This window comes from Streptomyces sp. NPDC085946 (assembly GCF_044540485.1).
Taxonomy (GTDB): Bacteria; Actinomycetota; Actinomycetes; order Streptomycetales; family Streptomycetaceae; genus Streptomyces.
Window position 1 is genome coordinate 112743 of sequence record NZ_JBITSF010000020.1, and the last position, 40623, is coordinate 153365.

35 protein-coding genes are annotated in these 40623 nt (G+C 73.9%); 21 read left to right on the plus strand and 14 right to left on the minus strand.

Annotated features, from left to right (window positions below; genetic code table 11):
* Positions 1–551: 551 nt before the first annotated feature.
* A complete protein-coding gene (locus tag ACIF8T_RS31225; protein WP_400039604.1) occupies positions 552–1283 on the minus strand; it encodes a hypothetical protein in 732 nt (243 codons plus the stop codon).
* 335 nt (positions 1284–1618) lie between these two features.
* Here ACIF8T_RS31225 and ACIF8T_RS31230 point away from each other — a divergent pair, with 335 nt between their 5' ends.
* A complete protein-coding gene (locus tag ACIF8T_RS31230; protein WP_400039606.1) occupies positions 1619–1867 on the plus strand; it encodes a hypothetical protein in 249 nt (82 codons plus the stop codon).
* A 90-nt stretch (positions 1868–1957) separates the two neighbouring features.
* Here the strand turns inward: ACIF8T_RS31230 and ACIF8T_RS31235 are convergent, their stop codons facing one another.
* Positions 1958–2965, minus strand: a complete 1008-nt coding sequence (locus tag ACIF8T_RS31235) for a Ku protein (protein ID WP_400039607.1) — start codon at positions 2963–2965, stop codon at positions 1958–1960.
* Positions 2966–3029: 64 nt separating this feature from the next.
* Between ACIF8T_RS31235 and ligD the strand changes: the two genes are divergently transcribed.
* Positions 3030–3911, plus strand: a complete 882-nt coding sequence (gene ligD / locus ACIF8T_RS31240; protein WP_400039609.1) for a non-homologous end-joining DNA ligase — start codon at positions 3030–3032, stop codon at positions 3909–3911.
* Between the two features lie 67 nt (positions 3912–3978).
* On the opposite strand, the gene ACIF8T_RS31245 is transcribed toward ligD, so the two are convergent.
* Positions 3979–4782: a nuclease-related domain-containing protein gene (locus tag ACIF8T_RS31245; protein ID WP_400039610.1), complete on the minus strand. Its 804-nt coding sequence runs from the start codon at positions 4780–4782 to the stop codon at positions 3979–3981.
* Between the two features lie 253 nt (positions 4783–5035).
* Between ACIF8T_RS31245 and ACIF8T_RS31250 the strand changes: the two genes are divergently transcribed.
* From ACIF8T_RS31250 to ACIF8T_RS31285, 8 genes are all read left to right on the plus strand, one after another.
* Positions 5036–5764 (plus strand): hypothetical protein, encoded by a 729-nt coding sequence (locus tag ACIF8T_RS31250; protein WP_400039612.1) that lies wholly within the window; start codon positions 5036–5038, stop codon positions 5762–5764.
* A complete protein-coding gene (locus tag ACIF8T_RS31255; protein ID WP_400039613.1) occupies positions 5761–7050 on the plus strand; it encodes an ATP-binding protein in 1290 nt (429 codons plus the stop codon). The genes ACIF8T_RS31250 and ACIF8T_RS31255 overlap by 4 nt, the downstream gene beginning before the upstream one ends.
* 293 nt (positions 7051–7343) lie before the next feature.
* The gene (locus ACIF8T_RS31260; protein WP_400039615.1) at positions 7344–8705 is read left to right on the plus strand and encodes an FtsW/RodA/SpoVE family cell cycle protein; all 1362 of its coding nucleotides are present in this window, start codon (positions 7344–7346) and stop codon (positions 8703–8705) included.
* Positions 8706–8793: 88 nt separating this feature from the next.
* Positions 8794–10251: a penicillin-binding transpeptidase domain-containing protein gene (locus ACIF8T_RS31265; RefSeq protein ID WP_400039617.1), complete on the plus strand. Its 1458-nt coding sequence runs from the start codon at positions 8794–8796 to the stop codon at positions 10249–10251.
* 477 nt (positions 10252–10728) lie between these two features.
* Positions 10729–11667, plus strand: a complete 939-nt coding sequence (locus tag ACIF8T_RS31270) for a diiron oxygenase (protein WP_400039619.1) — start codon at positions 10729–10731, stop codon at positions 11665–11667.
* Between the two features lie 175 nt (positions 11668–11842).
* Positions 11843–12496: a TetR/AcrR family transcriptional regulator gene (locus ACIF8T_RS31275; RefSeq protein WP_400039621.1), complete on the plus strand. Its 654-nt coding sequence runs from the start codon at positions 11843–11845 to the stop codon at positions 12494–12496.
* Between the two features lie 10 nt (positions 12497–12506).
* Positions 12507–12842, plus strand: a complete 336-nt coding sequence (locus ACIF8T_RS31280; RefSeq protein ID WP_400039622.1) for a hypothetical protein — start codon at positions 12507–12509, stop codon at positions 12840–12842.
* A gap of 122 nt (positions 12843–12964) precedes the next feature.
* A complete protein-coding gene (locus ACIF8T_RS31285) occupies positions 12965–14137 on the plus strand; it encodes an NlpC/P60 family protein (protein ID WP_400039624.1) in 1173 nt (390 codons plus the stop codon).
* Between the two features lie 279 nt (positions 14138–14416).
* Here ACIF8T_RS31285 and ACIF8T_RS31290 read toward each other — a convergent pair whose 3' ends face one another.
* Genes ACIF8T_RS31290 through ACIF8T_RS31310 form a run of 5 tightly spaced genes read right to left on the minus strand, consistent with a single transcriptional unit; the run spans position 14417 to position 20079 of the window.
* Complete coding sequence (locus tag ACIF8T_RS31290) at positions 14417–15679, minus strand: styrene monooxygenase/indole monooxygenase family protein (protein WP_400039626.1); 1263 nt, start codon at positions 15677–15679, stop codon at positions 14417–14419.
* 33 nt (positions 15680–15712) lie between these two features.
* On the minus strand, positions 15713–16360 hold the full coding sequence (locus ACIF8T_RS31295; protein WP_400039628.1) for a GTP-binding protein: 648 nt from the start codon (positions 16358–16360) through the stop codon (positions 15713–15715).
* Positions 16341–16754: a DUF742 domain-containing protein gene (locus ACIF8T_RS31300; protein WP_400039629.1), complete on the minus strand. Its 414-nt coding sequence runs from the start codon at positions 16752–16754 to the stop codon at positions 16341–16343. The genes ACIF8T_RS31295 and ACIF8T_RS31300 overlap by 20 nt, the downstream gene beginning before the upstream one ends.
* Entirely contained in the window at positions 16751–17254 is a 504-nt protein-coding gene (locus ACIF8T_RS31305) for a roadblock/LC7 domain-containing protein (protein WP_400039630.1), read from the minus strand. The genes ACIF8T_RS31300 and ACIF8T_RS31305 overlap by 4 nt, the downstream gene beginning before the upstream one ends.
* Complete coding sequence (locus tag ACIF8T_RS31310) at positions 17251–20079, minus strand: nitrate- and nitrite sensing domain-containing protein (protein ID WP_400039632.1); 2829 nt, start codon at positions 20077–20079, stop codon at positions 17251–17253. Before ACIF8T_RS31310 ends, ACIF8T_RS31305 begins: the two co-directional genes overlap by 4 nt.
* A gap of 369 nt (positions 20080–20448) precedes the next feature.
* Here ACIF8T_RS31310 and ACIF8T_RS31315 point away from each other — a divergent pair, with 369 nt between their 5' ends.
* A complete protein-coding gene (locus tag ACIF8T_RS31315) occupies positions 20449–21234 on the plus strand; it encodes a protein phosphatase 2C domain-containing protein (protein ID WP_400039634.1) in 786 nt (261 codons plus the stop codon).
* 38 nt (positions 21235–21272) lie between these two features.
* Here the strand turns inward: ACIF8T_RS31315 and ACIF8T_RS31320 are convergent, their stop codons facing one another.
* Complete coding sequence (locus tag ACIF8T_RS31320; RefSeq protein WP_400039636.1) at positions 21273–21767, minus strand: MarR family winged helix-turn-helix transcriptional regulator; 495 nt, start codon at positions 21765–21767, stop codon at positions 21273–21275.
* A gap of 215 nt (positions 21768–21982) precedes the next feature.
* The gene (gene lon / locus ACIF8T_RS31325) at positions 21983–24409 is read right to left on the minus strand and encodes an endopeptidase La (RefSeq protein WP_400039638.1); all 2427 of its coding nucleotides are present in this window, start codon (positions 24407–24409) and stop codon (positions 21983–21985) included.
* 174 nt (positions 24410–24583) lie between these two features.
* On the opposite strand from lon, the gene ACIF8T_RS31330 reads away from it, so the two are divergent.
* Positions 24584–25243, plus strand: coding sequence for a GNAT family N-acetyltransferase (locus ACIF8T_RS31330; RefSeq protein WP_400039640.1), 660 nt, complete (start codon positions 24584–24586; stop codon positions 25241–25243).
* A gap of 3 nt (positions 25244–25246) precedes the next feature.
* Here ACIF8T_RS31330 and ACIF8T_RS31335 read toward each other — a convergent pair whose 3' ends face one another.
* A complete protein-coding gene (locus ACIF8T_RS31335; RefSeq protein WP_400039641.1) occupies positions 25247–25930 on the minus strand; it encodes a TetR/AcrR family transcriptional regulator in 684 nt (227 codons plus the stop codon).
* Between the two features lie 178 nt (positions 25931–26108).
* On the opposite strand from ACIF8T_RS31335, the gene ACIF8T_RS31340 reads away from it, so the two are divergent.
* The 7 genes from ACIF8T_RS31340 (at position 26109) to ACIF8T_RS31370 (ending at position 36221) form a co-directional block, all read left to right on the plus strand.
* Complete coding sequence (locus tag ACIF8T_RS31340; RefSeq protein WP_400039643.1) at positions 26109–27395, plus strand: MFS transporter; 1287 nt, start codon at positions 26109–26111, stop codon at positions 27393–27395.
* A 33-nt stretch (positions 27396–27428) separates the two neighbouring features.
* Complete coding sequence (locus ACIF8T_RS31345; RefSeq protein ID WP_400039644.1) at positions 27429–29153, plus strand: glycoside hydrolase family 3 protein; 1725 nt, start codon at positions 27429–27431, stop codon at positions 29151–29153.
* A gap of 59 nt (positions 29154–29212) precedes the next feature.
* The gene (locus ACIF8T_RS31350; protein WP_400039646.1) at positions 29213–29890 is read left to right on the plus strand and encodes a spermidine synthase; all 678 of its coding nucleotides are present in this window, start codon (positions 29213–29215) and stop codon (positions 29888–29890) included.
* A 135-nt stretch (positions 29891–30025) separates the two neighbouring features.
* On the plus strand, positions 30026–30766 hold the full coding sequence (locus tag ACIF8T_RS31355) for a response regulator transcription factor (protein ID WP_400039648.1): 741 nt from the start codon (positions 30026–30028) through the stop codon (positions 30764–30766).
* A complete protein-coding gene (locus tag ACIF8T_RS31360; protein ID WP_400039649.1) occupies positions 30763–31872 on the plus strand; it encodes a sensor histidine kinase in 1110 nt (369 codons plus the stop codon). The genes ACIF8T_RS31355 and ACIF8T_RS31360 overlap by 4 nt, the downstream gene beginning before the upstream one ends.
* A 281-nt stretch (positions 31873–32153) precedes the next feature.
* Positions 32154–35963, plus strand: coding sequence for a multifunctional oxoglutarate decarboxylase/oxoglutarate dehydrogenase thiamine pyrophosphate-binding subunit/dihydrolipoyllysine-residue succinyltransferase subunit (locus ACIF8T_RS31365; protein WP_400039650.1), 3810 nt, complete (start codon positions 32154–32156; stop codon positions 35961–35963).
* A 78-nt stretch (positions 35964–36041) separates the two neighbouring features.
* Positions 36042–36221: a DUF6104 family protein gene (locus ACIF8T_RS31370; protein WP_003992906.1), complete on the plus strand. Its 180-nt coding sequence runs from the start codon at positions 36042–36044 to the stop codon at positions 36219–36221.
* Positions 36222–36502: 281 nt separating this feature from the next.
* Here the strand turns inward: ACIF8T_RS31370 and ACIF8T_RS31375 are convergent, their stop codons facing one another.
* A complete protein-coding gene (locus tag ACIF8T_RS31375) occupies positions 36503–37357 on the minus strand; it encodes a hypothetical protein (protein ID WP_400039652.1) in 855 nt (284 codons plus the stop codon).
* Between the two features lie 131 nt (positions 37358–37488).
* Between ACIF8T_RS31375 and ACIF8T_RS31380 the strand changes: the two genes are divergently transcribed.
* Positions 37489–38475: a DUF4097 family beta strand repeat-containing protein gene (locus tag ACIF8T_RS31380; RefSeq protein WP_400039654.1), complete on the plus strand. Its 987-nt coding sequence runs from the start codon at positions 37489–37491 to the stop codon at positions 38473–38475.
* Between the two features lies 1 nt (position 38476).
* The gene (locus ACIF8T_RS31385; protein ID WP_400039655.1) at positions 38477–39568 is read left to right on the plus strand and encodes a helix-turn-helix transcriptional regulator; all 1092 of its coding nucleotides are present in this window, start codon (positions 38477–38479) and stop codon (positions 39566–39568) included.
* 101 nt (positions 39569–39669) lie between these two features.
* On the opposite strand, the gene ACIF8T_RS31390 is transcribed toward ACIF8T_RS31385, so the two are convergent.
* Both ACIF8T_RS31390 and ACIF8T_RS31395 read right to left on the minus strand, forming a co-directional pair.
* The gene (locus tag ACIF8T_RS31390; protein WP_400039656.1) at positions 39670–40254 is read right to left on the minus strand and encodes a Clp protease N-terminal domain-containing protein; all 585 of its coding nucleotides are present in this window, start codon (positions 40252–40254) and stop codon (positions 39670–39672) included.
* Positions 40254–40463 (minus strand): helix-turn-helix domain-containing protein, encoded by a 210-nt coding sequence (locus ACIF8T_RS31395; RefSeq protein ID WP_400039658.1) that lies wholly within the window; start codon positions 40461–40463, stop codon positions 40254–40256. The genes ACIF8T_RS31390 and ACIF8T_RS31395 overlap by 1 nt, the downstream gene beginning before the upstream one ends.
* Positions 40464–40623 lie beyond the last annotated feature (160 nt).

A 40623-nucleotide genomic window follows, 5' to 3' on the forward strand; every position in this document is an offset into this window, starting at 1 on the left:
TGCTGTTTCGTCACTCAAGGGCGAGCATTTCGCTCTCATGGAGATGTCCGCTGTCGGAGTATGCAGCCTTCCCAGCAGAAACTGGGTCGTCTTCGCTTCTCTCGCCGTCCGCGGTAGGCACCGGGCGGTCGCAGCTATCGCCGCGAGTGTGCGTTCACCACGGTCCGGGCGGCGGCGGGCGTGGCGGAGCCCGGGAGTCGTATCCAGCTCCCGGGCTCCTGGGGATGCCACCCAATTGCGCACGCCGGTGGCGTTCAAGAGGACGGATCAGTCGTCAGGCCGTCGTGTTCTTCCTTTGAACTACCGCACCGCGCAGAGGTGCAGGCGAGAGTCGAACTCGCATCCGACGGCGTTCGTCCGGCCTCGGTCGATCCGGCGATCGGCGGCGATGCTGAAGCTGGAGCGAGAGTCTGAGATTGACCGCTTCTTCAGGCTGAACTTCAGTTTCAGCTTGCGCTCATCACGCGAGCCGGTCCTCAATCCGGCCCGCGCCTGGTGCGCACCCCCGCGCTCGCACGCGGGGGCGATCGGGGATGCCACCCGTGCCGGCGTCAGCCGAACAGGTAGCCGAACACGGCGTCGCCGACGCGCTGGTCGGTGACCTCGACGCCGTTGGCCTCCTCGCGGGCGAACTTCACCGCCTGCTGGAGCTTCTCGACGCGCTCGACGAGTTCGTTGACCCGTCGGGCCGGGAGTGCTCCGGAGAACTTGACGGTGGTCCAGTACCCGATGGGCACGTCCTCGTAGTACACCTCGACCTGTGCCGGGTGCTTGTCGGTCGCCTCGGCCTTGACGTGGTTGCGGGGGACCTTCTTCGTGCGGATGGTGCGGACCGGGTCCGTCTTCCACCAGTCCGTCGACGGGTCGAGGGTCCAGGACTCCGCGGCGTCGAGGACGGGGAGCTTCTTCACGAAGGTGTGCAGGTCCGTGAGCTGCTTCTCCAGGAAGAGGAGGTAGCTGACCGGCACGTCCGCGAGGAGCGTCCGGCCGTCCACGGTGACGTCCGCGCGGGCGGTGCAGTTGGCCCGGTCCTTCGTGGCGGTCACGTCGAAGAGGCGGGTCAGCGACGCGGACATCTCGCGCAGTACGTCCTCGGCCTGCACCTGGACGCGCGTGGACTCGGGCGGCAGTTGCTCGCCCTCCTCGTCCTTCGGCTGGTACGTGCGCGAGATCCCGGCCAGGAGTGCGGGCTTCTGCACCTTGTGGTGCGCCGCGGTGATGTCCTGGAACGACTTGCTCTTGACGCCCTTTTCGACAGCGATGATCTGGTTGAGCTTCGCCACTGCGTCCCCCCTTTCGAACAAACATGAGGAACATACCTGAGGGGGGTGCGGGTCCTCGCGTGGTTTTTTCCGGGCTCGCCGTTCCGCCGCAGGGTCGTCGCGCGAAACGTTTCGCGAGTCGGCACAGCTTAATAATCGCTATCGCTAGGGGAGCACCGTCCCGGCCCCAGCCATGGGATCCGCCGCATGTCTCGTGACAAGGCACACGGCGAGCGATCCGATGCGGAGCACCTCTCCTCGGAAGCTGCCTCGTTATGGCAAGGCGTGCGCGCGCCTTCTGGTCAACGGGGTGCGGCGTGCGAGCCAGTGCCATCACGTCACGAAGTGAGCGTCACATGATCGAGCAGCAGGGGCAGCAGCCGGACCCCGGCACCGCGGCCCGGCGACGTCGGGTCGAGGGTGCCGGGTTCCTCGTCGGTCTTCTCGGCTCCCTCGCCTTCCTCGCCTTCTTCCCCGGCCTGCCGCACGTGATCGACTGGGGCGCCGTTCTCGTGTCCCTGGCCGTCGGCGCCCTCGTCCGGTGGGGCTGTCGTTCCTGGACGGTGCGGAGGTCGGAGAGGGGTGACGGGTCCGGCGGTGGCTAGGCAGGGGGAAAGGTCTCGCGCAGGAGCATGGTCGAGCAGGGGCATGGTCGAGCCGGTCCCGGTCCCGGTCGCTGTGCGTCGTTGCGGCCGTCAGACCGTGTGCTCGCGCGAGGTCGTCTTCTTCGGCGTCGGCTTCCTCGTCGTGCTCTTCGCCGACGCCGTCGTCTGTTTCGTCGTCGTCTTCTTCGTCTCCTGCGCCGGCTTCGCCGTCGGCTTCTTCGTGGGGGATTTCCTCGCCGTCGACGCCGGCTTCCCGCCGTCCGGTTCCTTCGGGGTTCCGCGGGTGCGGAGGGGGGTGACCTGGGCGTTCTCGTCGCGGGACGCGCGGGCCGCTCGGACGCTGCTCTCCAGGGCCGCCGTCAGGTCCAGGACCGTGCCGTCCGTCGCGGGGCCGGAGGGCTCCGGGAGGGCCTCGCCGGCCGCCTTCGCCGCGATGACCTCCTCCAGGGCCTCGCGGTACTCGTCGTGCAGGTCCTCCAGGTCGACCTCGCCGAGGGTGTCCATCAGCGCGTCCGCGAGGTCCAGTTCCCTGTCGCGGATCGTGACGTCGGCCTCGGGGGCCACGTCCTCGGTGTCGCGGACCTCGTCCGGCCACAGGAGGGCGTGCATCGTGATGGCGTCGCCGACCACGCGGAGCATGCCGAGGCGTTCCCGGCCGCGCAGCGCGTACTTCGCGACCGCCACCCTGTCGCTGCGCCTGAGGGCCTCGCGCAGGAGGGTGTACGGCTTGGCCGCCGGGGTGCCGTTCGCGGCCAGGTAGTACGCCGCGTCCATCTGGAGCGGGTCGATGCGGTCCGCCGGGACGAAGGCCACGATCTCGATCGTCCTGGTGGTGCGGAGCGGCAGGCGGGAGAGGTCCTCGTCGGTGATCGGGATGACCGAGCCGTCGGCGTCCTCGTAGCCCCTGCCGATCTCCGCGTGGTCGACCTCGCGGTCCTCCGCCTCGCAGAACCTGCGGTAGCGGATGCGTCCGCCGTCCTCCGTGTGGATCTGGCGGAAGGAGATCGCGTGGCTCTCGGTCGCGTTGACCAGCTTGACCGGGATGCTGACCAGGCCGAACGAGATGGCGCCGTTCCAGATGGATCTCACGTGCAGCACCTTTCCGGGCGTCCGGTGATCACCGGGGAGGTCTTTCCGCCGTTTTGCGTGGGATTCTCATCGTATGGCTCCCATCGCGGAGGTGGAGGGGCGGCGGGTCGCGCTCAGTCATCTGGAGAAGGTGCTGTATCCCGCCGCCGGCTTCACCAAGGCCGAGGTGCTGCACTACTACGCGACCGTCGCCGGGGTGCTGCTGCCGCACCTGCGGGACCGGGCGGTGTCCTTCCTGCGGTATCCGGACGGGCCCGACGGGCAGGTGTTCTTCGCCAGGAACGTGCCGCCCGGTACGCCCGAGTGGGTCACCACCGCCGAGGTGCCGCGGCTGGAGGGGTCCTCGCGGACGGTGGTGGTGCAGGACCTGCCGAGCCTGATGTGGGCGGCCAACCTGGTCGCCGAGTTCCACACCCACCAGTGGCGGGTCGGCGCGCCGGAGGAGGCCGACCGGATCGTGTTCGACCTCGACCCCGGGCCGCCCGCCACCGTGGTGCAGTGCTGCGAGGTCGCCCTGTGGCTGCGCGAGCGGCTCGCCGTGGACGGGATCGAGGCGTACGCCAAGACGTCCGGGTCGAAGGGGCTGCACGTGCTCGCCGCCGTGCGGGGGGCGTCGCCCGAGCGGACGTCCGAGTACGCCAAGGAGCTGGCCGTGGAGGCCGAGAGGGCCATGCCGCGGCTCGTGCTGCACCGGATGACCCGCAGCCTGCGGCCCGGGAAGGTCTTCGTCGACCGGAGCCAGAACGCCGCCCGGAAGACCACGGCCGCGCCCTACACGCTGCGGGCCCGGGCCGAGCCCCTGGTGTCCGCCCCGGTGACCTGGGAGGAGGTCGAGGGGTGCCGGTCGCCCGGGCAGCTGGTGTTCCGGGCGGAGGACCTCGCGCCGCGCGTGCGGGAGTTCGGGGACCTGCTGGGGCCGCTGCTCGACGCGGAGCGCGCCGGCCGGCTGCCCTGAACGGTCCCGCGGGCGTCGCCGTGCGCGCCGGGCCCGTGTCCGGGCGGTCCGGTCCGTCGCCGTGCGGTCAGACGCGCGTCCAGGTGTTCCGGTCCCGGGCCGTCGCGTGCAGCGCCTCCACGTCGGCCGGTTTCAGGACGCCGCCCAGCCGGGCCAGCTCCGGCAGGGCCTGCTCCGTCAGGACCCGGACCTCGCGCGGCGGGGCCGGGAGGGCCACCTCCGACGCGCCCACCAGGGCCAGCACCGGGCGGACCTCGGCGGTCAGGGCGTAGGACGCCCGGTCGGCGTCGGCGCGGACGCGGCGCAGCAGGGGGCGGCTGTCGCGGCGGCCCAGGGTGACCAGGGGGTCGGCCACCGTGACGCGCTGCCGGCGGGCGTACAGCGCGTGGACGGCGAACAGGCCGCCGGGGCCGATCACCAGGTGGTGGATGCGGTCGCCGCCCGGGAGCGGGACGGAGTGCAGGGCGTGCCAGCCCGCGCCGTCCAGCCGGTCCAGGGCCTCCCCGACCGTCTGCTCCGCCTCCAGCGCCCGGCGGCGCGGGTCGGGGCGCAGCAGGTGGGCGGGGCCGGGGTCGCGGTCGAGGTCGACCAGGAGGGCCTCGCCGGGGCGGTTGGGGGCCAGGTCGTCGTCCGGGTGGAGGGAGAGGCGGGCGAGCTCGGCGGGGGTGGGCACCGGGGGCGGGCCCACGGTCACCTGGCCCGTGAGGAACGGGCCCAGGGCGTGCAGGACCTCGTCCCGGTGGTCCTCGCGGAGCAGGTTCACCCGGGACGCCTCGCGGTCGTACCAGGCGATGTTCCGGCCGTCGGGGAGGCGGACGTACAGCCGTTCGCGGCCGTGCCGCCAGGTCGGTATGACGCGCGGTCCAGTCATGCACCATCACCCCAGACCATGGGAACAGGCGGGGCGCGCCGGGGGCAAGGACCCGGCCGTCCCGGAGAGGGGTTCCGCGGGGTGCCGGGCGGGTGACCGGTCCGCGCCGGGCCGCCGCGGCGGCCGGTCCGCCGGGCCGCCCCGGGTGCCGGGCGCGGGTCCCCGTCCCCCCGCCCACCCGGTTCGCGAAAGGGGACTTCCCCGCGCATAAGGTGGAGGCGGCCCTCGCCGTTCCCCGAGCCGCAGGAGTGCAGTGCCCCCGAGCCCCCGTGACCGCCGTCCGCGCGCCGTGCGACGGGCCGCCGCCGTCGCCCTGCTGCTGGCGGCGCTCGCGGGCTGCGGTGACGCGGGCGGGCTGCGGGGCGCGGGGGCGACGCCGACCGCGGCCGGTCCGCTGCGGCTGTGGCCGGAGCTGACGCCGGCGGCCAGTCCGGCGTTCACCATCGGCGAGGTGGACACCGAGGTCGTGCGGGGGATCACCGTCCCCGGCGGCGGCGTCCGCGAGGTCGACCCGGTGGCGGTCGTCCGGGCGGAGATCGCCGGGCATCCGGACGACTACGCCGGGGCGGAGGCGCCGTACCGCGGGACGGTCGGCCGGATGGCCGCGTGTGCGGGCGGGGCCGGGACGGGCGGGTGTCCCGTGCTCGGGCCGTACCACCGGGACCTGACCGGTGACGGCCGTGACGACCTGGTGCTGGGCTTCCGGCTGCTGCCGGGCCGGACGACCGCGGTGCGCGTCTACACCGCCGACGACCGGCACCGGCTGGTGCGGGTGATGGCGTGGGAGGACGCCGTGAGCGCGGTCGAGCTGGCCGGGCGGTCGCTGATCATCCGTTCGCCGTCCGAGGTCGCCGGGTACGAGTACCGGCTCACCTGGACCTGGGACCCCGACCAGCGGGCGATGCTGCTCACCCAGGACGAGATGCTGCGCACCGGGCACCGGCCCGCCTCCCCGCGCCCCTCCCCCTCGGCGGACCGGTGAGGGCCGCGCTCCCCCGGTGGGCCGGGACGCTCGCGGTCAAGGCGGCGGTGTTCATCACCGTGATGTGCTGCGCGCTCGCGGCCCTGCTCGGCGTCCTCGTGCACGTGCAGGTGACGGACCAGACCGTCGGCCAGGCGCGCGCCCTGGCGTTGCAGCGGCTGGCGGACGCGGCCGAGGCGTACGAGGCCGGGGACTCGCTGCGGCGGGGCGCCGGTGTCGATCCGCCGGGGCTGCCGGCGTCGCTGCGGGCGCTGGCGGTGTCCGGGGAGCGCGGCACCGTGGTCGCCGAGCACCGCGGGCGGCCGACGATGTGGGCGGCGGGGCCCGCGGACGGCGGGCGGGCGCTGGCCGTGGCGGTCGACTACGCGCAGCAGGCGCGCACCATCGACGGGCTGGACCGGGCGATCCTGTGGTCGTCGGGCCTGGCGATCGGGGCGACGCTGCTGGTGGGCGCGTTCGCGGTGACCCGGGTGACGCGGCGGCTGCACGCCACCGCCCGGGTGGCCCGGCGGATCAGCGCGGGGGACCTGGACGCGCGCGTGAACGATCCCCGTGCGGATCCCCGCAGGCGGGACGCGGGGCGGGCGCAGGACGAGGTGGCCGCGGTCGCCGCGGCGCTGGACACCATGGCCGCGTCGCTGCAGGGCAAGCTGCTGGCCGAGCAGCGGTTCACCGCGGACGTGGCGCACGAGCTGCGCACCCCGCTGACCGGGCTGCACGCGGCGGCCGAGCTGCTGCCGCCGGGCCGCCCGACGGAGCTGGTGCGGGACCGGGTGGCGGCGCTGCGCACGCTGACGGAGGACCTGCTGGAGATCTCCCGGCTGGACACCGGGCGGGAGCGGCTGGAGCTGGACACCGAGCGGCTCGGGCCGCTGGTGGAGCGGGTGGTGCGGGCGTCGGGGGCCGGCACCGGGGTCAGGGTCGTGCGGGACGCGGCGGTGGAGACGGACCGGCGGCGGCTGGAGCGGGTGCTCGGCAACCTGGTGGCGAACGCGCACAAGCACGGGCGGGCGCCGGTGGTGCTGACCGTCGAGGGGCCGGTGGTCACCGTGCGGGACCACGGGGACGGCTATCCGGAGTACCTCCTCGCGCACGGGCCGCAGCGGTTCCGCACCGAGGGCGGCGCGAAGGGGCACGGCCTGGGGCTGACCATCGCGCGGGGGCAGGCGGAGGTGCTGGGCGCCCGGCTGACGTTCGCGAACGCGCCGGACGGCGGGGCGGTGGCGACCCTGACGCTGCCCCGGTCGGCGCCGGGCGAGGGCGGGGGCCGCGACGGCGGAGGGTGAGGGACGGGGTCCGTGCTCACGGCCCCCGCCGCCCTGCCCTCCGGAGCACGGGCACGCCCGTCACCCGAGCCGCCCGGAGCACGGGCACCCCGTCCTCCCAGCCGCCCGGAGCACGGGCACCCCGTCCTCCCAGCCGCCCGGAGCACGGACACGCGCGACGCCCCTCCGCCCGGCCCACCCGTTCCGTCCCTCCCCCTCCCCCGTCCCCCGTCCCGTCCATCCGGAGCGCGGACACTCGGGCCACTCAGCCCACGCAAAGCACACAAGACCCCCTCTTTGGGTAAGTTCCGGACATGAGCAAGGCCGGAATCACCCTGGCGACGGCGGTCCCGCCCGCACCCGCCGCGCGTCTCCCCCGGCGGCGCGGCATCGAACTCTCCCTCATCGTCCTGGCCGTCCTGCTGTCCGTGTACGGCTACTGCGCCGTCGGCCTCGCCCGGACCGGCGCCGTCCCGCCCGGCGCCGCCGGGTACGGTGCCGGGCTCGGCGTCCTGGCGCTGCTGGCGCACGGCGCGGTCCGGCTGCGCGCGCCCTACGCCGACCCCCTGCTGCTCCCGATCGGCGTGCTGCTCAACGGGCTCGGCCTGGTGCTCATCTACCGGCTCGACCTGGAGACGCCGGGCGACCGGGCGGCCCCGGCGCAGCTGGTGTGGTCGACGCTGGGCGTGGCGCTGTTCATCGTGGTCGTGCTGCTGCTGCGCGACTACCGGCTGCTCCAGCGCTACGCGTACGTCTGCGTGGCGGCCGCGCTCGTGCTGCTCACGCTGCCGATCCTGTTCCCGGCGGTCAACGGCGCCCGCATCTGGATCCGGGTCGCCGGGTTCTCCATCCAGCCGGGCGAGTTCGCGAAGGTGCTGCTGGCGGTGTTCTTCGCCGCGTACCTGGCGGCGAACCGCAGTGCCCTCGCGTACACGGGACGCCGCGTTTGGTGGCTCCAGCTGCCGACCGGCCGGGTGCTCGGGCCGATCGTCGCCGTGTGGCTGGTGAGCGTGGGCGTGCTGGTGCTGGAGCGGGACCTCGGCACGTCGCTGCTGTTCTTCGGGCTGTTCGTGGTGCTGCTGTACGTCGCCACCGGCCGCACCGGCTGGATCGCCGTGGGCCTGGCGCTGGCCGCGCTGGGCGCGTTCGCCGTGGGCCGGCTGGAGCCGCACGTGCACAGCAGGATCGACACCTGGCTGCACCCGTTCGCGTCGATCGAGGCGGGCGAGGGGCCGAACCAGCTCGCGCAGTCCCTGTTCGCCTTCGCGGAGGGCGGGATGCTCGGCACCGGGCTCGGGCTCGGGCACTCCGTCCTCATCGGCTTCGCCGTCAAGTCCGACTTCATCCTCGCCACCGCCGGCGAGGAGCTGGGGCTGGCCGGGCTGTCCGCGGTCTTCCTGCTGTACGGCCTGCTGGTGGAGCGCGGGTACCGGGCCGGGCTCGCGCTGCGCGACCCCTTCGGCCGGCTGCTCGCCGTCGGGCTCGCCTCGATCGTCGCGCTCCAGGTGTTCGTCATCGCGGGCGGGGTGACCGGCCTGATCCCGCTGACCGGCATGGCGATGCCGTTCCTGGCGCAGGGCGGCTCGTCGGTGGTCACCAACTGGGCGATCGTGGCGCTGCTGGTGCGGGTGAGCGGCACGGCCCGGCGGCAGTACGACGGAGAGGTCGCCCCGTGAGCTCCGTGAACGCCGTGAACGCCGTGGAACCCGTGGAGCCCGCGTGCCGCCGGCTGTCCGCGCCGCCCTCCGGACGCGGGGAGGGGCGTTGACCCGGCACATCCGGCACGCCGCCGCCTTCTGCGCCCTGCTGCTGGTCGCGCTGCTGCTCAACGCCGCCCGCGTCCAGGTGGTCCAGGCCGGTTCCCACGACGGCAACAGCGCCAACCGGCGGGCCGACATCGCGCGCTACGGGCAGCCGCGCGGCGACATCCTGGTCGGCGGCCGGCCGGTCACCGGCTCGCAGGACACCGGCGAGCAGCTCCGCTACGAACGCACCTACACCGACGGCCCGTTGTACGCGCCGGTCACCGGCTTCTCCTCGCAGCTGTACGGCACGACCCTGCTGGAGCACGCCGAGGACGGGCTGCTGGCCGGCACCGACCCGGTGCTGGCGCCGCTGCGGCTGTGGCGGGACTTCACGCGGGCGCGCAGCCCGGGCGCCGACGTCGTCACGACGCTCCACCCGGCCGCGCAGCGGGCGGCGTACGCGGGGCTGCGCGGCCGCAAGGGCGCGGTGGCGGCCCTGGAGCCGTCGACGGGCCGGATCCTGGCGCTGGTGTCGGTGCCGTCGTACGACCCGGCGGAGCTGTCCGGGAACGGGGCGGAGGTGGCCCGCGCCTGGGCGCGGCTGAACGCCGACCCGGACCGGCCGATGCTCAACCGGGCGGTGCGCCAGACGTATCCGCCGGGTTCGACGTTCAAGGTGGTCACGGCGGCGGCGGCGCTGGACGCGGGGGTGGTGACGGACCTGGACGCGCCGACCGACTCCCCCGACCGCTACACCCTGCCGGGCACGACGACGACCCTGACCAACGAGTCCCGGGGCTGTGCGGACGCCTCGGTGCGCGACGCGTTCGCCTTCTCCTGCAACACGGTCTTCGCGAAGCTGGGCGTGGAGACGGGGGTGGCGCACCTGACCGCCGCGGCGCACGGCTTCGGCTTCAACGACGCCGGCCTGCGGATCCCGTTCTCGGTGGCGCCCTCCACGTTCGACACCTCGGTGGACCGGGCGCAGCTGGCGCTGTCGTCGATCGGGCAGTACAACACGCGGGCCACGCCGCTGCAGATGGCGATGGTGGCGGCGGCGGTCGCCAACGGCGGTCAGGTGCGCCGGCCGTACCTGGTGGAGCGGGCCGTGCGGGCGGGCGGCGGCACGCTGTCGGCGACCGGCCCGCGGCCCGTGCGGCAGGCGATGCACCCGTCGACCGCCGTGCGCATGCGGGCGCTGATGCGGGACGTGGTGGAGCGCGGCACCGGCGCCAACGCCGCGATCCGCGGCGCCACGGTCGGCGGCAAGACCGGCACCGCCCAGCACGGGCTCGGCAACTCCGGTACGCCGTACGCCTGGTTCGTCTCGTGGGCGCAGGGGCACGGCGACCCGGAGCCGAAGGTGGCGGTCGCGGTGGTGGTGGAGGACGCGGAGGCGAACCGGGGCGAGATCAGCGGGGGCGGGGACGCGGCGCCGATCGCGCGGGCGGTGATGCGGGCGGTGCTCGGCTCCTGAGACGGGCCCCCGGCAGGGGCGGGCACGGTCCGCGGGCACGGTCCGCGGGCCGGGCCCGGGTGGTCGGCCGGTGCGGCGCCGGCCCTCCTCGATCGCCTCCCGCGCCTCCCCCACCCGTTCCCGCACCTCCGCCACCCGTTCCCGCTCCCGCTCCCGCGCCGCGAGGCGCTCCGCGTCCGGGTTCCCGGCGGTCTCCTCGTCCTGGCGCATCGGCAGAGCGAGGAGGCGGTCGCGGCCGTCGTCGTGCTCCCGGCCGAAGCGGGCCGCGCCGGTGGCGGGCGCCTGCCGGTGGGCGCCGTCCGGGTCCACGGCGTACGGGCCGGAGGCCGGCGTGGACCGCGGACTCCCGTGCGGGGAACCCGGGGTCAACAAGTCGTGCGCGGGGGATTGACGGGCTTGCTGACAGGCAGTCTCATAAGTGCAGCGAGTACCCGCGGGTAACCCGGACGCAATCCCGTACGACGAGGTGGGACAGTCATGACGACCCTGACGGAAGCCGACGCGCTCGACGGCCTGCGCGACGCGCTCGGCCTGCTCAAGGACCGGGAGCAGGTGGCCCAGCGGCTGCTGGAGTCTTCCGCCAAGCACTCCTTCGACCCGGACAAGGAGCTGGACTGGGACGCGCCCTTCGAGGAGGGCAAGTGGTTCTGGCCGCCGGAGCTGGTGTCGCTGTACGGCACGCCGATGTGGAAGCGGATGGGCGAGGAGCAGCGGATCCTGCTCTCCCAGCACGAGGCCGCGGCCCTCGCCTCGCTCGGCATCTGGTTCGAGATCATCCTCATGCAGCTGCTGGTGCGGCACATCTACGACAAGGCGGCGACGAGCGCGCACGTGCGGTACGCGCTGACCGAGATCGAGGACGAATGCCGGCACTCCAAGATGTTCGCCCGGCTGATCTCGCGCGGCGGCACGCCCTGGTACCCCGTCAGCCCGGTCCACCAGCACCTCGGGCGGCTGTTCAAGACGATCTCCACCACCCCCGGGTCCTTCACCGCGACGCTGCTCGGCGAGGAGGTGCTCGACTGGATGCAGCGGCTGACGTTCCCGGACGAGCGGGTGCAGACGCTGATCCGGGGCGTCACGCGGATCCACGTCGTCGAGGAGGCGCGGCACGTGCGGTACGCGCGTGAGGAGCTGCGGCGGCAGATGGTGACGGCGCCGAAGTGGTCGCAGGAGTTCACGCGGATCACCTCCGGGGAGTTCGCGCGGGTGTTCTCCGTGGCGTTCGTGAACCCCGACGTCTACACCAACGTCGGCCTGGACAGGCGGGAGGCCGTCGCGCAGGTGAGGGCGAGCGGGCACCGGCGGGAGGTCATGCAGAACGGGTCGAAGCGGCTGACCGACTTCCTGGACGACATCGGGGTGCTGCGGGGCGTGGGCCGGCGGCTGTGGAAGTCGTCGGGGCTGCTGGCGTAGCCGCGCGGGGCCGGGTGCCCGGCGCCGGCGTCCCGGGCGGCCGCGGACGGCGGGCCGGGGCCCGGCACGCCCCGGACCGCCGTCCGCCGACGGGTGCGGCGGCGGCCCCCACGGAACGGCCACCGGACCCCCACCGGTCGGCCACAGGCCGCCGCGGGCGGTTACGCTGCCAGGCATGAGTCCCGCCGCCCCCACCCCCGCCTACCGGCGCCTCAGCGTCGAGGAGCGTCGGAGCCAGCTGCTGGACGCCGCGCTGTCGCTCTTCGCGCACCGCGCGCCCGAGGAGGTCTCCCTGGACGACGTCGCGGAGGCGGCCGGGGTGTCGCGGCCGCTGGTGTACCGGTACTTCCCCGGCGGCAAGCAGCAGCTCTACGAGGCCGCCCTGAGGTCCGCCGCCGAGGAGCTCCGGCACTGCTTCGACGAGCCTCGCCAGGGCCCGCTGCTCCCCCGCCTGTCCCGGGCCCTGGACCGCTACCTCGCCTTCGTCGACCAGCACGACACCGGCTTCAGCGCGCTGCTCCAGGGCGGCAGCGTCGTGGAGACCTCGCGCACGAGCGCCATCGTGGACGGGGTGCGCCGGGCCGCCGCCGAGCACATTCTCAGCCATCTCGGCGTCACCCGCCCCGGCCCCCGGCTGCGGATGACCGTCCGGATGTGGATCACGGCCGTGGAGGCCGCCTCGCTCATCTGGCTCGACGAGGACAAGCAGCCGCCCGCCGAGGAGCTGCGGGACTGGCTGGTCGAGCAGTTCGTGGCCGTGCTGTCGGTGACCGCGCGGCGCGACCCGCAGACCGACGCGCTGGTCCGGGCGCTGGCCGAGGATGTCTGACACTGGTGCCGTGAAGAGCGAAGACACCCCCTTCGAGGGCGGCCCCATGGACGGCCGGGTGCTGCCCGTGCTGCTGGGCATCACCGGGCACCCGCCCAAGACCTACCGCATCCCGGTGCCGGACGCGCGGGGCGGACCGCCCACCGTCCTCGTCTACCGGCGCGTGCCCCGCGGGCAAGGCGGGGCCGGGCTGACCCGGCGGTGGAAGTACGCCTACGACCCGGAGGGCGACGCCGGCGGCCGCCTGAAGTGGCCCTGGTCCCGGCCGGACCCGGCCCCCGGCACGAGGCGCGGCGGCGGGCCGGACGCCACGCCGGACGGCAAGCCGGACGACGCCGACGGGTGACACCGTTGCGCCGAACCGCGCACACCCGGCGCGCGGACCGCGCCCACCCGCCCCATGCTCACGGTGCGAAGCGGCTGTAAGCAGGCGGCCGGAAGGCCGCGCCCCGCACCGGAGGTGATGACGTGTCAGGAAGGCTTGCCCGTCTGGTCTGCACGGCGGCGCTGGCGGCCGGGACCGCCCTCGCGCCCGCACCCGCCGCGGCCGCCCCGGGTCCCGCCGGCCCCCAGGAGAAGCCGCTGGCCGAGCTGCTGACGGACCTTCAGCGCCTGTACCGGGAGGCGGAGCGGGCGACCGAGGCGTACAACGCCACCGAGGAGAGGCTGAGGAAGCAGCGCGCCGAGTCCGCACGGCTGGACCGCGCCCTCGCCCGCGTCCGGCTCGCCCTGCACGACAGCCGGGGTGCCGCGGGCCGGCTGGCCCGGCAGCAGTACCAGAGCCACAGCGACATCTCCCCGTACGTACGGCTGCTGCTCGCCCGCGATCCGCAGCACGCGCTGGACCAGGGGCACGTGATCGGGCAGGTGGCGCGGGAGCGGGCGAGGACGGTGGGGCGGCTGGCCGCCGGCGAGCGCCGGGCCGGCGAACTGGCCCGCGCGGCGCGCAAGGCCCTCGACGCCCGGCTCGCCCTGGCCGAGCGGCACCGCGAGGCACGGGACGACGTCCGCGAGCGGCTGCACGACGTGGAGGAGCTGCTCGCCGGTCTCTCCCCCGCCCGGCTGGCCCGGCTCGCCGCACTGGAGGCCGGCGGCGTCGCGAAGGCGCAGCAGGCGTTCATGGCCTCCGGCGCGCTCGGCGGCGGTGCCCCGCGCAGGCCGTCCCGGCAGGGCGACCTGGCGGTGCGCTACGCGGTGGCGCAGCTCGGGAAGCCGTACGAGTGGGGCGCGGAGGGGCCGGAGTCGTACGACTGCTCCGGGCTGACCTCGGGGGCGTGGGCGCACGCCGGGACGCCGATCCCCCGGACCAGCCAGGAGCAGTGGAAGCGGTTGACGCGGATCCCGCTGGGCGAACTCCGCCCCGGTGACCTGGTGATCTACTTCCCCGAGGCCACCCACGTGGCGATGTACCTCGGGGACGGCACGGTGGTGCAGGCGCCCCGGCCCGGCGCGCGGGTGAAGGTGTCGCCGATCGCGGCCAACCCGGTGCTGGGCGCCGTGCGCCCCGACCCGGGCGCCCCGCCCGTGCGGCGGTACGCGCCGCCGGAGCTGCCCGCGGGGGCGGCGCTGGGGTCCGACGAGGGCTACGCGTCGGCCGCGGCCCCGGACGGCTCGGCCGGCCGGGCCGCGGCCGGGGGGTGACGCGGCCCGGAGCCTCGGCCTGTACGGCCTGACGACGTGGATCTCCCGGGGCCGGACCGAGCGGCGGGGCAAGCCGGTGGGCGACCGCACCGCACCGGGACGCGGGCCCGTCACGCGCCGGGTGCGCGCGGCGCCGAGGGCGGGGACGCCCCGTGCCCGCTGCGGGCCGGTGCGTCCCTTCCCGTCCCGTGGGTGCCGTGCCCGGTGCGGCCGCGGCCCCGCGCGGGCGGCCGGGCACCGGCGCGGCAGGTCCCGGCCGGCACCCCGCGGCCGGGCGGGTTACGCGCCCGCCGCCCCGGAGACCTCCATCAGGTACGCCTCGGTCTTCTGCGGGTCGTAGAAGAAGTTCTCGAAGTCGGCCGGGTTGTTGAAGCCGTTGGCGAAGCGGTCGGCGACGGGCTGGATCTCGCCGGCGGCGCCGATGAGGTTCAGGACGTGCTCGGGCGGCGGGGCGAGCATGGTGTTGGTCCACTTGGTGACGTGCTGGGCGGTGTCCCAGTAGCGGTCGAAGGTGGCCCGCATCCAGGCCTCGTCGAAGGGCTTGTCGCCGTGTTCGAGGATCGAGGCGAGGTAGGCGGCGGCGCACTTGGACGCCGAGTTGGAGCCCTGGCCGGTGATCGGGTCGTTGGCCACGACCACGTCGGCGACGCCGAGGACCAGGCCGCCGCCGGGCAGCCGGCCGATCGGGTTGCGGACGGTGGGGGCGTAGCGGCCGGACAGGGTGCCGCCCGCGTCGGTCAGCTCGACCTTGGTGGCCCGCGCGTACTCCCAGGGGACGTACCGCTCCATGAGTTCCAGGGTCAGGGAGAGGTGCTCCGCGGGGTCCTTGACGCCGTTGAAGACGTCCAGCGGGCCGCCGGGTATGCCCTCCCAGAACAGGATGTCGGCGCGGCCGGAGGTGGTCAGGCACGGCATCACGAACAGCTCGCCGACCCCGGGGACGAGGTTGCAGCGCACCGCCTCCGTGTCCGGGTGCTCGGGGCGCGGGCCGAGGCCGTGCACGTACGACACGGCCAGGGCGCGCTGCGGCTCGCTGTACGGGGAGCGCTCGGGGTCGCGGCCGAACATCTGCACCAGCTCGCCCTTGCCCGCCGAGACCAGCACCAGGTCGTAGGTGCGGGAGAAGTAGTCGAGGTCGCCGACGGCCGCGCCGTGGATGACGAGCTGCCCGCCGCGCTGCGCGAAGGTCTCCATCCAGCCGGCCATCTTCACCCGCTGGTCGATCGACTGGGCGTGGCCGTCGAGCCTGCCCAGCCAGTCGATGGCACGGGCCGCGGGGCCCTCGGCCCAGGAGCCGGGGGCGGCGACCGAGACGCCGAGTCCTTCGATCTTCGGGGCCTGGGACTCCCAGAAGTTCAGCTGGAGATCGCGCTCGTGCTGGAGTGCCGTGTGGAACATGCACTGCGTCGACATGACCCGGCCGGTGCGGATCTCGTCCGCCGTCCGGTTGGACATCAGGGTGACCTCGTACCCGTTCGACTGGAGGCCGAGGGCGAGCTGGAGACCGGACTGGCCGGCTCCGACGACGAGTATCTTCCGCATGCGGGGTGGCTCCTAGAGGGACTACGACTTGGCCTACTCGGGGGTTTCCTCGAGCGCGTGGGCCACGAGGGCCAGGAGGGTCTCGATGACCGAGATCCGGCGCCGCGCATCCATGATCATGACAGGTATGTGCGCCGGGATGGTGAGGGCCTCCCGCACGTCCTCCGGTTCGAACAGCTCGCTTCCGTCGAAGTGGTTGACCGCGACGACGTACGGCAGTCCGCAGCTCTCGAAGTAGTCCAGTGCCGGGAAGCAGTCCTTCAGGCGGCGGGTGTCGGCCATGACCACGGCGCCGATCGCGCCGCGCACCAGGTCGTCCCACATGAACCAGAACCGCTGCTGGCCCGGCGTGCCGAACAGGTAGAGCACCAGGTCGTCGTCGAGCGTGATGCGGCCGAAGTCCATGGCCACCGTGGTGGTCGTCTTGTCCGGCGTGGCGGTGAGGTCGTCGTGCTCCTCGCTCGCCTCGGTCATCAGCGCCTCGGTCTGCAGGGGCGTGATCTCCGAGACGGAGCCGACCAGCGTGGTCTTGCCGACGCCGAACCCGCCCGCCACCACTATCTTCGTCGCGATCGGGGCGCGGGTGGTGTCCGTCTGCCAGGACCGGAGGGTCTCGTCGGGCTCGACGAACGAGGAGGAACCAGCGACGCCGTGAGCGGCGTCAGAGACGACGGAGTCCACTCAGCACCCTTTCCAGCAGAGCCCGGTCCGGGCGGCCCGTGCCGTGGCCGGTTCCCGTTCCGTACACACGGATCTTTCCCTGGTCCGCGAGGTCGCTCAGGAGCACGCGGACCACACCGAGCGGCATCTTCAGCAGCGCGGCGATCTCGGCCACCGTACGCATACGGCGGCACAGTTCGACGATGGCCCGCATCTCCGGCATGACCGAGCGCAGCGAGCCGTTCGTCAGTTCCTTGCGCTCCTGCGGGGCCTCCAGGGCGGCCACGAACGTCTCGACGAGCAGGACGTGGCCGAAGCGGGTGCGCCCGCCGGTGAGCGAGTAGGGGCGGACCCGGGCGGGCTTGCGGTCGCCGCCGCGGACCGGGAGCTGGTGTTTCTTCGAGATGCTGCTCATCGGGTGCTCCCTGTCGACTCGGCCTCGAGGGACTTCCGTAGCTCGCTGCGGAGTTCGGGGGTCAGGACGTGTCCGGCACGGCCGACGAAGAGCGCCATGTGGTACGCCACCACGCTCATGTCGCAGTCCGCGGAGCCGTGCACGCCGAGCAGCGAGCCGTCGCTGATCGACATCACGAACAGGCTGCCCTCGTCCATGGCGACCATCGTGTGCTTGACCCCGCCGAAGTCCATCAGCTTGGCGGCGCCGACGGTGAGGCTGCCGATGCCGGAGACGATGGTGGCGAGGTCGGCGGCGGAGCCGCGCGGGCCGGTGCGCGTCACCGCACGGGTCTGCCGGGCCTCCTCGACGCGGTCGGCGTCGGAGGACAGCAGCAGCAGTCCGTCGGAGGAGACCACCGCGACGGAGAGGATGCCGGGCACCTCCTCGACGAGGTTGGTCAGCAGCCAGTGCAGATTGCGGGCCTCACTGCTCAGTCCGAAGGTACTGGGCGCGGTCAACTGCTTGCCTCCTCGACTGTGCCCCCCGTGGCTTGGTCGGATTCTGCGGTTCCTGCGTACGGCGACTTGTGTCCGCCGGTCTTCTCGGCGATCTCCGCCTCCACGTCGCGGTAGCCCGCCTGGGCCCCCTGGCGGAAGCCGCCCAGGCGGCGGCGGAGGGCGTCGGCGTCGACGGAGCCGGAGCGCTGGCGGGGGGCCTGTGCGGGTGCGGTGATCTTGGGGGTGCGCTTGGGGAGGCCCTTGTCGGTGACGAGTTCCCCCTCGTCGGGGCCGTCCGGGGTGCGCGTGTGCTCCGTCTCGGTCTCGGTCCGGGCGCCGGCGTCGGCGTCGGTCCGGGCGGCGGCTTCGGCCCCGGCGTCGGCCGCGGCCTCGGTCCGGGCGACGGCGTCGGCTGCGGCTTCGGCTTCGGTGGAGCCGTTCCCGCCCGCGCCGCCGGCAGGGGTCTCGTCGCCGGGTGCGGAGGGCTCCTGCGGGGCCGGCTCGCCGGCGGCGGCCGGCCGCGGGTCGTCCTGCTGCTGGGCCGGGATCAGCAGCTCCATGGTGGTCTCGGCCGGGGTGTCCGGCGCGGACCGCTCCGCGGCGTTCTCCCGGACCGCCTTCTCCGCCAGGGCCACCAGCGGGTCCGTGTCCTTCGGGCGGCCGTGCAGGACGTTGGAATTGGCCTCCGCGTCCGCGCCCGGCAGCGAGAAGGTCTGGGTGGTGCCGGAGACCGGGCCGGCGGCCGGCACCGCCGCCGTCGGGGCGGCGGCCAGCAGCGTCCTGGGCAGGACCACGACGGCGGCCACGCCGCCCTGCTTCTGCTCGCGCAGCTGGACGCGCACGCCGTGCCGGTGGGCCAGGCGGGCCACCACGTACAGGCCGAGGCCCAGGCCGTCCTCGCCCTCCTGGTCGTAGGGGGACTCGGGGTCGAAGTCGGCGAGCCGGGCGTTGAGGCGCTCCATGCGGTCGCCGGCCATCCCGATGCCCTCGTCCTGGACGGAGAGCATCACCTCGCCGTTCTCCAGCAGCCAGCCGGAGACCTCGACGGGCAGGTCGGGCGGGGAGAACGAGGTGGCGTTCTCCAGGAGTTCGGCCAGCAGGTGGCTGAGGTCGTCCGCGGCGAACCCGGCGATGTGCGCGTGCGGCGGCAGCGCGGCGATGCGCACCCGCTCGTAGCGCTCGATCTCGCTGACCGCGGCCCGGACGACGTCGACGAGCGGCACGGGGTGGGCGGTGTGCTGGACGTGCTCGGTGCCGGCGAGGACCAGCAGGTTCTCGCTGTGCCGGCGCATGACCGTGGCGAAGTGGTCCAGCTTGAAGAGGGTGGCGAGGCGGTCGGGGTCCTGCTCGCGCTCCTCCAGGCCCTCGATGACGGACAGCTGCCGCTCCACCAGGCCGAGGGTGCGCAGCGCCAGGTTGACGAAGGTGCCGCCGATGGCGGTGCGCAGCCGCTCCATTTGGGTGGCGGCCTCGGTCAGTTCGGCGCGCAGTTCCTCGCGGGCGTCGGCCATCTTCTGGCGCTGGCCGACCAGGTGCTTGCGGTCGGACTCCAGGGTGGTGACCCGCTCGGCGAGGGCGACGGCGTGCGCGTGCAGGGCGTTGACCGAGCGGACGACCTGGGCGAACTCGTCGTTGCGGCCGGTGAAGGTGACGGGTTCCTCGGCGGCCGGGTTCTCCGCCCCGGCGAGCCGGGCCGAGCCGCGGCGCAGCACGGAGAGCGGGCGGGTGAGACTGCGGGCCATGCCCGTGGCGACGCCGACGGCGAGCAGCATCAGGGCGCCGAGGACCGCGACGCGGATCTCCAGCGCGGTGACGTCCTCGTCGCGCAGCGCCTCCAGGTCCTTGGTGCGCTTGTCGTAGAGGGCGGACTCCACGCCGCGCATCAGGTCGACGCGGGCGGAGAGGGCGGCCTCCAGCTTCCCGGCGTCGGTGCCGAGTTCGGCGTCGGCGAGGGCCGGCTGGTCGGTCAGGCGGGCGAGGTACTTCTCGGCGGCGTCGGCCTCGGGGCCGGTGACCGTGGAGTCGTAGCTGGTCCGGGCCGTCCGGGGCGCGGTGTCGCGGAAGTCGGCGAGGGCCGCGTCGGAGCGCAGCCGGGCCTGCTGGGCGGCGGCGGTCAGGGCGTCGCGCGTCTCGGTGTCGGCGTCCGAGGAGGTGGCGGCCGTGGTGGGCAGGCCGGTGACCGGGTCGATGACGGTCTGGGTGCCGCGCGGCACGCTGAGGGCCGCGAGGAGCAGGCCGCGGGCGGCGGCGGCCTGCTGGACGGCGGTGTCCAGCTCGGCGAGGGGGTGGGCGCCGGAGGCCGCGCGGGGCGGGGTCCGTTCGGCGAGCCGCTCGGCGAGCCGGTGCAGGTCGGTGATGGCGGCGGAGTACGCCTGGTGCGCTTCGAGCGGGCTGCTCTTGCCGGTGAGCGCGGCGCGCCGCACGGCGGCGATGCCGTCGAGGTCGGAGCGCAGCGAGGCGGGCGTGTCGGTGTCGGCGCGCAGCTCCTCGACCTGCCGGTCGACGCGGGCGCTGCGCTGCTCGGAGGGCGCCTTGGCCTTGGCGCGGCCGGCCGCGAGGTAGGAGGTGACCTCGTCCCGCTCGTCGGCGAGGGAGTGGGCCAGGGTGAGGGCGTCCTGGGTCTGCTCGGCCAGCGTCACCAGCTGCTGCGTGTCGTGCAGTTGCCGGGAGGCGTCGAGGACCGAGGGGGTCCCGGCGCCGGCGATGGCCGCGGCCACCACGGCGACCGCGACGATGAGCCGGTTGCGTACGTGGGTCGGGCGGCCCTTGCCGGTGGTGGGCGTCTGTTCGGCACCTCCCGCGGGGGCCGTCTGCTTGCCTGTGCGACGAGGCCGCGTCTTCTGCACCGGTGCTCGCATTCCTGACTCGTGTACCCATGGGCCCGGGTGACGCTCCGTCAACTGGCGCGTACTCCGGGTACTGTTCCCGACCCTCCCAGTGCCGGTGGGCAGTGGCCGCGCATCACCTGACCCGCCACCTGAAGGAGTGAACATCGGAGGGGAGTTGACGGGCAAGTTCCCCTGGCGCGTGCAGCGGTCTTGCCCGGCACGCCGGTTGGACTCCGACGGCGGCCCGGTGGCAGTATTCGCCACCACGCGCGCCCGGACCCCAGCATTCCCTCCCAAAACAGGCGTCTGACCTGCGGGACTGCGCCGGTTCGGGAACCGATGCCGGTCTTTCGCGCACCATGTGAAGGGCTCGTGCAGACTGGCCGGATGCGCACGGAACTTGTTTCGGAGCCCGGTGGTCCGGACCGCCCCAACGAGGACTTCGCGAGCGTCGGAGTACCCGCTTCGGGACAGGGCGGTTCGCTCGTGGTGCTGGACGGCGTGACGCCGCCGCGAGGACCGACCGGGTGTCTGCATTCCGTCCCCTGGTTCACCGCCCGGCTCGGCGGGGCGCTGACCGAACTGACCGTTTCACTCCCGGATGTTCCGCTGGACGAGGCCCTGTCCCGCGCCCTCGCCCGTACCGCCTCGGCCCATGCGGCGACCTGTGACCTTTCTCACCCTCGGACGCCGCAGGCAACGGTGGTGCTGGCGCGCTGGTCACCGGCCGCGGTGGAGTACCTGGTCCTGTCGGACTCGGCCCTGCTGATCGAGTCCCCCGACGGCGCGGTCACGCCCGTCCTGGACGACCGCCTGGCGCGCCTGCCCCGCGCCGCCCTGGCCACGGACGCGCTGGTGGACACCACGGTCCGCAACAAGGAGGGCGGCTTCTTCACCGCCGCCGCGGATCCGGCGGTCGCCCGCCGGGCGGTGACGGGGACCCTGCCGCGCGCGCGGGTCCGCGCCCTGGCCGCGCTGACGGACGGGGCCGCGCGCTGGGTGGAGACGTTCCGCGAGGGCGACTGGACCGACTGCTGCACGCTCCTGCGCAAGGAGGGCCCGGAGGCCCTGGTGGAGCGGGTCCGGGCGCTGGAACGGGCGGACGGGGACCGGGCGTACCTGGGACGGGGCAAGCGGCACGACGACGCGACGGCGGTGTACGTGCGGCTGTGAGGCAGGGCGGGGCGCCGAGCCGGAGGAGCGGACGGCCGCTACTTCTCCATGCCCCGGTTGAGCTGGTGCAGCAGCCGGGCCAGCTCGGTGACCTCGCGGGAGTCCCAGTCGGCGAGGCGGCGGGCGTAGCGGGCGCGGCGGGCCTCGCGGACCCGGCGCACGCGCTCGTGGCCCTCCGGGGTGAGGGCGACCAGCCAGGCGCGCCCGTCGGCGGGGTCGGGCTCGCGGACCACGAGGCCGAGTTCGTGCAGGGCGCGCAGCTGGCGGGACATCGTGGCCTTGCCGACGCCGATGTAGGCGGCGAGCTCGGTGGCCCGCTGCGGGCCGTGCTCGTCCAGCCGCACGAGGAGGCCGTACGCGGAGGACTCCAGGTCGGGGTGGACCTCGCGGGCCATCTCGCCCTGGTTGGCGCGGGCGCGCCGGAGCAGGACGGTCAGCTCGCGCTCCAGTGCGAGGAAGGCGGGCTCGTCCACAGCGCTCCCGGACCCGCCGGGCCCGTCCTCGCGGTTCGCGCCGTTTCCCTCTTCGTGCACGTCAGCCCCTGCCTCGGTCTTCCGGGGCGGGGAAGCCTCCCGCCCGTCGCCGCCGTCGCCGCAGCTCCGCCAGTATTTCGCAGGCGTGCACCGGCGGCAGCCGGACGACCAGGACCTTAGTGGCATGCTCACGACCGGCTGCCCTCCGGGTCCGGGCGCGGCGGAGGCCCGGGCCCCCGCGCGGGAGCCCGGGCCTCCTGGTCCGGCGGCGTCCGTCACGCCGCCACCGGGACCTCCTCGGCCGCCGCACCGCTGGTGGCCGGCGCGAGGGCCAGCTCCAGGACCTGGCGGACGTCGGTGACGGCGTGGACGTCGAGCTTGTCCAGCACCTCGGCCGGGACGTCGTCCAGGTCGGGCTCGTTGCGCTTGGGGATGATCACGGTGGTGACCCCCGCCCGGTGCGCGGCGAGCAGCTTCTGCTTGACCCCGCCGATCGGCAGCACCCGCCCGGTCAGCGAGACCTCGCCGGTCATCGCCACGTCCGTGCGGACCAGGCGGCCGGAGAGCAGCGAGGCCAGCGCGGTCGTCATGGTGATGCCGGCGCTCGGGCCGTCCTTGGGGACCGCGCCCGCCGGGAAGTGGATGTGCACGCCCCGGTCCTTCAGGTCGCCGACCGGCAGTTCGAGCTCGGCGCCGTGCGAGCGCAGGAAGCTCAGCGCGATCTGCGCGGACTCCTTCATCACGTCGCCCAGCTGGCCGGTCAGGGTCAGGCCCGCCGCGCCCGTCTCCGGGTCGGCCAGCGACGCCTCGACGTACAGCACGTCACCGCCCGCGCCCGTGACCGCGAGGCCGGTGGCGACGCCCGGCACCGACGTCCGCCGCTCGGCCGGGTCCTGCGCGGACTCGGGCACGTGGCGCGGCCGGCCGATCAGGTCGCGCAGGTCGTCCGCCGTGACGGTGAACGGCAGCTCCCGCTCGCCCAGTTCGTGCCGGGCCGCGACCTTGCGCAGCAGCCGCGCTATGGACCGCTCCAGGGTGCGCACGCCCGCCTCGCGCGTGTACTCCCCGGCGAGCCGGCGCAGCGCGCCCTCCTCGACGGTCACCTCGTCCTTGTCCAGGCCGGCCCGCTCCAGTTGGCGCGGCAGCAGGTGGTCCCGGGCGATGACGATCTTCTCGTCCTCGGTGTAGCCGTCGAGGCGGACGATCTCCATGCGGTCGGCCAGGGCCTCCGGGATCGCCTCCAGGACGTTGGCGGTGGCGAGGAAGACCACGTCCGACAGGTCGAGCTCGACCTCCAGGTAGTGGTCGCGGAAGGTGTGGTTCTGCGCGGGGTCCAGGACCTCCAGCAGGGCCGCGGCCGGGTCGCCGCGGAAGTCCGAGCCCACCTTGTCGATCTCGTCGAGCAGCACGACCGGGTTCATCGACCCGGCCTCCTTGATCGCCCGGACGATCCGGCCGGGCAGCGCGCCGACGTAGGTGCGGCGGTGGCCGCGGATCTCGGCCTCGTCGCGGACGCCGCCGAGGGCGACGCGGACGAACGTGCGGCCCATGGCGTGGGCGACGGACTCGCCGAGCGAGGTCTTGCCGACGCCGGGCGGGCCGACCAGCGCGAGCACCGCGCCGCCGCGCCGCCCGCCCACGACACCGAGGCCCCGCTCGGCGCGCCGCTTGCGCACCGCGAGGTACTCGGTGATGCGCTCCTTCACGTCGTCCAGGCCCGCGTGCTCGGCGTCGAGGACGGCCCTGGCGCCCTGGATGTCGTACGCGTCCTCGGTCCGCTCGTTCCACGGCATCTCCAGGACCGTGTCGAGCCAGGTGCGGATCCAGGAGCCCTCGGGCGACTGGTCGGAGGCGCGCTCCAGCTTGTCGACCTCCTTGAGCGCGGCCTCGCGGACCTTCTCGGGCAGGTCGGCGGCCTCCACGCGGGCGCGGTAGTCGTCGGACTCCTCGCCCTCCTTCTCGCCGTTGAGCTCGCGCAGCTCCTTGCGGACGGCCTCCAGCTGACGGCGCAGCAGGAACTCGCGCTGCTGCTTGTCGACGCCCTCCTGGACGTCCTTGGCGATGGACTCGGCGACGTCCTGCTCGGCGAGGTGGTCGCGCAGTTGCTGGGTGGCGAGCTTCAGGCGGGCGACCGGGTCGGCGGTCTCCAGGAGCTGCACCTTCTGGTCGGTCGTCAGGAAGGGCGAGTAGCCGGAGTTGTCGGCGAGCGCGGAGACGTCGTCGATGGCCTGGACGCGGTCCACGACCTGCCAGGCGCCGCGCTTGCGCAGCCAGGCGGTGGCGAGCGCCTTGTACTCCTTGACCAGTTCGGCCACGTGTCCCGGCAGCGGGTCCGGCACGCTCTCGCCGACCTGGGTGGCCTCCACCCACAGCGCCGCTCCGGGCCCGGTGGTCCCGGCGCCGATCCGGACCCGGCTCCGGCCGCGGACGAGCGCGCCCGGGTCGCCGTCGGCCAGCCTGCCGACCTGCTCGACCGTGCCGAGCACACCGGTGCCGGCGTACGTGCCGTCGATGCGCGGCACCAGCAGGACCCGGGGCTTGCCGGCCTGTGACGTGGCGGCGGCCTGGGCGGCCTCCACCGCCGCGCGCACCTCGGAGTCGCTCAGGTCGAGCGGGACCACCATCCCGGGCAGGACGACCTCGTCGTCGAGCGGCAGCACGGGCAGGGTGAGCGGTGTGTGGGCCGAGGACTCAGTAGCCATGATCTCCCCTTCGGCAGTCAAGTTGAGTTATGCCGACTCAATGCTCGTGAGCCTTCGGATGTTCCCTCACCCCTGTTCGCCGTGAGCGATCACGGGTGCCGAGCCGGGCGAGCGGTGACATACCGTCCTTCCGGTAAGAGCTGACATTGCTAAGCGAGCATTACGGGGGTGCCGGTGGACGGGATCGTGCGGTCCTGGGTGGACGGGTGGGTCGTCTCGCGCGGGGCGGCGCCGCCCGTCGTCGAGCCGTGGGGCTGGACCGTCGACGTCGGCCTCGGCGGCCACGTCACGCGGCACGTGTTCGGCGCGGTCGGCGAGCGGGCCGACGAGGCGGCCGTGCGCGAGGTCGCGGGCGCGGTGACCGGCGCCGGGGTGTGGCTGAAGGTGTTCCGGGAGCCCGCGGCCGTCGCCGGGTGGCTCGGCCCGGGATGGCGGGTCGACCCCGAGCCCGGCCACCTGATGACCGTCGCCCTGGCGCCCGCGGCACAGGAGCCGGAGCTCCCCGGCGGCTACCGGCTGCGCACCTGGTCGCGCGGCGGTGTCGTCCGCGCGATGGTGGCCGCGCCCGACGGCTCCTGGGCCGCCCGCGGCCAGATCGCGCCGACCGGTGCCACCGCCGTCGCCGACCAGGTCGAGACCTCCCCGGCGCACCGCCGCCGCGGGCTCGGCAGCGCCGTGATGCGCACGTTGCAGCGGGCGGCGGCCCGGCAGGGCGCGGAGACGGGCGTGCTGGCGGGCACCGAGGCGGGCCGGGCGCTGTACGAGTCGCTGGGCTGGACGGCGGTGGCGCCGCTGACCAGCGCGCGGTTCACGGGGGCGGACGGGGGCCGCTGACCCTCACCCGCCCCGCGGCGCCCCCGGCCCGTCCGCCGCGATCGACCGCAGCAGGCGGCCGGTGTACGCCCGGTAGCGGCCGACCAGGTCGAAGCCCTTCGGGTCGAGCACCCACTGGAGCTGGAAGCCGTCCATCACCGCCGCCAGTTCCTGGGCGACCTCCAGCACGTCGGTGTCCGGCCTCAGCTCCCCGCTCTCGACGGCCCGCCGCAGGGTGGCGGAGCAGTGCCCGACCACCTGGGCGTACCGGTGGCGGAAGTACGCGTGCGCGGGGTGCCCGGCGTCGCCCGCCTCGGCGGCCAGGACGTTGAACATCCGGGTGCGGCCCAGCCGCCGGCTGTTGTACTCGGCCAGTTCGACGAGCGTGGCGAACAGCTCGGCGGCCGAGTCGAACTCCCGGGAGAAGAAGCGCTCCCGGTCGAACTCGTCGGTGCGGGCCAGCACCGAGACGAGCAGGTCCTCCTTGCTGCGGAAGTGGTGCAGCAGACCGCCCTGCGTGATGCCGACGTCCTTGGCGATGCGGGCCAGGGAGGAGGCGTGGAAGCCCCACTGGGCGAAGTGCTCGACGGCGGCGTCGAGGATGCGCAGGCGGCGCTCCTCGCCCACGGCGTAGGTGCCCCGGCCGGACCCCGTGCCGGCGCTCCGGCCCGGACCCCTGCCCGCTGCGCGGCTCTCCGTGCGCTCCATGCCGGTCACCCTAGCCGACGGCCGGACGCGGCTTACACGAGTAAACAGGGCCGGATTTCAAGCCGTGTGCAGCGTGATTCAAGCCACGCCGCCAAAACCTACTACTCACTCGGTTTTGCTGTTTCCCTGAGCGGGCCGCGCGGCAAGGAAGCCGCCCCCGTCCCCAGGGAGAGCCGCCATGGCCCTGAGCCACGACGCCCCGCTCGGCGAGACGACCGCTCCGTCTCCCGGGCCCGCCACCCCGCCCCACGCCCCCGCCAAGCTGGTCTTCTGCCTCGCCTTCGCCCAGTTCGGCGCCTACCTCGCCGTCCTCACCCCCGTGATGGTGACCCTCGCCCTGCGGGTGAGCCGGCTCGTCCCGGAGGCCGAGCGGGGAGCCGCCCTCGGCCAGGTGCTGTCCGTCGGCGCGCTGCTGGCGATGCTCGGCAACCCGGTCTTCGGAGCCCTCTCCGACCGCACCACCAGCCGCTTCGGCCGCCGCCGCCCCTGGCTGATCGGCGGCATGACCGCCGGACTGGCCGGCCTGGCCGTGGTCGCCGTCGGCGGCAGCGTGCCGGTCCTCGTGCTCGGCTGGGCCGTCGCCCAGCTCGGCGTCAACGCCGCCCTGGCCGCGCTGACCGCCTGCATCCCCGACCTGATCCCGCCGCGGCAGCAGGCCCGGGTCTCCGGGATCGTCGGCCTCACCATCTCGCTGTCGATGATCGCGGGCTCGGCGCTCGCCCAGGCGTTCGCCGACTCGATGGCGCTCGCCTTCCTGGTGCCCGGCGTCGTCGGCTTCGCCGCCGTCGCCCTGCTCGCCGCCGTGCTGAAGGACCGCCCGGCCCGGGCCGGCGCGTTCGAGCCGTACGGCGTCAGGGAGTTCGCCCGCAGCTTCTGGGTGGACCCGCGCCGGCACCCGGACTTCGCGTGGAACTTCGCCGGCCGCTTCCTGGTCTTCACCGGCATCTCCTGCGTGACCAGCTACCAGGTCTACTTCCTGATGGACCGGCTCGGCTACACCGGCTCCGCGGTCACCGACAAGGTCCTCGTCGGCACCCTGGTGATGGTCGCCGCCACCGTCGCCGGCTCGCTCCTCGGCGGCCAGCTCTCCGACCGCTCCGGCCGCCGCAAGCCGTACGTGCTGGCGGCCTCGCTCGTGCTCGCCGTCAGCCTGGCGATGATCGCCGGCGCCCAGTCCTTCGGGACGTACCTCGCCGCCGTGGCCGTCTTCGGCTTCGGCGAGGGCCTCTACCTCTCCGTGGACGTGGCGCTGGCCGCCGCCGTGCTCCCCGACCCGGAGGAGTCCGCCAAGGACATGGGCGTGCTGAACATCGGCAACGCCCTCCCCCAGTCCCTCGTCCCCATCGCCGCCCCGGCCCTGCTCGCCCTCGGCGGCGGCGGCAACTACGGCGCGCTGTTCCTGTTCGGGGCGATCGCCGCCGTCCTCGGCGCGGTCGCCGTGCAGTTCGTCCGTTCGGTCAAGTAACCCCCCACCGGCCCCCCTCGAAGGAAGTCCCGGATGCCCACCCCCGCGTACCGCGATCCGCACCGCCCCGTCGACGAGCGCGTCGAGGACCTGCTCGCCCGCATGACCGTGGAGGAGAAGGCGGGCCAGCTCTTCCACGGCATGCTGACCATGGGCCCCGGCGGCTCCCTCGCCGACGGCACCGGCGACGCGATCGGCGAGCGGCAGCTGACCCACTTCAACCTGCTCGGCCAGGGCGGCGCCCGCGAACTGGCCGTCTGGGCGAACCGGGTGCAGGAGCGCGCCGCCGGCACCCGGCTGGGCATCCCGGTCACCCTGTCCACCGACCCGCGGCACGCCTTCACGGACAACCCGGGCGCCTCCTTCCACGCCGGTGCCTTCTCGGCCTGGCCGGAGCCGCTCGGGCTGGCCGCGATCGGGGACGCGGAGCTGGTGGAGCGGTTCGCCGACACCGTGCGCCGCGAGTACCTGGCGGTCGGCTTCCGCCTCGCCCTGCACCCGCAGGCCGACCTCGCCACCGAGCCGCGCTGGTCCCGCCAGTCCGGCACCTTCGGCTCGTCGGCCGAGGCCGGCGCCGAGCTAGTCCGGGCGTACGTGCGCGGCCTGCAGGGGCCCCGGCTCGGCCCGCGCTCCGTCTCCGCGATGGTCAAGCACTTCCCCGGCGGCGGCCCGCAGAAGGACGGCGAGGACCCGCACTTCCCGCACGGCAAGGAGCAGGTCTACCCGGGCGGCATGCGGGAGTACCACCTCACGCCGTTCCGGGCGGCCGTCGCGGCCGGGTGCGCGCAGATCATGCCGTACTACGGCCAGCCGGTGGGCACCGACTGGGAGGAGGTCGGCTTCGGCTTCAACCGGGGCGTGCTGACGGACCTGCTGCGCGGGCGCCTCGGCTTCACCGGCGTCGTCTGCACCGACTGGGGGCTGCTCACCGACGCGCCGATCATGGGGGAGCAGCACGTGGCGCGGGCCTGGGGCGTGGAGCACCTGACCGTCGCCGAGCGCGCCGCGAAGGCGCTGGACGCGGGCGTCGACCAGTTCGGCGGCGAGCAGTGCCCCGAGGTGATCGTGGAACTGGTCCGCTCCGGCCGGATCACCGAGGAGCGGATCGACGCGTCCGTACGGCGGCTGCTGCGCGAGAAGTTCGTGCTGGGGCTCTTCGAGCACCGGTACGTCGACCCGGACGCGGCCGAGGAGACGGTCGGCGCCGGCGAGTTCACCGCGCTCGGCGCCGCCGCCCAGCGCCGCTCGCTGACCGTCCTGACCAACCGTTCCCTGCTGCCGCTCGGCGGGCGCCCGCGGCTGTACGTGGAGAACGTGGACGGCCGCACGGCCGCGGAGTACGGCGAGGTGGTGGCCGACCCGGCGGAGGCGGACGTCGCCGTGCTGCGGCTGCGCACGCCGTACGAGCGGCGGCCCGGCGCCTTCGAGTCCTTCTTCCACTCCGGCTCGCTGGCCTTCCCGCAGGACGAACTGGGGGAGATCCTGCGGCTGCTGGACACCGTGCCGACGCTGGTGTGCGTCAACCTGGAACGGCCCGCCGTGCTGCCCGAGATCGCCGAGCGGGCGGCCGCGCTGGTGGCGGACTACGGGGCGAGCGACGCGGCCCTGCTGGACGTGGCGTTCGGCCGGGCGCGCGCCGAGGGGCGGCTGCCGTTCGAGCTGCCCCGGTCGATGGCGGCGGTGGCGGTGTCCCGCCCGGACGTGCCGGACGACACCGGGGACCCCGTCTTCCCGTACGGGCACGGGCTGGAGGTCTGACCGGCGCCGCGGGCGGTAAATGCCGTGAGGGCCCCCGGCCGATCTGCCAGGATGAGCGGATGCCCACCTCGTACGACTCTCCCGAAGTCCTGGACCGTCGCGAGGGCCCGCACGGCGAGCTCGTGCTGCGGCGGCACGGCGACCTCCTCCAGATCATCTCCAACGGCTGCTTCCTGATGGACACCTCCGACGGCCGCTCGGAGCGGCGGCTGGTCGACGCGGCCCTGGACGCCCTGGACGACCGCGCGGCGCCGGCCCTGCTCGTCGGCGGACTCGGCGTCGGCTTCTCGCTCGCACACGCCGCCGCGAACCCCCGCTGGGGACGGATCACCGTCGTCGAGCGCGAGCGGGCCGTCATCGACTGGCACCGCGACGGCCCGCTGTCCGCGCTCTCCGCGCGGGCCCTCGCCGACGAGCGCACCGACATCGTCGAAGCGGATCTGGTGGCGTACGTCAATGAGACATGCGCCACGTACGACGCGCTCTGCCTGGACATCGACAACGGGCCGGACTGGACCGTCACCGACGACAACGCGGGACTGTACTCGACGGCCGGACTCGCAGGCTGCGCACGGGTGTTGAGGCCCTCCGGGGTCCTGGCGGTGTGGTCGGCGCAGCCGTCTCCGGAATTCGAAGAAACCTTGCGGAATGCCGGGTTCCAACAGGTGCGTACCGAAGAGATCCCGGTTGCCCGGGGCGTTCCCGACGTCGTGCATCTCGGCGTCCGACCTGGATAGCAAAGGCAAGCGGACTCCCCGTACGCTGCTGCCCTGACGCCGATCATTCAAGCGTCAATCGCAACCACGCGCAGGCACAGCCAGTCAGAAGGAATCACCCCACTGGTTCCGGAAAGCACACCTCAGGGGCGGGCGATGGAGCAGACACACACCTCCCACAACGGCACGGCGACGGCCACCCCGGGCGCACAGCGCCGGGTCCTGGTGGTCGAGGACGACGCGACGATCGTGGACGCCATCGCGACCCGCCTGCGCGCCGAGGGATTCCTGGTGCAAACGGCCGGGGACGGTCCGGCCGCCGTGGACACGGCGGAGGCCTGGCAGCCCGATCTGCTGATCCTCGACATCATGCTGCCGGGCTTCGACGGCCTGGAGGTGTGCCGGCGCGTGCAGGCCCAGCGGCCGGTGCCGGTGCTGATGCTCACCGCGCGCGACGACGAGACGGACATGCTGGTCGGCCTCGGCGTGGGCGCCGACGACTACATGACCAAGCCGTTCTCCATGCGGGAGTTGGCGGCCCGCGTGCACGTGCTGCTGCGCCGGGTGGAGCGGGCGGCCCTGGCCGCCGCGACGCCGCGCAGCGGCATCCTGCGCCTGGGCGAACTGGAGATCGACCACGCGCAGCGCCGGGTGCGCGTCAAGAGCGAGGATGTCCACCTGACGCCCACCGAGTTCGACCTGCTGGTGTGCCTGGCCAACACCCCGCGCGCGGTGCTCTCGCGCGAGCAGCTGCTGGCCGAGGTGTGGGACTGGGCGGACGCCTCCGGCACCCGGACCGTCGACAGCCACATCAAGGCGCTGCGCCGCAAGATCGGCGCCGAGCGGATCCGCACCGTGCACGGTGTCGGCTACGCCCTGGAGACGCCGACGCCATGAGCCCCGGGCCGGCCGGACGGAGAGGCCCCGGGGAGCCGGAGCCCTGGGGCGGCGTACGCCCGTTCTCGATCAAGACCAAGCTGGGGGCGCTGGTCGTCACCTCGGTCCTGATCACCACCGGGCTGATGATGATCGCCGTGCGCACCGAGACGGAGCTGCGCTTCATCACGGTCTTCTCGATGATCGCCACCCTGCTCATCACGCAGTTCACGGCGCACTCCCTCACCGCGCCGCTGGACGAGATGAACGCCGTGGCCCGTTCGATCTCGCAGGGCGACTACACCCGCCGGGTCCGCGAGAACCGCCGTGACGAGCTGGGCGACCTGGCCCAGACGATCAACGTCATGGCGGACGAGCTGGAGGCCCAGGACCGCCAGCGCAAGGAGCTGGTGGCCAACGTCTCGCACGAGCTGCGCACGCCCATCGCGGGCCTGCGCGCGGTGCTGGAGAACATCGTCGACGGCGTCACCGAGGCCGACCAGGAGACGATGCGCACGGCCCTGAAGCAGACCGAGCGGCTCGGCCGGCTGGTGGAGACGCTGCTGGACCTGTCCCGCCTGGACAACGGCGTGGTGCCGCTGAAGAAGCGGCGGTTCGAGGTGTGGCCGTACCTGTCGGGCGTGCTGAAGGAGGCCAACATGGTGGCCTCCGTGCGGGCCGGCATCGCCACCGGCTCGGGCAGCCACACCCGTACGGACGTCCACCTCCACCTCGACGTCTCGCCGCCCGAACTGACCGCGCACGCCGACCCGGAGCGCATCCACCAGGTGGTCGCCAACCTCATCGACAACGCGGTCAAGCACAGCCCGCCGCACGGCCGGGTGACCGTGAAGGCGCGACGCGGGCCGCAGCCGGAGTCGCTGGAGCTGGAGGTCCTGGACGAGGGGCCCGGCATCCCCAAGTCCGAGTGGCACCGGGTGTTCGAGCGGTTCAACCGCGGCGCCACCCGGCAGCAGGGCCCGGGCAGCGACGGGGGCACGGGTCTCGGACTGGCGATCGCCCGCTGGGCGGTGGATCTGCACGGCGGCCGGATCGGTGTGGCCGAATCCGAGCGCGGTTGCCGGATCCTCGTCACCCTTCCGGGACTGTCTTCTTCACCAAGTTGACGTAAAGTCTGGAGCGGAACAGCAAGATCCACGGGCGTTCGCGCTGACGGACACGTGTGATCAGGCGAGGGCCCGCGCCGTCGGCGCGCCGGGCCCCGCTGTCTCCTTCCCACCTGAAGCGGAACCACGCTTGTTTCCCGCCATTTCCAGCAGCGAAACACGCTCCGAGATGTGACTTACGCGACGATGAACGGGCCCGGCCTGACCTTCCCGCTCCCGGAGGCGTAGCCTTTATTCCCGCTGTCCATCACCTTGTGAAGCGGAAGAGGGCGGTTGCCGCCGTGTCGCCACAGTCCCCCAGTAACTCGAGCATCTCGACCGACACCGACCAAGCGGGGAAGAACCCCGCGGCCGCGTTCGGTCCCAACGAGTGGCTCGTCGACGAGATCTATCAGCAGTACCTCCAGGACCCGAATTCGGTCGACCGCGCCTGGTGGGACTTCTTCGCCGACTACAAGCCGGGAGCGCCCGCCGCCTCGGCTCCGGCGGGTACCGCGGCCACGGGGGCCGCGGGGACCACCAGCACGGCTCAGCAGGCGGCGCCGGCCGCACCCGCCCGGCCCGCGCCCGCGCAGCCCGCGGCCGCCCCGGCCGCGGCCCCCGCCCCGGCGAAGCCCGCCGCGCAGGCCCCGGCGCCCGCGAAGGCCGCCGCTCCGGCTCCGGCCGCCGCCAAGCCGGCCGCCGCGCCGAAGCCCAAGGCGCAGCCCGCCACCGAGGCCCCCGCGGGTCCCGAGCAGATCACGCTGCGCGGCCCGGCCGCCGCCGTCGCGAAGAACATGGACGCCTCCCTGGAGCTGCCCACGGCCACGTCCGTGCGCGCGGTCCCGGTGAAGCTGCTGTTCGACAACCGCATCGTCATCAACAACCACCTGAAGCGGGCCCGCGGCGGGAAGATCTCCTTCACGCACATCATCGGCTACGCGATGGTCCAGGCCATCAAGGCGATGCCGTCGATGAACTGGTCGTTCGCGAAGGTGGACGGCAAGCCCACCCTGGTCAAGCCGGAGCACGTCAACCTCGGTCTCGCCATCGACCTGGTCAAGCCCAACGGCGACCGCCAGCTCGTCGTCGCGGCGATCAAGAAGGCCGAGACGCTGAACTTCTTCGAGTTCTGGCAGGCCTACGAGGACATCGTCCGCCGCGCCCGCGACGGCAAGCTGACGATGGACGACTTCACCGGCGTCACGGTCTCCCTGACCAACCCCGGCGGCCTCGGCACGGTCCACTCCGTGCCGCGCCTGATGCCCGGCCAGTCGGTGATCATGGGCGTCGGCTCCATGGACTACCCGGCGGAGTTCCAGGGCACCTCCCAGGACACCCTGAACAAGCTCGGCATCTCGAAGGTCATGACGCTCACGTCGACCTACGACCACCGGGTGATCCAGGGCGCCGCCTCCGGCGAGTTCCTGCGCACCGTCGCCAACCTGCTGCTCGGCGAGAACAACTTCTACGACGACGTCTTCGAGGCGCTGCGCATCCCCTACGAGCCGGTCCGCTGGCTCAAGGACATCGACGCCAGCCACGACGACGACGTCACCAAGGCCGCCCGTGTCTTCGAGCTGATCCACTCCTACCGGGTCCGCGGCCACGTCATGGCCGACACCGACCCGCTGGAGTACCGCCAGCGCAAGCACCCCGACCTGGACATCACCGAGCACGGCCTCACCCTGTGGGACCTGGAGCGCGAGTTCGCCGTCGGCGGCTTCTCCGGCAAGTCGATGATGAAGCTCCGCGACATCCTCGGCGTGCTGCGCGACTCGTACTGCCGCACCACCGGCATCGAGTTCATGCACATCCAGGACCCCAAGCAGCGCAAGTGGATCCAGGACCGCGTGGAGCGCCCGCACTCCAAGCCGGAGCGCGAGGAGCAGCTGCGCATCCTGCGCCGCCTGAACGCGGCGGAGGCCTTCGAGACCTTCCTGCAGACGAAGTACGTCGGCCAGAAGCGCTTCTCCCTGGAGGGCGGCGAGTCCGTCATCCCGCTGCTGGACGCGGTGCTGGACTCGGCCGCCGAGTCCCGCCTGGACGAGGTCGTCATCGGCATGGCCCACCGCGGCCGGCTGAACGTCCTGGCGAACATCGTCGGCAAGTCGTACGCGCAGATCTTCCGCGAGTTCGAGGGCAACCTCGACCCGAAGTCGATGCACGGCTCCGGCGACGTGAAGTACCACCTGGGCGCCGAGGGCACCTTCACCGGCCTGGACGGCGAGCAGATCAAGGTCTCGCTCGCCGCGAACCCCTCGCACCTGGAGGCGGTCGACCCGGTCCTGGAGGGCATCGCCCGCGCCAAGCAGGACATCATCAACAAGGGCGGCACGGACTTCACCGTCCTGCCGGTGGCGATCCACGGCGACGCGGCCTTCGCGGGCCAGGGCGTGGTGGCCGAGACCCTGAACATGTCGCAGCTGCGCGGCTACCGCACCGGCGGCACGGTCCACATCGTCATCAACAACCAGGTCGGCTTCACCGCCGCCCCGGAGTCGTCGCGCTCGTCGATGTACGCCACCGACGTGGCCCGCATGATCGAGGCGCCGATCTTCCACGTGAACGGCGACGACCCGGAGGCCTGCGTCCGCGTGGCGCGCCTGGCCTTCGAGTTCCGCCAGGCCTTCAACAAGGACGTGGTGATCGACCTCATCTGCTACCGCCGCCGCGGTCACAACGAGTCGGACAACCCGGCCTTCACCCAGCCGCTGATGTACGACCTGATCGACAAGAAGCGCTCGGTGCGCAAGCTGTACACCGAGTCCCTGATCGGTCGCGGCGACATCACCCTGGACGAGGCCGAGCAGGCGCTGCAGGACTACCAGGGCCAGCTGGAAAAGGTCTTCACCGAGGTCCGCGAGGCCACCTCGCAGCCGTCGGCGGTGGCGCCCACCGACCCGCAGGCCGAGTTCCCGGTCGCCGTGAACACCGCGGTGACCACGGAGGTCGTCAAGCGGATCGCCGAGTCCCAGGTCAACATCCCCGACCACATCACCGTCCACCCGCGTCTGCTGCCGCAGCTCCAGCGCCGGGCGGCCATGGTCGAGGACGGCACGATCGACTGGGGCATGGGCGAGACCCTGGCCTTCGGCTCCCTCCTGCTGGAGGGCGTCCCGGTCCGCCTGGCGGGCCAGGACTCCCAGCGCGGCACCTTCGGCCAGCGCCACGCGGTCATCATCGACCGCAACACGGGCGAGGAGTACACGCCGCTGCAGTACCTCTCCGAGGACCAGGCGCGGCTGAACGTCTACAACTCCCTGCTGTCCGAGTACGCGGCGATGGGCTTCGAGTACGGCTACTCGCTGGCCCGCCCCGACGCGCTCGTGCTGTGGGAGGCGCAGTTCGGCGACTTCGTCAACGGCGCCCAGACGGTCGTGGACGAGTTCATCTCCTCGGCGGAGCAGAAGTGGGGCCAGACCTCCGGCGTCACCCTGCTCCTCCCGCACGGCTACGAGGGCCAGGGCCCGGACCACTCCTCGGCCCGCCCGGAGCGCTTCCTGCAGCTGTGCGCGCAGAACAACATGACGGTCGCCATGCCGACCTCGCCGTCGAACTACTTCCACCTCCTGCGGTGGCAGGTGCACAACCCGCACCACAAGCCGCTGGTCGTCTTCACCCCGAAGTCGATGCTGCGCCTGAAGGCCGCGGCCTCGAAGGCGGAGGAGTTCACGACGGGCCAGTTCCGCCCGGTCATCGGCGACGCGCCGGTCGACCCGGCCGCGGTCCGCAAGGTCGTCTTCTGCGCCGGCAAGGTCTACTACGACCTGGAGGCCGAGCGCCAGAAGCGCGGCGTGACGGACACCGCGATCATCCGCATCGAGCGCCTGTACCCGCTGCCGGGCACCGAGCTCCAGGCGGAGATCAAGAAGTACCCGAACGCCGAGAAGTACCTGTGGGCCCAGGAGGAGCCGGCGAACCAGGGTGCCTGGCCGTTCATCGCCCTCAACCTGATCGACCACCTCGACCTGGCGGTCGGCGCCGACATCCCGCCCGGCGAGCGCCTGCGGCGCATCTCGCGGCCGCACAGCTCGTCCCCGGCGGTCGGCTCCGCCAAGCGCCACCAGGCCGAGCAGGAGCAGCTGGTGCGTGAGGTGTTCGAGGCGTAGCCGCCCGCCCTCGCGGGTCGTACGTCACCGGGCCGCACCCCCGCCGGGGGTGCGGCCCGGCCGCATATCCTTGTCCGCATGTACTTCACGGACCGTGGCATCGAGGAACTGGAGAAGCGGCGCGGCGAGGAGGAGGTCACCTTCGAGTGGCTCGCCGAGCAGCTGCGGACGTTCGTCGATCTGAACCCCGACTTCGAGGTGCCGGTGGAACGGCTGGCGACCTGGCTGGCGCGGCTGGACGACGAGGACGACGAGTAGGACGCGCGGGACGCGCAGACGAATAGGACGCGCAGGCGCGCAGGACGCGCGGGGGTCCGCTCGGGAGGGGCGCCTGGGGGCGCCCCTTCGCCGTGTCCGCTGTATCCGCCGTGTCCACTGTGTTCGCCGTCTCCGCGGTGCCCGCCGTGTCCACCGTGTCCGGCCGGGGGCGGCCGTCGGCTGGGAGGTGCCACCGAGGGCCGGGGTGCCACCGAGGGCCGGGGCGCCGCCGAGGGCCGGGGCGCCGCCGTCGCCCGGGGTGCCGCCCGCACCGCGGCACGTCAGTCGCGGGGATGGGCCAGGTCGTACACCAGCCCCAGGGCACCGTGGGTCAGCAGCAGGGCCCCCGCGACCGTCCAGCCGCCGCTGCGGCGCCGCAGGCCCCGGGCCAGGAGCGGGAGCCCGGCCGCGACCTGGGACAGGGCGAGGGCGCGGGTCCGGGGGCCGGAGCCCCAGGGCAGCCAGGGCAGCCAGGGACCGGGGCCGCCGGCGCGGGCCGTGTCGCGTCCGGCGCGGGCGGCGCCCCGCTCCGGGCCGGGTCCGAGGGGACGGGCGGCGGGGTCCTGCCCGGCCGCCTCGCGCAGGCGTTCCGCGCTCTCGCCGGGGTCGAGTCCGGCGGGCAGGCGCACGCCCACGCGGGTCAGCACCGCAAGCAGGGCACGCATCCGGGCGCGGGCGTCGAAGGCGGGGTCCGGTGCCGTGAGCCGGTCGAGGGACCGCAGGTCCGGAGCCGAGCCGAGGCCGAGGCGGCCGGCGAAGGCGCGCAGGGCCTCCTCCTCGCCGGCCGGGGTGCCGCCGGTGAGCCAGGTGCAGCCGACCGGGCGGCGGGAGCCGGAGGCGAGCAGGCAGCCGGCGCGGTCGGCGTCCCACCACAGGGCGAGGACGGGCCAGGGCGCGGCGACGGCCAGGGCCGTGGACCAGCCGGTCACCACACGGTCGACCGGCTCGTCGTCGTGCAGCCAGGGCCGGCCCTCGGGCACCAGGACGCTCCACACCTCGCCGGCCGGGGCGAGCACCGCGCGCTCGCGCAGCAGCCGGGCCACCGGGGCGACGGACTGCGGTTCCGCCCGGCACAGGAGCAGGGCGCCGGGGGCGGGGCCGGCCCGGCGCCCGGAGGTGAACGCATCCGTCGACATGCTCACACGCTAGGCCATTTTGTCCGTTTCGGGTGCGGTGTGATCGCCGGAACGAGTGCCTTGACTTCCCCACGCCACGATATATCGTGAATCACGTAAGACGCGATATGGCGTGTCGAGGAGGTCTGTCCATGTCCGAGTGGTCCGTCGCAGAGCCGACGAAGCTCACGTTCGACGAGCCGGTGAGCGCGCTCCACGTCCGCATCGTCAACGGAACGGTGAACGTCGTGGGGACGGACGAGGGTTCCGCCCGGCTGGAGGTCTCCGCGATCGACGGGCCGCCGCTGGTGGTCACCCAGCAGGGCGGCACGCTGACCGTGGCGTACGAGGACCTGCCCTGGAAGGACCTCCTGAAGTGGCTGGACCGCAAGAGCTGGCGGCGCAGCGCCGTCGTCTCGCTGGCCGTCCCGGCGCACACCCGTGTGGAGGTGGGCGCGGTCGGCGCCGAGGCCGTAATCTCCGGCATCGACGGGCCGGCCGACGTCAAGGGCGTCTCCGGGGACACGACCCTGGTGGGACTCGGCGGCCCCGTGCGCGCGCACACCGTGTCGGGCGGCGTGGAGGCGCAGGCCCTCACCGGCGCCCTGCGCTTCCACTCCGTCTCCGGCGACCTGACCGTGGTGGACGGCGCCGGCTCCTCGGTGAGGGCCGACTCCGTGAGCGGCTCGATGATCGTGGACCTCGACCCGGCGGGCCGCCCCACGGACATCGCCCTGACCAGCGTCTCCGGCGAGATCGCCATCCGGCTGCCGCACCCGGCGGACGCGGACGTGGAGGCGAACACCGCGAGCGGCTCGGTCTCCAACGCCTTCGAGGACCTGCGGGTCACCGGCCAGTGGGGCGCGAAGCGGATCACCGGCCGGCTCGGCACGGGCAGCGGCCGGCTGCGGGCCACCACGGTCTCCGGCTCGATCGCCCTGCTGCGCCGCCCGGCCGCGGAGGACGAGCCCTGGGAGCCGGCTCCGGACGGGCCGGCCGCGCCCGGCGGGGAGCCGGCGGGCGGTGACCCGGCGGACGGTCCGCGGGACCCGTCGGGGGAGAATTCCGTTTCCGGCCCGGGAGACGCTCGCGCCACCGGCGCCCCGGCCGACGGCACGACCGACAAGAAGGTGCTCTGACATGCCCCCCGTCTTCGCCCACGGCCGCCTGCGCCTGTACCTGCTGAAGCTGCTGGACGAGGCCCCGCGTCACGGGTACGAGGTGATCCGCCTCCTGGAGGAGCGCTTCCAGGGTCTGTACGCCCCGTCGGCGGGCACCGTCTACCCGCGGCTGGCCAAGCTGGAGGCCGAGGGGCTGGTCACCCACACCACCGAGGGCGGCCGCAAGGTGTACTCGATCACCGACGCGGGCCGTGCCGAACTGGCCGACCGCAGCGGTGAGCTGGCCGACCTGGAGCTGGAGATCCGGGAGTCGGTCGCCGAACTCGCCGCCGAGATCCGGGCCGACGTGCGCGGCGCGGCGGGCGACCTGCGCCGGGAGATGCGGGCGGCGGCCGGCGAGGCCCGCCAGGGCTCCGGGACCGGTGCGCGCGGCGAGGACGCGGGTCCCTTCGGGGGTTTCGCGGCCCACGGCGACGCGGAGGCCTGGCGCGCCGCCAAGGAGGAGATGCGGCGCGTCAAGCAGGAGTGGAAGGAGCAGGCCCGGCGCGCCAAGGACGAGAGCCGCCGCGCCCGCGAGGAGGCCCAGCGGGCCCGGCGCCAGGCCCAGGAGGCACAGGAGCGGGCCCGGGCCCAGGCGCAGGAGGAGATGCAGCGCATGGCCCGGCGGGTGCAGGAGCGGGTGCAGGACAGCTTCGCCCGGGGCGACTGGCCGACCGGGCTGCGCGAAGGCCTGAGCGAACTCGTCAAGGAGGTCGGCGAGTTCGGCAAGGACGTCGGGAAGGACTTCGGCTTCGGCCGTCACGGCGACGGCACGGGCAAGGACAAGGGCACCGGCGACGGCAGCCCCCGGCAGGCGCCGGAGCCCGTCCGCACGGAGACCCCGCAGGACTTCCCGGCCGACTACGTACCGGCCTGGTCCCACGAGAGCGCCGCGGAGTCCACCGGCGATCCGGCCCGCGACCTGGACCGGCTGCTCGACCGCTTCCGTGACGACATCCGCGACGCGGCCCGCGACCACGGCGTCACGGCCGAGCAGCTCCGCGACGCCCGCCGCCACCTGTCGACCGCGGCGGCCCGCATCGGGGCACTCCTGCGCACGCCGAAGCCCTGAGCCGCACCGCTCACGGCTCGAGGAGCGCCGCCTCCTCCCCCGGACCCCGAACGCCGGACTTCCGGTTCCCGCGCCCGGGGGAAGGAGACCGCGGGCCCCGCTCAGCCCGCCTTGGCCTCGCCGTCCCCGTACAGCACGCGGGTCAGGGACGTGTACGTCACCCCGTGGTCGGCGAGGACCTCCGCAGGGACGCCGGGCCGGACGGTCAGGGCCATCAGCAGGTGCTCGTCGCCGATGTGCCGGTCCCGCCGGGCGAGGGCCACCCGCAGGGAGTTCTCCAGGACCTCCTTGGCGCCGCGGCCGAAGGCCACCCGCCGCCCGGACCCCGTCCGGCGCCCCGGCCACCGGCCCCTGTGCCTCCGGTCCCCGGACATGGCCCCGACCCCGTGCACCTCCTCCACCCGGGCGACGATCTCCGAGACGTCGATCCCCAGTCCGGCCAGCGCGTCGGCCTCGGCCTGCGAGAGCCCGGCACGCCGCCGGGCCTCCTCCACCGCCCGCCGCACCGACTCCCTGCGCTCGGCGAGTCCCAGGGCCGCCAGCGCGAACGAGGCGCGGCTGCCCTGCCGGTCGAGCAGGGCGAGCAGCAGGTGCTCCGGGTCGACGCCGCGCGCACCCGCCTGCTCGGCGTGTTCCACCGCGCCCTTCACGACCGCCCGCGCGTCCTTGGTGAACCGCTCGAACATCAATGCCTCCCGTACTTCTTGTGCACGGCCTGCCTGCTCACACCGAGTTCGGTGGCGATCTCCTGCCACGACCAGCCCTGGTGCCGCGCACTGCGCACCTGGACGGCCTCCAGTTGCTCCAGAAGCCTGCGCAGCGCGGCGACGGCCCGCAGTCCGACCCGGGGATCCCGGTCGCCCGCGCGCTCGGCGAGATCCGTTGCATCGCTCATGACGTCAACCTACGTTGACACCATCGGCATGTCAACCCAAGTTGACGCCCGGACGCGGGGGGCGGGCGGCCCCCCCCCCCGCCCCGGCCCGGGGGGGGGGGGGGGGCCCCGCGGGCCGGGGGGGGGGGGGGGGGGGGGGGGGGGGGGGGGCCCGGCGGGG

What these genes read in the sequence shown, in the direction of transcription:
- ACIF8T_RS31230 (WP_400039606.1), top strand. Translation starts at nt 1,619, where the DNA reads ATGATCGAGCAGCAGGGGCAGCAGCCGGACCCCGGCACCGCGGCCCGG.
- ligD (WP_400039609.1), top strand. Translation starts at nt 3,030, where the DNA reads ATGGCTCCCATCGCGGAGGTGGAGGGGCGGCGGGTCGCGCTCAGTCAT.
- ACIF8T_RS31245 (WP_400039610.1), bottom strand. Translation starts at nt 4,782, where the DNA reads ATGACTGGACCGCGCGTCATACCGACCTGGCGGCACGGCCGCGAACGG.
- ACIF8T_RS31260 (WP_400039615.1), top strand. Translation starts at nt 7,344, where the DNA reads ATGAGCAAGGCCGGAATCACCCTGGCGACGGCGGTCCCGCCCGCACCC.
- ACIF8T_RS31270 (WP_400039619.1), top strand. Translation starts at nt 10,729, where the DNA reads ATGACGACCCTGACGGAAGCCGACGCGCTCGACGGCCTGCGCGACGCG.
- ACIF8T_RS31275 (WP_400039621.1), top strand. Translation starts at nt 11,843, where the DNA reads ATGAGTCCCGCCGCCCCCACCCCCGCCTACCGGCGCCTCAGCGTCGAG.
- ACIF8T_RS31290 (WP_400039626.1), bottom strand. Translation starts at nt 15,679, where the DNA reads ATGCGGAAGATACTCGTCGTCGGAGCCGGCCAGTCCGGTCTCCAGCTC.
- ACIF8T_RS31300 (WP_400039629.1), bottom strand. Translation starts at nt 16,754, where the DNA reads ATGAGCAGCATCTCGAAGAAACACCAGCTCCCGGTCCGCGGCGGCGAC.
- ACIF8T_RS31315 (WP_400039634.1), top strand. Translation starts at nt 20,449, where the DNA reads ATGCGCACGGAACTTGTTTCGGAGCCCGGTGGTCCGGACCGCCCCAAC.
- lon (WP_400039638.1), bottom strand. Translation starts at nt 24,409, where the DNA reads ATGGCTACTGAGTCCTCGGCCCACACACCGCTCACCCTGCCCGTGCTG.
- ACIF8T_RS31335 (WP_400039641.1), bottom strand. Translation starts at nt 25,930, where the DNA reads ATGGAGCGCACGGAGAGCCGCGCAGCGGGCAGGGGTCCGGGCCGGAGC.
- ACIF8T_RS31340 (WP_400039643.1), top strand. Translation starts at nt 26,109, where the DNA reads ATGGCCCTGAGCCACGACGCCCCGCTCGGCGAGACGACCGCTCCGTCT.
- ACIF8T_RS31345 (WP_400039644.1), top strand. Translation starts at nt 27,429, where the DNA reads ATGCCCACCCCCGCGTACCGCGATCCGCACCGCCCCGTCGACGAGCGC.
- ACIF8T_RS31350 (WP_400039646.1), top strand. Translation starts at nt 29,213, where the DNA reads ATGCCCACCTCGTACGACTCTCCCGAAGTCCTGGACCGTCGCGAGGGC.
- ACIF8T_RS31355 (WP_400039648.1), top strand. Translation starts at nt 30,026, where the DNA reads ATGGAGCAGACACACACCTCCCACAACGGCACGGCGACGGCCACCCCG.
- ACIF8T_RS31360 (WP_400039649.1), top strand. Translation starts at nt 30,763, where the DNA reads ATGAGCCCCGGGCCGGCCGGACGGAGAGGCCCCGGGGAGCCGGAGCCC.
- ACIF8T_RS31370 (WP_003992906.1), top strand. Translation starts at nt 36,042, where the DNA reads ATGTACTTCACGGACCGTGGCATCGAGGAACTGGAGAAGCGGCGCGGC.
- ACIF8T_RS31375 (WP_400039652.1), bottom strand. Translation starts at nt 37,357, where the DNA reads ATGTCGACGGATGCGTTCACCTCCGGGCGCCGGGCCGGCCCCGCCCCC.
- ACIF8T_RS31380 (WP_400039654.1), top strand. Translation starts at nt 37,489, where the DNA reads ATGTCCGAGTGGTCCGTCGCAGAGCCGACGAAGCTCACGTTCGACGAG.
- ACIF8T_RS31385 (WP_400039655.1), top strand. Translation starts at nt 38,477, where the DNA reads ATGCCCCCCGTCTTCGCCCACGGCCGCCTGCGCCTGTACCTGCTGAAG.
- ACIF8T_RS31390 (WP_400039656.1), bottom strand. Translation starts at nt 40,254, where the DNA reads ATGTTCGAGCGGTTCACCAAGGACGCGCGGGCGGTCGTGAAGGGCGCG.
- ACIF8T_RS31395 (WP_400039658.1), bottom strand. Translation starts at nt 40,463, where the DNA reads ATGAGCGATGCAACGGATCTCGCCGAGCGCGCGGGCGACCGGGATCCC.